Here is a 57,671-nt window from a genome sequence, read left to right on the forward strand (position 1 = left end):
TCGATTTCCGTTGCAGCAATATGCTCTGGATTCTCTTCGAGAAAAACAGTGTAATCCTTGAGTCTGGATGAAAACTCATCTCCTGATTTTCCTATTTTCGCTAGAACGCCTGCAGGACCAACTGTTTCTAGAATTCCAGTGGCACTGATACGCATTCCCAGATTGCCCTCGACTGTCCTGTAGGCAGCTTGTTTCTCATTGGTAATCACAAGCCCTCTTTCTTCAATCGAGAGTTTTTCAAGACCGGGAATGATGGAATGGATATCCGTTGTGGCGCCGCCAATATCAATAACAATTATATCTCCGACTCCATCCTCAGCAAAGGTCCCACAGGCAAGGAGTTCAGCCGCCATAAGGATTGCGCCGGGAGTTGGAATAATGACATTGTCGGAAACAATATCGACGAGCTTGTTGAGGCCTTTTGCAAGGGAAATCTGCTTGATGAATTCTTCATGGATGGCCTCTCTGGCTCTGTCTACCTTCAGTTCATGAATTGTGGGCATTACATTGGCTACACGCTTTGAGAGCACTCCGGCTTTGCTGAGAATTTCCTGGACTTCCATTTGAGCCGATATATTGCCGGCAATAATGACCACCGCCTTTACCTTGGAGGCGACGATGTGACGGGCATTTTCAATAATATTGGAGTAATCCCCGCCGTCCGTGCCCCCCGCAAGAAGGATGATGTCCGGCTGAATTTCCCGCAGAATTTCAATTCGGTACTCTGGTGGATCCTCATGAGTAACAATCTCAAGAACTCTGGCTCCGGCGTTCATGGAAACTTCTTTAGCAGCTTTTGCCGTGACTCTGGGCATGTAGCCCATTGCCACCATGCGAAGTCCTCCTGCTGCACTGCTGGTTGAGAAAAATCTACTCTCCTCCGTCAAACGAATTCCTCGTTTTGCTATAGCCTCATTGGCATTAGCTATGCCGGATTGAATATCTGTCACTGTGGTGGGAACCTGATCCCGGGCCAGCAGTGACAGATGGGACTCAATCATAGAAAATGCGGTGACCTTGGTGTACGTACTGCCGACGTCATATACCACAAGATTCGCTTCCATAGGAACTATCCTTTCTCTTTTCTTTAGCGTATCCAGACGTAGCCTTCCATTATTCTGCGGGCGGTTCTGGCAAAGGCGGCTCGCTCTATACAGCCATCCTTCACCCTTGCCTCAAGTACAATGACACCGGCCGGATGGCCTATGCGAACCGTCTCAACGGATTCAGGTTCAGTAATCATTTCATGGACTATGGTGCCGGGGATCTTGGCGGCGGCCCCAGTGCAAACGGTTCCCGTGCCGGCATAAGTCTTATGCAGAACCTGCATAAACATGAGGCGTGAAACCAGGGAAATATCGGAGCTCGCAATCATCTTGCCGCTGGTAAAATCTGCATAATCTGCAGGCTTGGATACCATTGCAATCATAGGAAAGGCCGGACTTTTCTCGGTTGCCTCCTGTGGAGTTTCCGCCATACCTATAAGTACCGCAACTGTGGATCGTACTTCTTCCAGTCGTTTGAGGAGCTCAGAATTGCTGTTTATCTCATCCGGAGACTCAATCCCTTTAATCCCCATATCTTCGGCTCTCACAAATACCATTGGATTTGCACAATCAACGATAGAAACCTCAATGGAACCGGAGGAGGTGCTGATGGTGTCTACAACATTTCCAGTGGGAAGAAGTTTTCCTGTTACCGAACCTGCAGTACCTGCGAAATTCAACATGATCTTTGAGCCGGTGCCGGGTACGCCGGCTATTCTGCACTCGCCCGTCACCTTAGCCCGTCCACCTTCTACTTCCACCTCAGCTTCCAGAATCTTACCCGTGTTGGTGTTATGAATTCTTACCTTGGTAAACGGTTCAATCGCTTTGACAAAACCTTCATCGATAGCATAAGGTCCGACCCCTGAGGAAATATTGCCGCAGTTCCCTGAATAATCCACCACCGGCTGACTTATGCCTACCTGGGCGAAAGTATAATCGACATCCGCCTGTGGATGACTGGATGGAGCGATTATGGCAAGCTTACTCGTCAGAGGATCTGCACCGCCTAAGCCATCTATCTGCCGGATATCAGGACTTCCGAATATCGACAGTATCATTTCATCCCGAAGTTTTTTATCCTGGGGCAGATGATTCGATTTGATAAAAATGCCTTTACTCGTGCCACCTCTCATAATTACACAAGGGATTCGTTTCATTTCAGCCATCATGTATTCCGCTCCTCGTTTTTCAGGGTTAGTACCTCACAATCTGTTTTCTTGTTTTTTTTTGCAAGAAACGGACTTTCTAAAGGTTCTTCTCCAGCTTTGTTGAGTTAGATTCTTTTTCTGCTATCTTGTTGTCCAACCACTCGATGAAATCGTCAGGCTTTGTGCCAGGTCCAAAAAAACCATCTACACCCAGAAATTCCGGTCCCTCAATACGAATCTTCTCCTCGAACTGAAAGTGCTCCTCTTCTTTTTCTGCTATTCTTCCACCGGCAACGACAAGGACTTTATCTCTTAGCTCAAGCTCGATAAGCCGGCGACTGACCCGGGGAAAAAGATCAATGCCCAGACCAAGAAGGTTACTCATTCCTAGAATATCCGCGTCCGTTTCCGCCACAACCTCGGCAACAGTTTCCGGCAGGTTCATACCCCGCAGAAAGACAACTTCAAATCCGGCATCTTCCAATGAATCTTTGATAAGATTAACACCTGATACATGGGCGTCTGCACCTATGGTTGCCAACACGACCTTCTGTTTACGGCTGATTTGTGGAACCTTGACTGCCTTGACAGGCTCCCTGGTAAAGGCAAAATGCTTCTGATCAACCCCCAGCGGAGAAAAACCCGGCAGGTATCTTCGAATGCCGTCGCCATCCCGGTGCGTCTTTACATGACGTTTCAAGTCCCATCCTCCAGCCTTTGGTGCATCAAGAATCCCTGACTTACCGGCATTGACAATGAGATCAATCAAGACGTCCTTGTCAAATTGCTGCCAGAATGCAGCGGTAACATCAGCGGGATCAAGTTCACCCTCAAGCTTGAGAGCCTTAGCGAGAACACCCATGGCCTCTGAGAGGATCTCCTGTTTACGCTCTTCGATATACGGATCGGTGATTTCAACTTTATACGTGTTTTCAAAAACATTTTGGGCAGCCCACATAGCTTTGGCCATAGAAGCACCGGTGGGAATACCTACGGATTCAGCTGCCTTAGGTCTGAAAAAGTGAGCACCGCCTAATTTTGCGCTCACGGCCATTCTAGCGAAATGGGCAGCTTCGGCAATAAGATCTCCGGGAGGGTTCTGAAAGGTCTCCGGCACCACCACCAGCGAGGCACTCCACATGGTTTCCTTAAATGCTCGCATGGCGGCCAGATCGGCAAGAAGATTTATACCGGCTACGTTCATCTGCAGGGCACTGAGCTCCCGGGGCAAGCCGGCTTTCACAGCAAGACCTTCGGCAAGAAGGCACATGGCCAGGGCCATGCCATCGGTACCATCCAGATTGTTCAGGTGTTTGTGTGAGTCGGTCTGCACGAAGATGTTGTTGTCGGCACAGACCTCAAGAGCTTTGTAGCCATTTATCACCTTGGTTTTGTAATCATGTATCCCCCTGCCGCCAAAATGAACGTGGATGACCGGACCTATATCGGTTCCGTCAAATCCGGCGATAAAGGAATTGATGATGGTCAGGTGCGGGGTATCACCTGTAGCATTGACCCGCATGGGATGCTTTTCGCCTCCGCCGAGCTGGACCATTTCCCGCTCACCACTTGGCGTGATTCCACCCTTTCCTCTGGACTGCTCAATAAGCTCGCGCCCATCCAGAGGGTCAATATGACGGGTTGCCTCCGCATGGACAAAATGGAAGATACTGATTCCAAGCTGATCGGCCATCTTGTATATCTCAAGCGATTCCTTGTAGGTTTCCGCTCCACTGTTTCTGCCAAGGATGGGGTTAAGTATCGGAATTCCGGTTTGCTCTGCCTTTTGCGCCAACCTGTAAATTCTATAGCCATCCCGAACAACGCCATTGATTTCCCGTGGAAATGGTTCAGGAAGGCCGACGACGGTACCATCAGCCGCCACCTTCGGCATTGTTACTCCGAAGGTCTCTTCGTAGGCCTTGACCTGTTTTTCATCCTCAACAAGAATTCTTATCGTTTTCTCCTGCATTTCCTTCTCCTATTACCAGTTCGACTCACTGCACAATTTCTATCTGAAGAGATTCCGCCAGTATTCTGCAAAGCTCAATATCGGGCTCGGCATTGACCAAAGCCAATCGACCGCCGCCGCGGTTTCTGGCATCGACGACGCTTTTTCCCTCGGTTGTTTCAATGGTAATTCTCTGGAGCTGATACTCATCCACCTCGTTGATTACCACTTCGATACCATCAGCCTTGACTCTTTCCATTACTTCCTTGTACATCTTGCCGTCAGCGCTGGATGCTCCATAAACGGCACCCATGAGAATGCCAGGAATATTGATACCCCTTCTGGCAAAAAGTTCCGGATAAAGATCAATAATCACTTTACATATCTTGCCTTTTGCCAGAAAGTGGGCGAGCCGACCAGTATTGGTAGGAGATCCTACCGCCTGACTTGATCCACCGACAACCGCAGTTCCAAATGGTTTGATAATCTGGTTGGCATGTCGAGCCATATCACGAACCTCTTGCAAAGCCTTGTCATAAATCTTAGCTTTTCGAGTTTTATCTGCCATCTTTGTATCTGCATCCACATAGGCCTCAACAGCTTCGTTGGTCCTGAAATACGGCTCCATATAGCGGATTACTTCAGGAACGATACTTTTGGCGGAAACGGGATGTACTGCTGCAGCCAGAGCAATCATCACATCCACGGGGACGTTTATGGGAATTGTTGTATGCATGGCAAGGTGACTTGCGAGCTTTCCATTCATGATGGCGCCGCCGATGTGGGTCGCACACAAACCAGGAACCATCACCCGTGGAGTACAGGGAGTGCCAATCGTGGGAGATATGGCGAGAACAACTGCCCTTCCCAGCGCTTCCGGAGTTCCCCCTGCAATCTCGACAAATGCTGCCGCCGTCGCAGCAGATCCGGCCCCAAACCCTTCCATATTACAGCCGGTAGAGGTTTTTCCTACTCTGAAGATTGTGCCGATCTTAAGAAGAACTGCTGCAGCTCTGGCCACCTCCATTATCGGGTAATCCTCACTTACGGCTCTCACAAATCCGGCGTAGGGGCAGGAATCTCCGGTACCCGCGCAAGGCTGTAAGCCTACACTATGATTGCCGACCTGAGCAGCAAGAGTATACATAATCATTTTGTTAAGCAGTTGGTCTTCGATCACTCGAGGTGCGCCCTCATCTGCCATTTCATTGGCTACAGAACCAAACAGAAAGCTTGATTCACGGGTCAATCCGGCCGAAAGTGCTTTGAGATTATGAGAAAAGCTTTCCATCACCGTGTCAAGGACTTCCTCGAACGATAAACCTGTCTGCTGCATTGCCTCGAATATAACAACATCGCTGACCCGCTTTTCCGCCTCTGCGGCAATCTGGATACAGTCCCCTAAAGTCAGAGCACCTATCTCGAAACCATTCTTCTTTATACGGTCCTTAATATGCTTCACTTCTCCGCCTCAACTTTCTCTTCTCTTACCTCGATATCCATCAGCTCCTCCCATATTTTTATGACCGAGGACATATCCTCATCACCGTACCCCCGTGCCCGTGCCATTTCAAAAAGCTGTACCGCCTGGCTGGTCATGGGCAATGGCATTTTTGAATCACTGGCCGCATCCAATGCAAGCCCAAGATCCTTATATTGCAGATTCACCGCAAATCCTGGTTGGAAATTGCCCTTCATGATAAAGTTTCGCATCTTGGCATCGAGCACATAGCTTTTGCCTGAACCCTGACCGATAATCTCTTCCATCTTTTCAGCCTCAAGTCCCATTATTCTGCCTAGCACCAGAGCTTCCGCCAGTGCTGCCATATTCGCTCCAAGAAGCAAGTTGTTGACAATTTTTACGGCATCACCAGCTCCGACATCCCCCACGTGGACAATCTTTTTTCCCAAAAGCCTCAAGATGGGCAGAACCTTCTCAACAGATGTCGCCGGGGCACCCAACATAATAGTCAGACTACCGGCTTCAGCCCCTGAAACTCCACCACTAACAGGCGCATCCATATAATCAATGCCCTTTTTCTTCGCCTCTGCGGCAAGCATTCTCGTGGAATTTGGGTCTACACTGCTTAAATCTATAATGGTGTGGCCCTCAGTCGCGCCGACCAATACTCCCTCAATACCTGAAACCACCCGAATCACAATGGCCGAATTTGGCAAACTCAAAAATGTCAGCTGGGTTGCTTTTGCCACTTCACAAGGCGATGAACACATCACGGCTCCATCTTCTACCAGTTCTTCGACAGCTTTTTTCACCACATCATAGACAAAGAGATCGTGGCCGAGACCTATCAGCCGTTTAGCCATGGGTTTGCCCATTGCCCCCAGCCCAACAAATCCTAATTTCATTGGAAACCTTAAATTTTGATGTTTTTTGTTATTTTCAATTTTGTCATAGACATTTGAGCCTGGAATCTTCAAAGAATGAGACCATCCATGTCAAACTTTATGCTTTAATCGTTCGCATAATCGAAAATTATTGTATACAATAGACAACCCTTATGTCAAGAATAAAGAAGCAGACAAAACGGTTATGAAAAGGTCTGAACTTGAAACATAACGGAACAAAGAGTTGACTGTTGTGAGCATGAGTGAAACCTATTAACAGGTACAAGCTGATGCATTGATAAATTTTAAAGCGTAGCAAAGCAAAAAAAAAACAATTCCCGGGTAAAACCCTAAATTCAGAGCCTTTCATTCTGTTTTCCTGTTTTGTAAAAACAGAACTTATAAAGGTCGTCATCCAGCTCAGCTGGGACAGATTATTAATCGGGTATAACAGTCATGCACAACACAGAACTCTTAGCAGCTACCTCTTCGATGGATTTCCATCATCCTCTCATAGGCAAATTTATCGAGCGACACACTTTTCCAGGCGCCAGTGAAAGAGAGACTGCTGTCGCATTATATTACGCCGTTCGTGACGACATTCGTTACGATCCATACAGGATTGATTTGTCAATTCAAGGTTTACGCGCAAGCACATCTTTACAGTTAGGGTACGGATGGTGCGTATCAAAGGCGGTTTTGCTCGCGGCCTGCTGCAGAGCGAAAGGGCTTCAAGCAAGACTGGGATTTGCTGATGTGAAGAATCATCTGTCAACACCGCGCCTACGGGATTATATGCGGACGGATGTTTTTCTATGGCATGGATATACGGAAATCCTTCTTGGAGATCAATGGGTAAAAGCTACTCCGGCATTTAATAAAGAACTGTGCAAAAAAGCGAATGTCTCACCATTGGAATTCAATGGCGTACAAGATTCAACACTCCAACCTTTTGATTTAGAAGGTAATAAGTACATGGAGTACTTAAATGAGAGAGGACATTATAATGATCTCCCTCTGGGCTATATACAGGATACATTTAAGAAACATCACAGACAATTCAGAGAGATGGTCAATTGGGATTTCGATGCAGACATATCAATGAATGCACATAAAAAACTAAGGGGCGTTACAACCGAAACCTGATTCAGTCGAGGTCGGACTACTTCAAGACAACCCACTATTGAGAACCCCAATCCGGTCAAAAATCTTATCTTCAACCGGATCAATATCCGCGAAATATGCTGTCCTAAGAAATGATTTTTCCGGCACGAACACCCTTAATAAAATTCATGCAGAAATTATCATTACCTGCAATCATATCTGCAGTTTTGGTCAGGGCCATGATCTTATCGTCAAGTGGATCCATAATCGCGGAATCAAAACCGTTGGCCATCATCATGGCAAGAAAGCATCGGTTGATTAATCTGCGTTCCGGGAGTCCATAGGAAATGTTGGATAGGCCTCCTGTTGTATGAACACCATTGAGTTCTTTCACAATTCCTTTAATTGCCTCCATTGCTGTTATACCATTCTGAACATTTACGCTTAGAGGTTGAATGAGTGGATCAATGAAAATATCATCGCGTTTAAAACCGATATTTTCAAGTTCTGCAACTAAAGTGCATGCTCTTGAGATAATATCTTCTATTGTCTTAGGCATTCCTGAATCATCCATACACAGTGCAACAATCCTGCATTGTTTATCCTTGAGATAATGAATCATGGGTTCAAAACGATTTTTCTCAAGACTTATAGAATTGATCAGCGGCTTGTTTTTGACAAGACCATACGCCATTTCCAATATATCAGGATCAGGGCTGTCCAGACAAAGTGGCAGATCGGTCACCTCCTGGACTATTTCCAGGAGCCATTTCATGTCTTTTTCTTCATGCCCGATTCGAGCACCTGCATTAATGTCAATATAGGTGGCCCCAGCCTCGGTCTGCTGCCGCACATCATTTTGAATATATTCGGCATCACCTTCTGCTACGGCAGCCTGAACCCTTTTCAGGGTAGTGTTGATTCGCTCCCCAATGACAGTAAACATTGCTCTCCTCTTTTAAGGTATTAATTTTTTACAATTCATCACGAATGCATGGCTTTTGCCATCTTGCAGGCTACACCGGCATCAGGGGCGTATCCATCTACTTTAATTTCATCAGCAAATGCCTGATTAACCGGGGCACCGCCTATTAAAATTTTCATTGTATCTCTTAACCCTGCTTCCTCTATACAGGATACCGTTTTCTTCATCATCGGCAGAGTGGTGGTCAGCAGGGCGGAAAGTCCTACAATATTGGGTTTGTTTTCTTTAATGGCCTCAACGAATTTTTCCGGATCAACATCAACACCCAGATCAATAATCTCAAATCCTGCACTTTCGAGCATCATCACCACCAGATTTTTTCCGATATCATGAAGGTCTCCCTTTACAGTTCCAATAACTACTTTACCGGCAGATGATGCTTCTCCTTCCGAAAGCAGCGGCTTAAGGATTTCGACTGAAGCTCCCATAGCCTGTGCAGACATGAGAACCTCCGGTATGAACATCTCTCCCGTTTCCATTTTCTCGCCAACAATGTCCATACCGGCGATCAGTCCTTTTTGAAGAATATCATTAACTGGGATTCCAGCATCGATGGCTTTTTTAACGAGTTCCAGTAACTTCTCACCATCACCAGAAATGAGGGTCTCCGTTATAATTTGCAAATCCGACATAATATGAACTCCTTATAAATTTTGTTAACTAAAAAACAATGTATCGTCGTCCGACCAGTTTTTATTCCTTCAATAAGAAACAGTGTTTTGTCAGCATTTTGGTATCAGACAGATTTGGTTCTTGTTCGGGGACACATTTTGGCATGGATATCTTTCTCAGTTAATCACCAGTGCATAATCGTTCATCCGCCAGTGCCGTTATCCCTTCCATCTCCCTTTTAACACCTTCCGCTAATTCAATAGGCCCAGCATCCGCCATAATCTCGCGCAGGTATTTTTGAACCCGCTCATTAAGTCCCCGGCTCCCTTCGATGGCCCAAGAGTCTCGTGGACTGCGAGTAAAGTTAATGGGGACTGCAACCTCTCTGCAGTGCTTGAAGGTGTGAGTGCTGGTCAGGAATTGTCCACCAGGTTTGATTTCCATCAGCTCTTTGAAGGCCATTTGGTCGTCGTCAAACTCCATTTTTGCGAGAACCGCCTTGGTCATGCCAAAAATTTCATTATCGACGGCGAGAGCAATCGGACTTACCGAGCATGCGGTTTCCAATTGACCTGCACCGCCAAGCACCTGGGCACCATATCCGGCCATCAAAACTGCCCGCATTGCCCTTTCCACCATCCCCTGCCCATCTATGTCCGGAGAGTCTGAACCGCTGCCATATGTGTGACCGGGAAGACCAAATCCATCGAACATGAGTTGAACAAACAATGCAGACTGCCGAAGGGATTCAACACTTGATTGGAGGCTTCTTCCGGTTCTCATGTCGGCAGAAAACTGCAGAGAAGTGGCAACCACGGGAATCCCGGGATTAACCACTTGGGCCGCGGAAAGCATGACAAGATTTTCCGCAGCTGAGAGCATGACGGTACCGGGCGCAGTGAACGGGCCGGTAGCCCCAGAACCAGGGAGAGAGCATGTCTGCAGGGGACATCCATGGGTTGCAGCCTGATAGATAATCTCCATATCCATCCACTTAAAGTCAAAGGGGCTTAAAGAACAGGCAACAAAACTGGCTAAGGGGTTTTCTTTTAACGCCTCCTTGCTGCCAGCCGCCGCAACAAGAAGTTGGATGAGATATTCTACACTTTCACCGACGTAGGGTTGGATCCAAATATGTTTTTCCACATTCTCCAGCATAATCCTGAGCGAATGAATATCAGCTGTCGCAGAGGGGACATCATTGACCACAAGATATGGAATGTAATCGATGTGCTCTAATTTTTGGGCGAGGCGCGCCCAATACGCTAAATTGTCTTGCGTGACCCTGTGAAAGTCATTGGTTTCGGGATCAAGCCAATTCTGTCCACCAGTACAGGTTCTTGTATAAAACAGTCCTTCCGGGTGCGGGAACTTCATCGGATGCTTGCCTTTTTTGCCGACCAGAGTAAATTCCTTTGGTGCGCGGGCGACCTGTTCCTCAAGAAATGCTCTGGGAAATTTGACGATTTTCGAATCAAAATCGACTATAGCTCCCTCTTGATGGAAAAGATCGAGAATCAGTTTGTGATCGATGCGAGCCCCCCGTTTTCCCAGAAGCTCATAAATTCGATCTTTCGTGAGTTGAAGTTCATCATCTTTGTAGTAACGCATTCTCGTGTTGAAACTCATTGTATCTACTCCTTTGCTCACAGGCTGGCTGAAAGCAGCTCAACCTGGACAAATTATGATTTTTTTTTCGGTCGGTACAATGTTCTTAGTCAAAAGACCTTCTGCTCCGACACAATGACCATAAATCCGAAATTACCCGGCCTCAGCCTCCCTTGAGAAAATTAGGAAGCCACAAGGCGAGTTGGGGAAACATAAACAGCAACAATATATTGATATAAATTGGAATTAGAAACGGTAACGATCCCCGGACAATAGTTCCCATGGAATGATGAGGCACTACTCCTTTCAAGACGAAGAGGGTTAGTCCAAAAGGTGGAGTAATGGTGCTCTGCTCACCCGCCATTACGTAGACTATTCCCCACCATATGGGATTGATATCAAGACCTACAATAATAGGCATGACGAATGGAAAGGTGAGGAAAAGCATCGACCAAGAGTCGAAAAACATACCAAGAATTAGGTACATCACGAAAAAAAGCAGCAAGATACCATACTTTCCAACCGGGAGTGCGATGACAAAATCCTTTATCATGGGGATAATTCCCGCCGAATTGAAAACATGAGAAATCAGAGAACTCATGGCCATGATAAAAAGTGAAAACGCAGTAATCTTGACGGTATCCAGAAGACTTTTTTGCACGATGGCAAATGTCAATTTTCTATAAGCCAGCGTAAGAAGAATGCTCAGAAATGCACCCAGCGCAGCTGCCTCAGTAGGGGTCATGATGCCGCCGAATATGGCTCCCAATACCCCGAAAATAACTCCGGCAAAAGGAAACACCTCCAGCAAGGCCCGAAATTTGGCGCTCCAGGAATATTGAGCGGTGGCAGGGGCAAGAGATGGATTCAGCTTCACCTGAATGATAATGGCGATGATAAAAAGAAAAGTTAGAGTCAATCCCGGAATCAAACCGGCAGCAAGCAGGTCTACAATAGAAAGTCCCTGCCAGGCTCCGTAAAGGATCAGAAGAATGCTCGGCGGGATCAATGGCGCCAGCACCGTTCCAGAGGCGATTGATCCCAAGGCCAGTTTTGGAGAATATTTTTTCTTTTCCATGACAGGAAAAGCCACCTTTCCAAAGGTAGCCGTCGCGGCAATGGTTGATCCGCACATAGCGCCAAACACGGCATTTCCACAAATGACCGAGCATGCAAGGCCGCCCGGTAACCCCCCCACCCACTTTTCAATGGCACCGAAAAGGCGCTCGTTAATACCGGTATTCCCGAGTATTCCACCCATAAATATAAACAAAGGCAGAGCAGTCAAGGTAAAGGAGTTAAGTGCTCCGAAGGAGGTCTCTGCCAATTGGCCGAGGGGTTGATCTACATACCAAACTAGCCCGACAACCGCCGTAATTCCAACCGACCAGCCAATTTCGAGCCCTGAGATCAAAAGACAAAAAAGTAAACCCACCAATGCAAAGGCTATCAGAATTTGGTAATCCATTAGCTGTTCTCTCCTGCGGAATGTTTCATTGGGAGTATTGCCTTGATGACCTCTGCAATCAACTGCAACAACAGAAGTCCTGAACCAATCAAGAGAAATGACTGAGGGATGACCAGCGGTATCTTCAGCCAGGTGCCGCTTCGTGCTCCGAAGAAAATTGAATCCTGAAGCAATTCATAACTGCCGGCAATCAGCGGCCAACAAAAAATAACAGCAAGCGTCAAAGTGAAAAATCGCACCCATTTCCTCATCTTTTCCGGCAGGATATTGGTGAATAACTCAACACTCACATGACTGCGTTCTTTCCAGGTATAGCCGAGCCCTAGAAAAGTAATGGCCACTAGCATGTATCCACCCAGCTCTTCGGCAATTGAAATAGGTGCATTAAAAACATACCGGGTTATTACTTCTATAAGGACCATCACCATGAGGAGGAACACCAGCAAAGCAGGTATATATCCACTCAATATATCAGTAATTTTTTCTATTATTCCAATGAATTTTCGCATGAATTATCCAACCCGGTTCAGAATGGCTCCCGACAAAAATGCTATCGGCAGCCACTCAAAAGACAGAGAAATCATTTACCAGTAAAATTTCTATACTCGGTGACGGCGCTTTTAACCGCTTTCAGAAGTTTCGGGCGTTCCTCTTTCCAGGGGCCATCTGCCTCGAGCCATTCTTTTTCAACAACTGCGGCGCCCTCTACTGCCTTTGCCAGATCCGCCTTATTCAACCTGGTCCTTTTGACGCCGGACATATCCACAGTATCGAGGCTCATCACATATTCCGCAGTGGTTGATAAAGAAACCATCTGCTGCAGCTCGCGCCCTACTTCCATAACCACTTCCTGAAGATCAGCCGGCAATGCATTGAAGGACTTTTCGTTCAAGAGGGTAACCGCTGTCCAGGTGGGAGAAAGCGGTGTAATCGTGAAGTTTTTAGCTACCGTGGCGAGACCGATGGAGTATCCATATCCAAGACTTGTCAGAACTCCATCAATGGTTCCGGCCATCATTGCAGGAGCCAGTTCTGACCCCGCGATAGTAATAGGGCTAGCTCCTAGAGCTTTAACGCCCTGGGTCGGCAAATACCCGCCTACACGAATTTTCATGCCCTGGAGCTGGTCGAGAGTCGTAATATCTTTATTGCTCCAAATCCCGTTCGCTGGATCCCACTGGGTTACGAACCAGAATTTGAGATTATATTTTTTGAGAGTTTCGTCATATATTTTCATAACCTCGGGATCCTGATATACAGCCAATTCCTCAGCTAGCCCCTCAACTGGATCCTCGCTAACGATACCGGGAATCTCGCCCCAGTTCCAAATGGGATATGTTCCTGAAAGATAAGGCATGGCGATATCGCCCGCGTCAGCCTTACCTCTGGCTACAGCGGCAAACATGTCACCGGTTGAAAACATGCGCGGAATGATTTCCAGCTGGATGCGGCCGCCACTCCTTTCGTGAAGCATCCTTTGCATTTCTCCGCCTGGTCTATATATTTGGGATGCACGAAACTTGGGCCCCCAAATATCATTCCAGGCAAACTTTAGCGTATAGACTTTTTTATCCTCACTTAAGCCATCCGATGGTAACGCTGCGGTAAGCATTAATGCACAAACGATCCCTACCAGCCAATTCATCTTCTTGTTTAACATGGAAATCTCCTTCTTGTTTTTGAATGAGCCCCTTCTTTTTGCCCGTTAACCCGCTACGGCGCATTCCTATAAAAAACACCTTGCCCTGAATTCAATCAAATCAAGTAAACTCATTTCCACTTTGTATACAATAGACAACAAGTAAGTCAAGAATTTTTTTAAGCTGTCAAGCAGGGTGAGAATGCATAAAAATACAGCATAGCCGCAGCTTACTGAAGTTGTAGGATTTGAGTAATAGATGAAAATGCTATGCAATTTGCCATTGTTTGGATTTGGCGTGCAACGCATCCGAGATGCTCATACTTTTTCGAGCGGGTGAAAATGTGGGGCTGAAAGGTTATTCAACTTTACTCAGCTATAATAAGCATCACTTAAAAACGTATGGAAGGAGGCTTCTGTAGCAAAATTTTGTACTCATCGATTGCCGACGGAGAACAACCCGATCATGATCTGTTGCTGTGTTCGTGTAGATATTAAAAAAAATTATCATCGCTGTCGGAAGCAAATACCTGCTGTTTTTGCTTTCCTCTATATTCTGACATCAGCTCTTCCCCTTTTTCCGCAGATTGGTTACCTGCTCGCCGCCTATCCCCCAGTTATCCGTTTCTATCTCGTCAATTACCACTACGGTGGTGGCAGGATTTTTATGCAGCACTTTCTGAAGCAATTCGGTAACGCCTGAGATAAGCTCCGCTTTTTGCTGGGCAGTTACGCCCTCATTGGTCACTCTGATATTGACATACGGCATGCTACGACTCCTTCATGTAATTGTTTACGCTTGTAAAACAGGCCGAGCCGCCGCTCTGCCGCACGTGTTTTTCGCGTCGACCGTGGAGCATTGAATAACATAGTCGGCAATCGCTCCGCAGGTCACGTTCGCAACGGCGCCTGTCGCTGCACGGGCTCAATCGGAAGCACAAAGGCAGCACCTCGCCGAGGGTTTTCTCGAGGATAACCTTCCTGTTAATAGACGTAGGTGGTCTGGTATCAGTCGTTATTCGATGTGCTCTTTAGCCGTCCGCAGAGCAAGATCCCTATCCCTGGTAAACAGCTTCCACTTCATCTCCGAGGAGTGGATACCTGCCTCTTTGTCCTGGCCTCTACAGTAATACCAGTGTCCGAAACGTTCGACCGTGGAAAAGGGGTGATTCCTGGTACAGAACAATCCGCAGGGTTTCACCTCTTTGTAAAAGATAGTTTCGTCCGGATCTTCGATGTAGGCCATATTCCCTGGTAATTCAATCTGCGAGACATCAATGTTCTCTGCCTCCTTACTATCCAACCATTCCGATATTTTCATTCACTCTTTCTCCATCAGAAATGCACAAGACCTTTCTGCCGTGAAACGCCTTGCCGCCATGTGTTTCTCGGGAACATATCCGTCCTGTATTCGCAGTCCGGACAGGTGCTGCCTTCCCCTGATTGAAATATGAGGCAGCATTCCGGTCAGGCTGATTTGTGCTTTAACAGGTCACGGATCTCGGTCAGCAATTCCTCCTCCCTGGTTGGCGCCGGCGGAACAGCGGCCTCCTTTTTCTCTTCCTTCCTCATCATGCCGACAATCTTCACAGTGAAGATGAACAGCGCCAGCGCCACAATCAGGAAGTTAATGATTTCTCCAAGCAGCAAACCATAGGGAATCTCCTGGCCGTTGATCACCCATTTCCAGCTGAGGTAGCCTTGTTCTCCGGGAAAAATTACACCGATGAGCGGCATGATCAAGTGATTGACGAGGGAATCGATGATCTTGCCGAAGGCAATGCCGATGACCACGCCAACGGCGAGGTCGATCACATTCCCCTTGAAAGCAAAGTTCTTAAACTCCCCCCAGAATGAGGTGGCTCTCTTCCCGGCACCGAACCGAGGTGATTGTTCGACAGGATCCATGGTAGTGTATTCCTTGATGAGAAATGAATTATAGCGGGAAAGCAAGCTTCGCCCTTCTCTTTGCGAACAGCCGTGCCAAACCTCGATTGCAGCAACCCACGACGTGACAAACCATCACGAAAACCCCAAAAGCCGGAGACTGCCTCCCGGGGAAAACGTACTCTGCCTACATCTTGCGCCTGAACTTTCCTAGACAGGACCTGAAGCAAAAAAAGCATAACACATTATACCCCTGTTTGTACGAATTATCCACTAAGCTGTCGATGCAGCAAGCCTTGCCATTATTCGGCAAGAAAGACTGAGCGACAAAAGGATTCCACTCACTGACATCCGGCAAAGTCCGACGACAAGAATAATACCGCTTCACGGTATTGACTTCCCCTTAAATTACGATGCGGTCACTACCAATATCACCTATAAGCCGGCAGTAGACCACAGTACAGACGGCACTGCCGGCTTGGCACAAAAAACGATATGGTGTTGGCAATGCCATATCGTTTGTCTTGCATGTTATTCGCCTGATTGTCGATTAAGCGGTAAAGCTGACGTTAATATCGAGATAGGGAACCATCAAGCCCAGGCAGTTAGGGCCTATATAACACGTATCCTCGCGGAAGAGGCTGCTGCTGCGATCTTTTCCTCAAGGGATGTGCCCGACTCTCCGGTCTCTTTTCCGCCTGCGGAAATCGCAATCAGTTCTCACCATAGCGCACTACGCTGCGCTACTTCTCCGCTGAAGGATGCTGCCGGGGATAATTATCGCAGGTATATAAGTGGTCCGTAATATAGCCGAAGGAAAAACTACTTTGAGAGTGTGAGGTTTCGAGCTGTCTGTGGATGCACCCGCGGAGGAGGGTGAGCTTCATCTTCGGCCTTACCCCCCATAGTCTATGTATCTGCAGCTTCTTCTGACCATTTACAAATGCGCTGCTCCCGAACTAAAGTCATGACCTCCAAGACTTGCGGATAATGTGAAATAAACGGTTGTGCCTTTTCCAGGTTGTGAGTCCACCCAGATCCTGCCGTGGTGGCGTAGCACGATTTTTTTGCACAAGGTCAGTCCCATGCCCATACCCTCGTATTCCTGATCTGAATGCAGCCGCTGAAAAGGTTTGAAAATCCGTTCCTGAAATTTTTGCTCAATACCTATGCCGTTGTCCTTTACAAAAAACTCATAACCATCAGCGGAAGGGCGGCATCCGATTTTGACCGTAGGCGCATGACTGGTATTATATTTGATGGCATTCGCTATAAGGTTCTGAAAAAGGCGCTGGATCAGACTCGCATCGACCGTCAGGACAGGCAGATCGTGGCAGATTACCGCCACATTTCTCGCCTTGAGAGTTGAATGGAGATTTTCAAGAACAGTGCCTACTGCGTGGTTGAGTTCCGTCGGCGCAACTTTGAAGCCATTGGTGGAAACCCGGGAGAGGGACAGCAAGTTGCCGATAAGGCTCTTCATACGATGACTGGCTGCTATCGCCCTGTCGAGATACATAAGAGCCTTATCGTCAATCTTATCAGTTTGCTTTTTTGCAATATAAAGTTGGAGAAAGCCAATGATCGAGCGGATGGGCTCCTGAAGGTCATGAGAGATGGCATAGGCAAATTCTTCGAGTTCCTTGTTGGAGCGTTCCAGATCCTTCTCCGACTGTTTACGCTTGGTAATATCACGCAATATTACATGTATGGCCCTTGATTCACCAAAAAGAAAACCGGCGGAGGTGGCTTCCACGTCAACCGGCCTGCCGTCAAGGCGGATGATTTTTGCTTCATAGGGAGGGAGTGATTCATGATGCTCCCATATTCTCATAATCCGCTCACCTATCAACAAATGATAGTCGGGATGGTAAAGGTCGCAGGGGGATTTGCCGAGTAGATCCTTGGCCGTCCGTGCCCCAAACATTCTGATACAGGCATCGTTTACCAGAGATATTTCACCTTCCAGGTTCACGAAAATGGCGTCGGGAGAACTCATGAAAAGATTGCGGTAGCGGATTTCCTGATCTATGAGGGCTTTCTGGGCACGCCGCTGGGATAGGCACTCGCTGATAACGCGGGCAAGGGTTTTAAGAGCGGCCAGGTCTTCATCCGTGTAACCTCCATCACGGTTGGCCACCGAAATCATTCCGGTTGTATTTCCACCGAGCTTCAATGGTGCGGCCATGAAGCACTTCAACTCCGGATGTCCGGGCGGCACTCCCCTGCTGTCGGGATGGGCAGCCGGATCATTGGTTAGAAGACCAATTCCTTCTTTAAAGACAGTCGCATAAAGTCCTTCCAGATGAGGTAGCCACGGCTTATTTCTAGGATCCTGCTGGTTAATCAGGGAGCATTTTTCCCAGGTGGGATTGAAAGTAGCGATATCCCTGAGATATCCATCAGAGCCGGTTTCGCCGAGCAGGGAGAGAGGGCTTTTCGTAACCCTTTCCACCACCGAGAGACAGGTTGATCCAAATTCCTTATCGTCGGCACTCTTGACCACTGCGGCGAAAATGCTGTTGATTCCGCTCATCAGCATATTTTGCCGTTGATTTGCCTTTTCCGATATTTTTTGTTCGGTGATATCCCTGGTTATTCCATAGATCCTGCTAATCTCCCCGGAAGGGCCTATGTCCAACTGTCCATCCACGTGGACATAGTGGACCTTGCCGTTATCCTGGCGGATGATACGGTGCTCGATGAAGTAATTTTCGAAATTTTTTCGTGCATTCGCCAACTCATCCATTATGGCTGTGCGATCATCCGGATGAGTCAATGCCATAATTTCATCCCGTGTGTGCGGAGCCTTCCTGCAGCCGTGGATAGAAAGCCACCCAGGAGAGAAAGTGTATTGATTCGTTCCAATTATCCATTCCCATGCACCCGAAAGGGAGAGCTGGTCCGCCTGATCGAGAAGCAGACGGTTTTTTGCAAGTTCCTGTTCCGCCTGCTTGGCGGCGGTGATATCAATGAGGAGAAAATGCAAAACGCCCGGATCAGGTGAGGAAGCCTGCACCTTGAACCATTTCTCAAAATGGGAACTGTACTTCTCGAATTGGGCTGGTTTCCGATGTATTACAACATCGCCAAATATTTGCAGCCAGCTCTTTTCTGCATTCGGCAGTAATTGCAGGATGGTTGTGCCAGGGACCTCCTTTGGGAGAACATTGAGAAGACGGCCAAGGGTTTCGTTTATTTCAAGGATGCGGAAATCGAGGGTCTCACCATCCGGACCGGGGATGATTTCGGCAATGCCGACACCCGCCGTCATATCGTCAAGGAGATGGTGAAGATTATCCAGCCAACGGGATTTTTCCCGATACAGACGATCTTTTTCTGCTAGCTTTTGTGAAAACTCTTCACTCGATCTGATCTCATTCTCTTTCATCCACTGTACCTGAAAAAATTTCTGATAACCAATGAAACCCAGCCAGTTTCATATTGCCGACCTTGGATATTTCACAAAAGCCCATTTTTACCGTCATTCTGGTCCAGAATCCATCATCCCGAATTCCGATCCGGGACCGGAATGACGCAACAAATATATTTCTGAATATTCTTGATGACTTGTCTGGAAGACAAGTATCTTTGGCTGAATTTTTCTAAAATAATCAGCCAATAGTATCATTGCTGACTGGCATTATCAATGCACGTTTTCCTTAAGATTGCTGGCGGTCTTATATCATGATGAATCAAAACCGGGAAAGATCACTATAAATAACTGCTTTTGCTTACTCGGACCTTCCCATGAAACCGAAGCCTTCATTAAAACATGTCTTCAGGCTAAAGATGATAAATAACCTTGCCAGAGATGAAATGCTTTGCTAAGTCAATCAGGGTAACGTTTTTTTTACTATCCACTGGAGAAAACTTGAGGAGAAATTATGAACAAAGGCGAGCTAATAGAAAAAGTAGCAAAAAATTCCGGTTTAAGTAAAACAGATGCCGAGAAAGCACTGAAAAGTATCCTGGATGCTATCGCAGAGGCAGTCGGGAAGGGAGATAAGGTAACCCTTATCGGATTTGGCACATTTTCGGTAAGCGAACGGGCAGCTCGGGATGGTCGTAATCCTCAAACTGGAGAGACCATCCAGATCCCCGCCAAGAAGATTGTGAAATTCAAGGCTGGCAGCAAGTTGATTGAGGCGGTGGAATAAATCGCCTGAAGAGCCGCTCCCGTACGGGTTAATATGCAGCATGTGGAACCTGGCCTTGAAGAATGACCGAGATTCCACATGCAGTAACAAAATACTATTTACTGAAGTCCCTGGCTTGTTGTCAGGGTAATCTCACTTCCGGGGATTCTTCACAGATTTAAGGAATTTCTCCTGTTCTCCTTCGATCATTTTATAGCAGTATTTGTTTTCATCGGGGAAGGAACAGTCCTTTACTTCCGCCACATATTCTTTCATTGCCTTAGTTATAACTTCAGCTATGTTGCAATATTTTTTGACGAATTTTGGTGTGAAGGCCTGGAACTGGCCGATCAGGTCGCTGACGATCAGCAGTTGGCCGTCACAATGGGGACCGGCACCGATGGACATGACTGGAATCTCCAGGGTCTCCCATATGTATTTCTGAACCTCCGGGGGAACGGCCTCCACCAGGATCATCTTTGCACCCGCAGCCTGAACAGCCAAGGCGTCATCCACCACCAATTTTGCAGTTTCAGCAGTTCGCCCCTGGGCCTTGTGACCGCCGAGTTGCCCGGAGCTTTGCGGAGTCAGGCCAATATGGCCGATGACATTGATGCCGGCATCGGTGATAGCCCTGATGCGGCTGGCAATACGAACACCGCCCTCCAGCTTGACAGCATCGACATCCGCTCCTTTGAGGAAACGTACGGCATTGTCGACGGCCTGTTCATCGGATGACTGATAAGAGCCGAAAGGCATATCGCCGACCACAAAACAGTCCGGGGCTCCCCGCCGTACCGCATCACAATGGGCGATACACTGATCCATGGTCACCGGCACCGTTCCGTTGTATCCATAGACACACATTCCCAGGCTGTCGCCGACCAGGATCATTTCCATACCGGCCTCCTGAGCGAACTGCGCCGTGGGAAAATCGTAACTGGTCAACCAGGCGATTTTTTCTCCCGCCTTTTTCATCTGGTACAGATCAAAAATAGTTTTTCTAGGCATGATGAGCCTCCTTGTAATTATCTGCCGATTTAATAGTTAGAGTAATGCGCCGCGATTATGCCGGCCACTTTGCGATGATATTGCCTTCCCCGGAGAGCTGCAGCGGTTGCGTATCGCTTAGTATTTCCAACGCCTTAACCGTTCTTGCCTCAGCAAGCAGGGCTTCTGAAATCCACATATAGGACAAATCGAGGGTGTTGCGTATATGGACTACCCTGGCCTCCTCCGGCTCAATCAAACCAATGGTCTTCAGGGCCTGGTCAAGAATCTCCCTGTCGCTATCGTAGTAAGGCGGGATTGCAGCCATTTCCGGCTCACAGGCCGAGAGACAGTTGATATACGTGGCGTTTCGATCTATTTTGGAGACAAGCCTGGTGGTGGTGAAATCGGCGTTGCCGATTCCCGTGGCCATACCCTGGCTTTTCTCGGTTAGATCTCTGACGAATATTCTCCTGATCTTCGGCTCCCGGGGTGCCGTGCCCACTCGTATCACCGTGCGGGCAATGACGTTCTGGTCCATGCAGGTTCCGCTGATATCCTTGCCCATCTCGTCTACTATCAAAAGGTCTATTTCCTTGAAGGGAATCCTGGGGAGCAGGGTCTTGGATATTTGCTGGAGGGCGACTTCCGTCTCTTCAATATCTTCCGCCCATACAGCTTTGATGATTTGTGTCTGATCAAGCTGGTTTTCTACCAGGCCGATACCCATGGTAACAGGTGCCTTTTTCATGATGATCCTGGCATGGGCCATCAGGATCTTGTAGTAACCATGTTCCAGGACAGCATTATGATACTGCTCAGCACCCTTCTGCTTGCCGAGACCAATGGTCATCATCTTGATAATGCCGCTTTCCACCGGTGCTTCAAAATCGGTATGCGGTTTGACTCTGTTCATGACGATGATATGCTCGGCCGAATATGCCATTTTATCGAGATAGACCGGCAGACCAAGCTCAGATCTGCCCAACTCGATCACAGCCATATCCGATATAACCGGTGCGCCTATATTTTCTTCGGTGATGCCGTAACCCGCCAGCAGTTTCACCTGCCCATCGGCCGTTGCTCCACCATGGGATCCCATGGATGGCACAAGAAAAGGCTTAGCGCCTATCCCTTTCAGTTCTTCGACCAGAGTTGACAGAACGATTTTAATATTGGCGATCCCCCGGCTGCCGACAGTTATGGCAACGGTGTGTCCGGGAAATATTCTGTCGGAGAGCCGAAGATTGTGCAGCTCGGTTCGGACGGCCGCGGCCACATCGTCAATTGGGGTAGTGGTGAAGTGTTGTTTAACCAACGAAAATGCGGGATATTTCATGGGCAGCTCCTTCTCATTTCTCAGCGGATCTTTTAAAATTATAGGCCTTGGCCAGAAGCTCAACCGGGTGAACAACGGTGCCTTTGAGGTTATGTCTGCGCAGGCCGAATTCGAGCTGCATGGCACAGGCCGGGCAGGAAGTCACCAGATAATCAGCCTCGCTTGCGACAAATCCGTGCATCTTTTTTTCGAGAATTGTTCTTGATGTATCCGGATGCAATGCGCCATACGATCCTGCACCGCCGCAGCACATGTCGGCATCATCCATCGCGACGAAAGTCAGCTCGGGTATCTGCCGGAGAAGTTGGCGGGGAGGCTTGGCGAGATGCGGTTCTCTCAAGTGGCAGGGATTGTGGATGGTCGCAGTTCCCCGCACGCCGTGCTCTGCCGGTCGAAGATCGATGCTGCCCAGGAACTCATTGATGTCCTTGATCTTTTCCGCAAATATTTTTGATTTTTCGAGATAGGCAGGGTCGTCTTCAAAGAGTTTGTCGTATTCTTTCATGATGCCGCTGCAGGTTGCACAGTCCGTGACAATCGCATCCGGCTCCAGGGCCAGGATGGTGTCAATATTGATCCGGGCAAGGCGTCTTGCTTCGGCAAAATCACCGCCGCTCAGATGGGGGCCGCCGCAGCAGACCACAGAAGGAACATCTACATGACACCTGTTGTGGCGCAACACCTCGATGGTGGCCATGCCAAAGCGACCATAGAAGGCATTGATGGCACATCCGCTGAAATAGACGATACGGTGTTTGGAATCAAGCCCATTGGGGAGCAATTCCGGCAGTCTCGCCTTCAGTGACCTGGCCGGAATGGGCGGCAGCAACTCTTCGGCCTTACCATAGTTTTTCAAGAGATTGAGAAAGCCGCTTTTCCTGACCAGACTGCTGGCAAAGCTGCGCTGGTACATGCGCAGGAGCTTGGCAAGAATACTCAAGCGGTCGCTGTGGGAGAAGACACCGCGATAGGCAAGGCGATTGAAAAGCGGCATGCCGGAGGCCTTGTTGATCTCGTTGCGGGCATGCATCATGATCTCATCCGTCGGTACATTGGAGGGACAGTTGCTCACGCAGGCCTTGCAGAGCAGGCAGCTCCTGATACTGGCGGAAAGTTCGGCTTCTTCTCCCCAGGCATATTTCCCTTCCGCAACCAAACGGATCAGACGTAATCGGCTCCTGGCGACATCGTTCTCGTTTCCGGTAATCATGTATGTGGGGCAGACATCCTGACAGGTTCCGCAGCGATTGCACTGCAGTATTTTTTCCAGCAGTTCTGTCTTACCGTATTCTCTAGCCAAGATTGTATCTCCTTGAAAAAATATTGTTCCTGAACATTATCCGCTGTGGGTCAATGGTGGGCAATATTCTGCCGAGGAGCGGGTTGAGTTCATCTGGCAGGAGTGCGTCCCGGACCAGGCTCTGCAGATCCCTGGTGCTGTTGCGCCACTCTTCGACAAATTCCTCAGCAGGGTTTCGCGGATATCCCGGTGCTGAAAACTCGAGTACTCCGGCGCTGATGTCAAAGTCGAACAGACAGTGTCGTTTTTCAAGAAACCGAATGGCACTTATGGCGCGCTGGAGCTCCCGTTTATCTATGATTGCGGTATGAAAGAAGCCATCCTTCATTATCCTCCGCGAGATCAGGTGCGATTCCCGGGCAGCTGCAAGGGTGGCGGCATCATTGGCTACGTCCCACTCCGGTGTCAACTGCAGCACCTTGAGCTGGGACTCCAGAAATTCCCTGCTGCCTTCCAGGGACAGTGACAAGGTGGTGCGTGATTCTGCATCCTTATCCTTTTTCTGCACAAAGAGATTACAGGAGGAGAGGGCCGGCCTGACTGACATGATCTTAACACTTTCTGCGAGTGCGTCTTCTGCCCGGTCAAAATGGCGGACCAGCACGATTTCCTGTTCGGGAAGCGGCATCAGCTTCAGAGTAACGGAGGAGATGATGCCCATGGTCCCCCATGAACTTCCCAGAAGTTTTGTGAAATCGTAGCCGCTGACATTTTTGACAGTCTTGCCACCGGTGCGGACCACCTCTCCGGTTGGAGAAATAAAGGTGAGACCGAGGACATAATCGCCGACAGCACCGAAGCGGTAGCGTTTCCATGAAGAAAAATTGGTGGCCACACCACCACCGATTGTCGCTCTGTCAAAATCGGGCAAAACCGGCAGCTGCAGGTTCCTGGATGAAACAAGACTGTTGATGGCTTCATGTAAGGTTCCGGCTTCACATATTATCGAAAGATTATCAGGTTCAAATTCCTCAATGCGGTTGAGCCTGCTTAGGCAGATGCCGATGCCCTGTTGCGATGGCGTCAGTACCTGGCCGAGCAGGGTTCCTCCACCAACCGGGATCACTGCCGTGCCGGAGTCAACAGCAAAGCGGATGATTTCCTGAATTTCTTCAGGTGAACCCGGATAGACGATTACCTCGGGTTTGGCTGATTGGCAGAAACCCATGGCAAAAAAGATCTCTTCCTCAGTGGAAACGTGCGAAAGCCCGCATATCCTGCTGAGGTTGTCGACGATTTCACTTGTGCCGATGTTTGTCTTAGCTGCCATATTGACACCTCGGTATGTCCAGAACCTTGCCACTGTTGAGAATGAGATTGGGATCAAGCGCCTTCTTGATATCCTTCATGAAGTTCATATCTTCAGGGGAAAAGGCCATGGACATGTACTGTTTCTTTTCTATCCCAATGCCGTGTTCACCGGTGAGCGTCCCGCCGCAATCCAGTGCGGCCTTGAAAATATCCAGGGCGGCTTTTTCGACGCGGGCGTGCTCTTCTTTATTGAAAGGATCGTAAAGCAGATGAGGATGAAGATTGCCGTCGCCGGCGTGGGCCAGCTGGGCGATGGTTATATCGTATTTTCTGGCGATATCTGCTACGAAGGTGAGCATCCAGGGAACCTTGTGTCTCGGGACCGTTACATCCTGAACCATATAGGCCGGCTTTATCCTGCCCAAGGCGCCGTTGCCGGAGCGTCGTGCCTTCCAGAGATCCTGGCGCTGCTCTTCCGATGTCGCCAGAATAACCTGCGTCGCCCCACTCTCTTGGGAGATGGTGACAATCTCGTTGGCCTGACGGTCAAGCTCTTCCTCACAGCCATCGATCTCGATCAGCAAAAGGGCCTCGGCGTCGCGCGGCAGTCCCAGCTGCAGAAAATCGTCCACCGCACGTACCATGGTGCGGTCCATGATCTCCAGGGTTACCGGGACAATGCCCCGGCTGATGATATTGGATACCGTCTTGCCGGCGTTCTGCAGATTGTCGAAAACCGCTGTCATCGTCCGAACATAGCGGGAGAGACCGACCAGCTTCACCCGAATTTTAGTGATAATGCCGAAGGTGCCTTCCGAGCCGCAGAAGATCCCGGTACTGTTAACTCCCGGTGAATATTTTCCACCGCTTCCCAGCTGGACTATTTCTCCATCTGCGAGAACAACTTCAAGGCCCAGTAAATGGTCCCGGGCGACTCCGTATTTTACTCCGCGCATGCCGCCGGCGCCTTCAGCGACATTACCGCCGATGGTGGCAACCCTAAGGCTGGCCGGATCGGGGGCATACATCAAGCCATGGGGGGCCGCAGCTTTCTGAAGGGCCATATTGGCTACGCCTGGCTCGACCAGTGCCGTCTCATTGACGGGGTCGATTTCAAGGATTTTGTTAAACCTGCTTAACGCGAGAACTATACCTCCGTCAGTCGGAACACACCCTCCGCTGAGATTGGTGCCGGCCCCGCGGGCGATGACATTCAGCTTTTCCCTGTCGGCCAGATTCATCAATCTTGAAACATCCGCAACAGTTTCGGCAAAGACAACCGCATCCGGTGTCCCATAGAAGGGGGAAGAATCATAACCATATGCCTCCATGCTTATTTTCGAGGTCAGGACATTGTCCGGTCCGAAAATCTCACAGAGCTGTTGTTGAATTTCACGCGTTACCATAATTCACCTGATCCAATATCCAATGGGTGTGCTAAACAGCTTTCCCGATGGAGAGGAAGAACCGTCTTTTTTCCCCCTCCAGCGGCAATTCGGATTTCCGGAAAGCACAAACCGTGCAGATAGAGTGTTAGTGCTTATTCATCCGGGAAATTGACTCTTCGGCCAGAAACGTTCGCTATGATGTACAAGTAAAAGACTTTGCTATGGGATCACATCAATACTCCCGGAAGCCACATGGAAATTTCCGGAAAATACGTAATAAGCCCCATTACCACCAGCGAAGCGAAGAGGTAATACCAATTGGCCTTGACGACCTGCTCTATTTTCAGTTTAGTCAAACCGCAGGCAACAAAGAGGTTGACCCCGAGCGGTGGAGTAATCATACCGATCGCAAGGTTTGCTACCATGAGTACACCGAAATGAACCGGATTAATGCCCATCTCCATAATGACAGGGAAGAAAATCGGCGCCATGATGATAATGGCGGCATTGGTCTCCATGAAGGTACCGATAATCAGCAACATGATGTTTATAAAAAGCAGCAGCATGATGGGATTGCTGGTAATGCTGAGAAAAATCTCCGCTATCTGAGCGGGAATGGCCTCGCGTGTCAAAATCAGACCAAATGCCGAGGCCGTGGCAATGATCAGCATTACCAGGGCAGAGCTGACTGCGGATTTTTTTAATATCTCCGGAATATCAGCCCAGCTTAATTCCTTGTAGATGAAGATACCGACAAAAAGCCCGTAGACGACGGCCACATTAGCAGCTTCGGTGGGAGTGAAAATACCGCCGTAAATGCCGCCCAAAATGATTATGGGCATAAGCAGTGCAAGGATTGATTCCTTGAATGCGTAGCATATTTGTTTTGTTGATGCCTGTTGATCCCCCATATAATTGTTTCGGCGGGCAGTGATATAGGCAACGAGCATCAATGCCCCTCCGAAAAGCGCCCCGGGAATGAAACCCGCCATGAAGAGCTGGCCGATTGATGTTCCGGTGACTACGCCGAATGTGACCATGGGAATACTCGGTGGAATAATGACGCCAATATAGCCGGCCGAGGCCTGGGTTGCCGTGGCGAATTCTTTGGAATAGCCCTGGCGCACCATAGCTGGGATCATGATCGAACCGATTGCCGCCACTGTGGCTGGAGACGATCCTGAAATTGCGGCAAAAAACATTGATGCCAGTACTGTGACCAGTGCCAGCCCACCTGAAAGCGCCCCGACGATACTGCTTGCAAAGGCAATCAATCTCTTGGAAATTCCCCCTTTTTCCATGAGATTGCCGGCTATCATAAAGAAGGGAATGGCCATCAGGGGGAAGGAGTCTATTGAGGCGAAGAGCTTCTGTCCAACCACGATGAGCGGCACGGAATCACTGACCACAATAGAGACGATGGCGGCCAGACAAAGACTTGCTGCGATAGGAACATTGCAGATAACCAGGAGGATGAAAACCCCGAAAAGTACATACATCATAGATCCACCTCACCTTCTTTTTTCCATTTGGCGTATGTGGCTTGCATGAAGCGGATACTCATCATGACGGCGCCGACAGGTACTGCAAGATAGGGTATGTACATCGGGATCTCCATGGCGGGAGAGACCTGCCCCATTTCATAGATGCTAAATACGACCTGGAGCGACAGGACCAACACCATGACGCAGAAGATTTGCGTAAGCAGGCCCGAGACGATGGTCATCACACGCCGCACATTTGGTGGGAATAAATTGACGAAGACCTCCACTCCTATATGGGCTCCGCTTTTTGCCCCCATACTGGCACCGAAAAAGACGGCCCAGACCATGATATAGCGGGAAAGTTCCTCAGACCAGGGCAGGGACCCCTTGATCACGAAGCGAAAGAAAACCTGGAGAAAAACGACGACAATCATTGTGCCCAACAACGCAGTTACCGCACCTTTCTCAAACCTGTCCAGCCATAACGACAGCCTGGCGATCTTCAAATCCATAACGCAAACTCCTTCCGAGTCTGACCTTGAATAGTACCGGGGGGAGAATATTAGTTCATACCCACCCTGAGATGAAAAGGTCCGGCTTGATGGCCTCGCAAATAACTACAGGCGGGACTGATTACTGCTGCAGTGGACCTTCTATATAAGCCGCAGAGACGCATCGCCTCTGCGGCCTGTCTGCTTCTGCTATTTTATTTTTCCCGTACTTCTTCGATTGTCTCTTTACCGATTTTCTTTTCATACTCCTTATAGACAGGGCTCATAGCCTCTGCCCACTCGTTCTTGTCGACTTCAGAGACCGTTACTCCCTTGGAGACAAGATCAGCAACCAGTTCTTTATCCATTTTAGCGATCAAATCACGTTCAAAGTCACGCGCCTGCTCGGCTGCTTCCCTGATAGCCTGCTGATGTTCAGCCGGGAGTTTTTTCCAGACTGCCTTGCTGACAAGAAATGGCGACGCTGCATAGAAATGGCCGGTAAGGGAAAGGTATTCCTGAACTTCAAAAAAATTGGAGGTGTAGAAAACCGGCACTGGATTTTCCTGTGCATCAACTGTTTTCTGCTGCAGGGCGGTGAAAAGCTCACCGAACGCCATGGGTGTAGGATCGGCATCAATTACCTTGAAAGAGGCCATGTGTATCTTGTTTTCCATGGTGCGAATTTTCAGCCCTTGAGCGTCACTGGGTTGCTTGAGTTCCTGCCGGCTGTTTGAGACATGACGAAAACCGTTCTCCCAGTAGGCGAGACCGATAATTCCTTTTTTCTCCAGCGTCTTCAGTATCTCCTCACCAACAGGACCATCTACAGTGGAATGGGCTCCCTTAGGTGTTTTAAAAATATAGGGCAGATCGAAAACGAGAAACTGACTAGAAAAACCGGACAGAGGAGCGGTTGAGACAACTGTCATGTCAAGTGTGCCAAGCTGGAGACCTTCGATCATTTCCCGCTCGTTGCCGAGCTGTGAACTGTGGAAGACATCAACTTTAACGGCACCTCCGGTTTTCTCATCCACCAGTTGACTGAATTTTTCAAGCCCCAGCTGATATGGATGCGTGGGGGCCAGCACATGTCCGACTTTGAGTGTTGTTGTCTTCGCCAGCGTATTGCCGACGGCGACGGAAAGAACGGTAACACCTACAACTGTAAAAATCATTGCAGCTCTTTTCAACATTGGTTCTCCTCCTAATGGATAGATTTAACGAACGGCTACTTACTGATACAGTATCGCACTATACGAGAGGGCTTTTTACCCTTGACGAATAGATGTGATATGTAGCATACTACACGTCACGCAGCAGATCAATAAATTTTTCTTTCTGACTTGACATCAATAGCATCAGGATTGTTTACGAGGGAATTTTTTTATGTAATATCCTTTATGTAATGGCAGAGAAACCTCTCAAGGCATAAACATTCAGCTAACTGTTCTGGAGAGAAGCTATCTTTATAGATATCGATGCCTATCGAATAAAAGTCTGTAAAAAACGGCCTTTTTCGATTACAACAAACCAATTTGGGAAAGACCCTCTATATATTACTGCTGCTCTTGATACTGATCGAGACGTTTTAGTTCAGGCAAAGGACTGGATTGCAGTTGATCATCTTAATTTTTGAGCCTACAGATAAAACGTTTTCCCGAGGGAGTAATTGTGTGCGGGGGTTTCAGATTCAAATACAGCAAGTGTGTGAGTGACGTATTATGGCAGCAAAAATAGTCAAAGTGCCTTCATTGAAGGAGCAGGTCTATCTATACCTGAAAAATGCCATCATAAACAGTGAGATGACCTTAGATACGACATACTCCGAGAAATGGGTTGCAGATCGACTTGAAGTTTCCCGAACCCCGGTGCGGGAGGCCATTTTGCAACTGCAGCAGGAGTATTTTGTCGAGGTACTGCCCTATAAGGGTTTTCGTGTAAAAAAATTATCTCTCGAAGATGTGCGTGATACTTTTCAGATCAGGCTGGCCCTTGAAGGTTTTTGTGTTATCAACCTGGCCCAGAATAGGGAACTGGCCGAGGTCAAAAAGGTTCTCCTGGAACTTGAGGACAGCCTGGAGCAGATGGAGAAATGTTCGAAAAGTAAAGACCCCAATGCCTTTGTAGAACAGGATGCCCGCTTTCATCGGGCAATCATTAACTATGCCGGCAATGAAAGGCTGATCCTGATGTACAATGATATACGTTTTCGTTTTGAACGGATTACCCTCAGGGTTTTAACGGCTCATGGCCGGATGAACTCAACCATCCTCGAGCACAGAAAGATATTCGACATGATGAAGGCCGGCAGTGGATGGGAGGCCTTCCAGGCCATCCAGGTGCATCTTCAAGAAACGCAGAAGATCATGAAGCTGAAATCGGAGCAGGAACAGTAACAGGTTGTTACGTATATCAAGCACTTCTCAATCAGGCAGTGTTTTTATAAATAGGTATTTGGTTTGTCGTGAATGATCATTTCGATAGAAGAAAGGATGGGCACGATATACACGTTCAAACGACAACCTTTCTTGCTCGTGCAGCATATACAGTTCCAGTTTGGCAAGTTCCTTCCGGCTTTTTTGAAATGGCAGGCCGCTCATAGAGCATGAATCCTATCTTTTGCCGCAAAGTCCTCACACTCCTCTGCTCGACCCGACACATTTCTGGGTAGAACTCCCGCTGGAGTGGCTTATTAAGTGGAAGTAATTCCCTAAAACGCGAAAAAAGGCGACAAATCTGCGAGTCCTGAAATACTCCGAAAAACTGGATCATCCTCCGCCAACTCATATGCCAAAAAAAGTAGCTCTCAGAGACGGCATCCATAACAGCTTTACTTTATCAGGATGGAGGTTGGATAATAAACGGTCTGTTGCGGCACAGCAGCCACAATATACAACAAGCCATACCTACACCAATCTGAATATGACCGAGATTCATTACAAGGGTACCAGGCCAAAGCGTGACCAGTTGCATTCCCATGCTTCCCATGAACATTGCAAAAAAATTAATAAGCGCTGATGCGGATCCTGAATCTTCCTCCTGTTGTTCCAGCATCAAATGAGTACCTGGAACTCGCACCGTGATTACCGCCATTGTAACCGGTCCGACCGACAAGGCAAGCAACCAGGGAGACATATGACCAAAGACGGAAACAACTATTCCGCAAACAGCTATCAGAACAAAGCACCCGGTAATAATCAGTTTTGGTTCGACATGTCGCCTCATCCGCATATAGATAGCGGGGCCAACCATGGCACATGTGGCATTAAATGCAAAAAAAAGACTAAACTGTCCTTCTGTCAGACCAAACCCGTCAATATAGATATAGGAAGCAGAGGCCAGAAATGCCATGAGAGCAACCGGAGCTAGAGAGAAAATCAGCAAAAGGGATGAAAATCCTAGATTTTTTAAGACCACAAAAAGTCTGCACCAGGAGCCGAATACCGAGCCTGTAAATCTCCCGGAGAGGGTTTCCCGAAAAGTCATCGATCTCAACAGCGCTGTAGCCCCAATTGCAGCCAACAGAAGAAAGATTGTCCGCCAGGAAGTGAACTTCAACAAGAGTGCACCAAGAACCGGTGCAACCATAGGGGCAATAATCACCATGGACATGATGGTGGCCATAACCTTCTCCCGTTCGCGACCATTATAAAGATCCTTCACTATGGCGGTAGCCACTACTGTTCCTGCACTCCCTCCTAATGCCTGGACGATACGGCCAGCGATAAGCTGTTCCACATTCTGGCTGAATGCACAAAACACGCTAGCTAATACATATATCGTCAACCCCGATAGTAGAATGGGCTTTCTGCCAAATTTTTCACTAAGTGGTCCCCAGAACAATAACCCCACTGAGTAAAACAAAAAAAATATGCTTAGCGTCATGTTTACCCTAGTCTGGGTGGTATCAAGCGCCTTTACCATCTGTGGTAGTGCAGGAAGGTAGAGTACCGTAGAGAGAGGAGGGAATGCACTGATCAAAGCAAGAAAGGTTAGCGCTCCTTTTCTCTTCGATATGTTCTGATTACTAGTCAATTATTTATCCTTTTTTATTGGGAACGGCAAAAAGACAGGCAATCACTCTATTCCATCTTTTAAACAAGTCAATTCCTCAACGCTTCTTATGGTTCCAGGAGCAGTCGGGTTAATCACCCAACCTGGTTTCCATAAAATCTAATCATTCAAAAGAAGTAGGTGAGGAAACCGTACAGGGTCGAAAGGTGGTATCAAAACAGAAGTGTTCTCAATTTCGAACAGAATCCGGACCTGATTGAAGTGTGGCTGCCTGGGATCCACATATCGTACTTTTGGATTGCCAAATCTAAGCTTCAATAAAGCTTTCATCTTTACATAACTACTGCTCAGGTGAGGCGTTACTCAGGAAGTCTGAATCCAGAGGTGTGTTTTTAAACCGGCAAACCTTTACGCTGAAACAGGGATTAAAAGATGAAGTGACTTTTATCAAGTAGAGTAAAGCTTATACCATGTACAACTCGTCGAGCTTTTTGAAAAGTTTTTTGCGCACCGTCTCAAATTCTTCGACCTTAATATGGGCTGCTGCCGGGTTGTTGGCGTTATAAAGATCGACTGCCTCACCTACTTTTTTATGTACTGCTTCATGGAGTTGACCTATCTCTTTAAAGAGCTGAAGAGACGATAGAGCATCTGGTGCCTTGTCGTACCATTTGCCGAATTCGCATTGGTGATGGTTAGGAATAGCCTCGGAATCTATGGTAGTGTAACCGCTGAGTGCACTGGTCAGTTTCATTTTCCAGTTGAAATGGGCATCCTTGATGCGACCAATATCAAACGGCGCTTCACTGAAGCTGAACCGCTGCAGAATCTGGTCCAGATGGCCGGCGTTATATTTCATTTCAACTGCAAGCTCACTTACATCTGAGCTGCCGGCAGCAACTTTTTCCGCTTCTACCTTAAGGACTGCAATATCACGGGTAACCTCAGTATTCGCCGCCGATGCTTGTGTGATATTTTCCGTGACTTCCTGCATTCCCATGGAGGCCTGATTGACGTTACTGGCTATTTCCTTGCTGGTTACGGCCTGCTCCTCGACCGCTGCCGCCATGGCAGAGACGATTTCGCTGGTGCGGGTGATAATCTCAGATATTGTGCTGATGACCATGATGGTCTGTTCACTGGAATTCTGTACGCCTTCTATTCGCTCCTGAATTTCTTTTGTTGCTGCGGTAGTCTGTTTGGCGAGATCCTTTATTTCGTTAGCGACAACCGCAAATCCTTTGCCAGCTTCTCCGGCGCGAGCGGCTTCGATGGTGGCGTTCAAGGCCAGGAGATTGGTCTGGTCGGCGATTTCGTTGATGGTCTCAGTCACTTTATTGATTTCTTCAGCAGCTTCGCCCAGTTTCCTGACGCTGATTGAGGCTTTGTTGGCTTCGGCCACAGCCTGTTCGGTAATGATCCGGGCATTTTCGGAGCCGGAGGCGATCTCGGTAATGGTTGCCGTCATTTCTTCCGTTGCGACCGCCACCATACTGACATTGGTGCTGGTCTGTGCTGCAGCGGCGGCAATGGCTGACATATTGCTGTTCATTTGTTCGGAAGCGGCCGAAACGTTGAAACAGTTCCCAGACATATGTTCAGCCAGTTTAAAGAGCGCAGCTGACAAATTGGTCAGTGAATCTGATGAGCTATTTATGGTTGACGAGCTGGCGTGGACTCGGATGCACATATTGTTGAGACTTGTGGCAAGACTGTTGGCAGAGCTGGCAAGCTGGCCCAATTCATCTTTCTGGTCGAGGGTTGAGCGGGTTTTCATGTTACCTTTTGCAAGGTCATCAGTGACACTCACCAACTGGCGGGTAGTTCGACTGATGCTGCGGGAAATGAACAGACTAGAGAATATTCCAAGCACAAGGGATATGGCTGCCAGGATAATTACCGTATACTTGCCAGTATCGGCTGAGCTGTGCAAAACTTCATTTGCGTTTTTGGAATAGGCGTCAAGGGTGATGCCGACATCCCTGAGAATTTTTTGGGTCTCGGTCATTGCCGGTTTTGTAGTGTGCTCGAAAACTTTCTGTGCTTCGGAGATTATTGTTGCCTTAGCTTTGCCTTGAGCAAGAAAGTTGATTTTCTCTATTGACTGGTGCAGATCAGCATGGGGTTTTTCCATATCACGGAACAGGGGGATGAGCTGCGGCAGATGTTGCTCAGCCTTTTTTCGGCCTTCCCCATAGAGCATTTTTCCAAGATTGCAGAGTCTCGGGTCGGTCTGCACCTCCATACTCTTGAGGGTCGGATCGATAAAAAACGAACTCGCTTTGGTCATGAAGGCATGGTGATCTATTTCCCTGGCCAGAATTTCCTGGTTGAGTGTTGTGGCAAATCGCGAGTTGTCAATCTCACTTACCGTTGATCCAAATCGAGACCAGCTTACTGCCGCAAGAGCTACAAGAAGAGTGAGAACAATACCAAAAGCCAGAAGAAGTTTTGCATTAATTGAAATATCTTTTAATCGCATGCGCTTACCAATTGCTGGGAAAAACAGTAATGTTTTAAATCGATCGAGAGAATTCGACCAAGCTAAGCCTTAACCAATGAAAACATAAAAGAAATTCTGTATACCACAGGGTCGGCGTTATCACAATCAGGAAAATATTGTCCAATTTTCAAGATGAAAATTGGACAGGGTATGCATTCTGCTGGTCTAATGGCACTAGGAGCCTGTCGGAGAAAGCACTTCTCGGAGTCTTCGCTTACCGGCCCATCTTGCCGTTGTTTATAGAAAATCAATGCTCGCAGGTAAGTGCAGACTCCGATATTAAGTATATGGCTGTGCTTGATTTCCTAAAAACGCCCTAATCTGAGGAAAAATTGCAATTCTCCGACACACTCTTAGCGTCATTATGTATGCCCATTTTCTATAGGTTACAATGGTTTTTTCGACATTAACTTTTAATATCATTACATAATTTCGACATAGAAAGACCTTTTCGCACTGTCTCGCCCAACATCGACTATCCCCTTTGAAATGAGTTTTGTGGACATCCAGGCCGATGCTCTTTATTGTTTCAACCATGATCCGTAAATTCAATTTAACCCGTGTTTGCAGGATTGCAGACCGAGTTCGATGTGTTTTCCAGTATTTCTAACACTGTTTTGTGCTGCTCGAGGATGTTTGAGCGGAGTGATAGTTTTTCAGGAATCAGGACTAATGACACAGATGGATATTCAGTCGAAGCGTGTGTATGACCCCGTCGAAAAGGAAGATGGAGTTCGCGTCCTGGTAGACCGGGTCTGGCCCAGAGGCCTGTCCAAAGAAAAACTGAAAGCCGATCTGTGGCTGAAGGATGTAGCCCCGAGCACAACTCTGCGAAAATGGTTCAACCATGATCGTTCCAGATGGGAGAACTTCAAGAGCCGATATTTCACCGAACTGGATGCGAAACCGGAGCGAGTGAATCAACTTCATGAACTCGCGACGAAAGAAAGGGTCACCCTTCTCTTTTCGGCGCGTGATAACCAATGCAACCAAGCCGTTGCCCTTCGGGAATATTTACAGTCATCTGCGGAATAGGATAACGCTGGTGCATGTCGCACTACGGCAAGATAGGGGGAAATTTCCACAATCGAAGCAGGTAAACCAATGGAGGCCTCACCATGAAAACGACAGATGATCTGAAAAAAGAACACGAAGGAATACAACTCATGCTCCGGGTTTTACAGAATGTGGCAGACAAATTTAAAAGTGGCAAGCGGGTCGATACCGAACACCTCGATGCTATTTTGGAGTTTTTAGCGGTTTTCGTCGACAGATGCCATCACGGCAAGGAGGAGGAATTTCTGTTTCCGGCATTGGAAGTTGCTGGCGTGCCACGGGAGGGAGGTCCGATTGGGGTCATGCTGAACGAGCACCAACAGGGCCGGGAACTTGTCGCCGGACTCAAAGACGCTCTAACCGACTACAAAAGCGGTAACAACGAAAAGGCGTCGAGCATCCATCTGGTTATCAACGAATATGTAGCACTGCTGACCCAACATATTGCCAAGGAGAACACGGTTCTTTTTCCCATGGCCGATGCCAAATTGGATCCAGAGAAAGACAATGAGCTTTTTGAGGCCTTTGAGCAACTTGAACGGGAACGTATTGGTGTTGGAAAACACGAAGAATTTCATGCTCTTCTGGATAAATTACAGACCACCTACCTGGCGGCGGATAAAGGCTGATGATGAAAAATCGTCTGATAACCACCAATACAATTCTTTATTGCAAAGAATGGGAAGAAACAGTTGAGTTCTACAGGGATAAACTGAAATTGCCCATCATATTTGCCACGGACTGGTTTGTGGAGTTTAGCTTGAATGCCATGTCGAGACTGAGCATTGCTGATGAAAAACGATCCTCAATCAAGAGCTGCGGGGGCAAAGGCATCACCTTAACCCTGGAAATAGACGATATTGAGGCCTCGTGGGAACAGGCCCAAAAAAATGGTTTGAAACCGACCCGGCTCAAGGAGCATCAATGGGACGCCCGGGTGTTCTATATCTTTGACCCGGAAGAGCACCGTATAGAAATATGGCAGTCTTCAAATCAGCAGGATGGGGGATAGGCACAAAATCAGTTATGAAACCGATACCATTTCTTTGTCCGCACCACCGCGAAAGTTGAGAGGATCACTTCATAAGGTGTTCTAACTTTCTGCAAGTTCCCGTCCAATAGTTCTACAACAATACCCCCCTTGGGCTGTTAAACCTGTCGGATTTTTTTCTTAATTTGACGCAAGTCAAGGCGCTTATTCTCGAAATAGGCAAAAATACAATACTCGATCATAAACCAGGCGGTATGGATCAAGTCAGCACACTTCTTTCCGCCGGTTCGCAAATCGGAAAAATATCGCAAGAGGTTTCCACCATGGATGCATATATGAATAAAGGTATTAAGGATATAATCGTTGAATTTCCAAGAGTCGGTGAGATTCTCAACGATTACGGAATCAGCTGTGTCTCGTGCACAGTTGGTATTTGTGCATTAAAGGATATTCTGGACATTCACACAATGGCACCTGAAAAGGAAGCGGAGTTGATGGCTCTAATCGAGGCAGTCATTTATCCTGAGCGGGAAGCCAGAGCAAAAGAGACCATACCTTCATACCAGCAAACTCTCACCCACAAATTTTCGCCACCATTGCAGATCCTGGTCAATGAGCACAAAATGATCAAGCGCTGGCTCGCCCTGGTTCCCCGGCTTCTTGACAACCTCGATCCGGCAACGCAAGAGGGTGAACGGATTTTCCGGGGAGGCGTCGATTTCATCAGGTCCTATGCCGACAAACTGCACCACGGTAAGGAAGAGGATATTCTTTTTGCATACTTTGACGATAAAGAGACCATCTTTCAGGTAATCTATGAAGACCACCGCACCGCCCGTGACTATGTCAAACAGATGATAGCTGCAATAGATACAAAGGATGCTGAATCGTTGCGAGACAATCTTACCGCCTATGCCGCCCTGTTGACGGAACATATCAAGAAGGAGGATGAGATCCTCTTTCCCTGGCTTGATCGTAGCCTGACCGCCAGCCAAGTCACTGAATTGAATGAAAAATTCGAGCTGGCGGAGCGGGAGCTTGACGTCGATACGGAAAAACATACAACCTTTGTTGAGGATATCGAGACCCGCTTCAAGGATCAGGCTGAAATAGTTTAAGACAACGTATAGGAGACCAGATATCATGTGTGAAAGCTATATATTGAAATGCTGCTGCGGCGCTCAGAGAGCGGAACTTTTTTTTGGAAAAATGCTGCTCGATCAGACCTCAGTCAAACAACTGTTCTGCCCGGAATGCAGCAAAGGTATTGAAAAGCTCCACTCCGGCATGGTCTGGGATAACGGCTGGGTGCTCGAGTTGAATATGGATATCATCAACACATATTCCTCCACCTTCAGTGTAGATAGCTCCGAGTTGACTGCCGGTTGGATATTTGATAGCGGATATGTCACCTGGGTCGGCATAACACCAAATGACGGCGAACGCAGGAACCGGGAACGTCAAGAAATCCTGCAGCTGGCTCAAACCGATGTCCTTGCATATTTCCAAGCCATGAAAGAATGGGGGCAAAAACGGGAAAAACAATTTAGCAAAGAAGGCTGGCGGAAAATGCATAGCTGAGAGCAAAGCCCTGAAGTTGCAGCACAGAACAGGAAGTTCAGTTGCGGCCGACCGTGGCGGTCCAGCCGGACCGCCAGGGGCTTACATGCTTATTTCCCGCCAATCCATAGAAATTCATCGCTTCCCCTGCCGTATCGGCGCTTCATTGATTTGGTCCTGAACACTGTTGTTGATAAGAGATTAAAAAGAATAACCGCTCCCAAGATGATCGTCAAACGGGTGTAAGATTCTCCCGCTGCCCTGTACCCGCTTACAAGATCCACCAGCGTTCGGAACCATTCGACAGAGCACAGCAGCAGAAAAAAGATCAGCACAGCAGGGACCCACTTCTGCTTCATTGCCAACAATAAAGGCATAAGCAAACATATACCGGCCAATACCGGCATGCCATTTCGATAAAAATGGGCAGCTATCAACAATGAACTCATCGCAACCGGCAGAGCAGCTATCAATACCATTTTAACACCCTTATGGAGATAATTTCCCGTCTATATACGAGGTGATTTTCAGTTCTTCCTTGGATAACTATAGAAGCCGAAAAGGAATCCCGCCTTGACGTAAGTCAAATTCAGCCAATCAAGTTGATAGCGAATTGCCAATATAGCAAGCTCTTACACTTACCTTTCCATTAATGGCAGTTTATGATCTAAGCTGGCCAACGGCCAGAATTTCATATTTCACTAACCGGCTACTCAATAAAAAACATCTACTTTCAGCAAGAATTGATTTATATCAATTGTATTTATACAGGACATGATAAAATATGATTGATTCAAGGCGAAATCGCACATCCTCCAAAAGAAAGGCGAGAAGTACAACAGCACCGATAATCAGAAGTGATTTCGCCTGCAGCAATGATGCGGAATACGGGGGCAATCTCAGAAGATTCTCAGAGCTTCGGCACTTCGAGGCAAGGTGCATCATTAACCAAGGAAATGGAAATCACCTTATAATAGTACCAGAAAATGGCAAGGTACCGGAAGGCAGCCGGCGCCGGCTTAGTGAGGCCGTTGTTCGACAGTTGATGCAGAAAACCCAAGGGATATTTCCCACTACAGGAGGTGTGGTATGAAAAAGAAACTCGTGATTCTCGGTGCTGGATGTGCAGGAAGCATGGTCGCCAACAAGCTGCGTAAACTGCTTAAACGCGAAGAATGGTCCATAACGATTATCGACCAGGATGACAAACATATCTACCAGCCTGGTCTTTTATTTATCCCCTTCGGGATCTATACAGCCGAAGATGTTATCCGCAGCCGCAGTGAATTTATTCCCAAAGGAGTAAACTTCATCATCGATGAGATCATCGCGGTTGACCCGGACAGGCAGCAAGTGGAAACAACTGCGGGGAGCTACGGATATGACAAACTTATTGTCTGTACCGGAGTATCCCTTGCTCCGGAGGAAATTCCAGGCCTTATGGAGGGGTGGCAGAAAACGGCCTATGATTTCTATACGCTGGAAGGCGCTGTCAACCTGAGCAAGGCCATGCGTGAGTTCAGGTCCGGCAGGCTGGTTCTCAATATCGCCGAATTTCCCTTTAAATGTCCCGTGGCGCCATTGGAGTTTGTTTATCTTGCAGATGCCTACTTTACCGAACGCGGCGTGCGCGACCAAATAGAAATAGAATTAGTCACCCCACTCCCCGGCGCCTTTACCAAGCCCAAGGCGAGCGCCTTTTTCTCCCAGCTTATCGAGCAAAAGAATATCAAAATCACGGCGAATTTTGACCTTGTAGAGGTAGATTGCACAAACAAAAAGATAATCTCTGCAGGAAATGAAGAGATAGAGTTCGATCTACTGGTTTCAATTCCTCCCAATGTCGGCGCCCACTATCTTGTTAAGTCGGGAGTGGCCATGGATGAAATCGGTTATGTAAAAACGAACAACCACAGCCTTAAAGCCGAAAATTTCGGCAACATGTATGTTTTGGGTGACGCGACAACTCTTCCGACGTCGAAAGCAGGTTCGGTAGCGCATTTTTCCGCCGAGATCCTGGTGGAAAACTTCATGCGTGAAATCAACGGGGAGCCGGTGCGGGAAGAATTTGATGGTCATGCCAACTGTTTTATTGAAACAGGGTTTGATAAAGCCGCACTTATCGATTTCAACTATAAATATGAACCATTGCCGGGGAAATTTCCCCTTCCCGGATTGGGACCCTTCTCGCTGCTCGGCGAATCCAAGGCTAACCACTGGGGCAAGATGATGTTTAAGTGGGTGTATTGGAATAAACTCATCAGCGGTGAGGACATGCCCCTGGAAGCCCAGATGTCACTGGCCGGTAAAATCCAGGACTAGCCGGCGCGGTGCCCGGAGCATCGGCCATAACACCATTGCAAGATACGTTCTTTACCCTGGCCGAATCAAAGAACCTGCTCTTTTGCAGAAGGGAGGAAACCATGACGAATGAAGAAAAAATCCTGGAGAGACTGGATCAACTCACAGAAGAGGTGCGCGAGGCCAAACAGGCTATCCGGCCATATGTGGAACTTAAACAGGAACTCGAACCACTTTTCAACGAGATGATAATCAGCGCCACAGGTGAACTAGACGGCCTGGGACGCAAGTTTGATCTGGGAGATGTCGGCGACATGACAGGGCAACTGCTTATCTCCAGCAAAAATATTACCGAAGCTCTAAAATCCTTGAATAAATTTATAGAATTTAAAAATGATTTTGCGCCCTACTCAAAAGATTTATTCAAGGAACTCACCGAGCAATTGCAAAAATCCTTGCATGGCTTTGAGCCGGAAGAACTCAAGGAACTCATTCGACAATTTATTGTCAATATGGGCAATATGGCGGAAGGCTTGAAAATGCTCGGCTCACTTATGGACATGAAGAAAGATGCAGACACCTTGTCCAAGCTGGCCTTCAACGATTCGATAGAACGATTGGAAATCCTCAAGAAACGCGGTACATTTGAGGCTTTCGAGCAGCTACTGCTCATGACGGAGCGTATTGGCGGTAGGATGCAACAGGTCGATTTCGAAAACATTGAACCGATTCGAGGTCTTTGGGGAATGATGTCGGCCATGAAGCGTCCCGAGGTGCAGGAAGGGCTGGGCATCCTGGTCGAGCTCTCCACCGTGATGACCGCCTTAAAACAGGAACCGGTTTCTCAGTAATGGCATATATGCTCAACGTAGTTAAAGATATAGAGTGGTGTAGGTTGAAAAAAGTGGAATTTTTTTTCAAGTTGGCTTTTGAAGTAATCAAACCATTCAATCTATGGATTTTCACATGAATGTGCATTACATCCAACATGTGCCTTTTGAAGGATTAGGAAGTATCGAAAACTGGGTGCAGAATAATGCGCATACCCTGACAAGAACTCGACCATACCTGGCTGAGAATTTTCCTTCTGGCGATGACATCGATCTTTTGATTATCATGGGTGGTCCGATGAACATTTATGAGGAAAGGAAATACCCTTGGTTAACCGCAGAGAAGCGGTTCATTGATAGAGCTATCCACAAAGGCCGACCAGTCGTAGGCATCTGCCTTGGTGCACAGCTTCTTGCAGACATACTTGGCGCTCGAGTCTATGCCAATGAAAACACAGAAATCGGGTGGCATCCTGTCATGACAACAGACCTTGCAATGACCACGCAAGCATTTAAAACCTTCCCCAGAAATATCGAAGCCTTCCATTGGCACGGTGATACATTTGATCTTCCCCAAGGAGCCAAACATGTCGCGCGAAGCAACGGTTGTGAACATCAGGCTTTTGTTTATGATGAAAGAATCATCGGGTTACAATTTCATCTCGAGACTACTCTCGCAAGTGCGCAACAGCTAATAGCCAACTGTACCGACGAAATCGTCCCCGGACATTACATTCAGGATACTGAAACAATGATCGACAATCAACAGCGCTTTAAAGGGATAAATAATGTAATGAATGAACTACTCGACAGGATCTTGTAGCATCTATCCATTTTTGTACATACTTGGCGTTTTGGGAACTGCCATTTACGCTGTACTGTTCGACCAAACGGCATGGATGATACGCCGGAGTTCAGGCTGGATTTGGACGACGTGCTGGCCGGAGCCCTTGGTGTCCCCCTCGCCGAGGTGAACAACCTCATCTCCACCGCCTGGGGAAGCCGGTACATCAATGATTTCATCGAGAACGGCCGCGTGAAGAAAGTCTATCTCCAGTCAGAGGCAAATTCCAGAATGACCCCCGAGGATATCGGTACCTGGTATGTCCGTAACACTTCCGGTGAAATGGTGTGGCTTTCCTCCTTTGCCACCGCCCACTGGAGTTTTGGCCTGCAAATGGAGGTTCTCCGAGAATGAGCCGGGAGAAGCCCTGATGCTCCATGCCCGGCATGCAAGCCTCGCGCTCGTTGGACCACCCGCCCGTCCGGAAGGAGCGGTAACGACACTGAGTTTGTCCGAAGACATCTTGTTTGCTTCAGGACGGCCGACCCTGATGCTGCCGATAAATTGGTCCCCTGCGAGAGTTCCCCGGCGTATTGTTATCGGCTGGAACGGAAGACGCGAGGCAGCACGAGCGATCACCGCCGCGCTGCCATTCCTCATCGACGCCGACGTGGTACATCTAATCGTGGTTCCGAAAAAAAGGTGCAAAATCTACTTGGAGAAGACCCGGGCATCGATATGTCCCGACACCTCGCGAGACATGGGGTACAAGTTATTCTTGACCAATGCGCTGGAGAAAGTGCAGGCCGAGTGCTGTTGGAACGTTCTAAAAAACTGGATGCGGATATGCTCGTCATGGGTGCCTACAGCACGCCTAAAATCAGCGAATACATTTTTGGCAGCGTAACGCAAAGGGTGCTCGGTGCAGCTGAGTTTGCCATCTTGTTGTCACGATAAAAAGAGCAGGGATATAGCCTTAATATGCAGGATTTGAGATTCAAGCCATTTATATAGAGTGCGGTGCTGTGAGGCCGAGTCCTCTGGCAGAGTGATCGCCTGAATCGTCCCCTAAAGGGAGTAGCAAGGGGTGTTGTTTTTTGCCCTGCAGTCATTAACCTATACTATATCAGGCAGGTCATGGCGGTAACACCGCATCGTTCGGATGCGAGGTTATCGCCCACCGCAACAGATGAAGGACGCTGCCATCCGGGGACAGGTGATTTTAATTTAGAGAAAAGCTAGAGATAAGATCTATGCCAAATGTCGGCAATGAAGATAAAGGAGGTATATATTATGTGGAAGTCACTCACATCAACTATTATCCTCTTGGTGCTGCTCACCTTGATGACATCACTGCAAGCATGTACAAAATATCATGACAATGGGAATCTGGATAAATCAGGGGTATACAGCCGGGATATCGGCCCTTACGGTGGTCCTTATAGCGGCAAAGGACCACGCGGCGGGGGGGTTAAATAGCGGTTTCTGATTACCCATAATCCACAGCTCAAGGCCGTAACTGCTCTTTTCACGCGCCTCTGCAGCCCAAACGGCTGCAGCAAAGCCCCCATGGACCGGTTTATGGCGTCCCGATTAAAAGAGCACCCTTGCCCGGCCCAGAAAATACTAAGCTTCAGGGGTAATCAGATAGCGGTTTAAAAACAGGTCCGGTTCAATAGAGTTTCCTGCAAGGGAACAACTTTATAATATCCGCAGCTAAAAAATGTTCTCCGCACCGCAAGTTCAATAACCATCTGACTTCAATGGGTTACCTAAAATTCCGAACCCGACGGCATCGCTAATTAATTTTCCGGTGATTTTGCTTTTCCCCTTTGTGCCTTACGCATGCTTTTTTTGAGCCCGCATTCGGATAAGGCGTGACCAGCAGGTTTGCAATCCTTCACCTGTCTCCCCACCAAAAGCCACACCACAATGCAGTGGAAACTGTAAACCCTTCCCTTATTTCTGCAAAACCGATTACTGGATCCAAAGGACCCTGAATCAGCCATTTCCATCTTCTTAGTTTTCCGCAAACCCTCGGAGAGAGCTTGCTTACTCAAGATGTGGAAAATTCAGCTTTCGCATTTCAATCGAAACTCTACTACCGGTTATCTGCTTTTCAGGTTATTATGGCCCGAACTTCACTGATCATGCACGTCTATTTGCTGGAATTACACCGCAGGCAATCCGCTCCTGATCAGGGTTGATGGAGTCTGCCCATAAATGGCACATATATCGATAAAATGCCGAATAGATACAGCCATTACTTGAGATCCTCATGAAAATTACCTGGAATATTCTGCAGGGAAAAACGATGACACTCCTGGGTATTTCCTGCATTCTTTTTTGCTTATCTGTTGGTTCACCAAGTTTAGCCGAAAGCGGCACCACCTTACTCCATGACCCTGAATCCCCTCAAGGTACTGCAGAAAACCGGAGTATACGGCTTCGGGGGGATTCTAATTATCCTCCCTATGAATTTACAAACGACCGTGGCCTGCCGGATGGCTTTAACGTCGATATCGTTCACGCAGTAGCCAAGGCTATGGGGCTTGAACTGGAAATCGACCTCGGTCCCTGGGATGAGGTTGTAACCCAGCTGGAAGAAAAGAAAATCGATGGACTCATCGGCATGTTTCAAACAAAGGAACGGGATAAAAAATTTGATTTTACTGTCCCCCACTTTTTTGCTTCCTATGCTGTCTTTGTGAGAGATGGCTCGGCAATACGCTCCATCAGTGATGCTCGAAATTCAACAATACTTGTCCAACTGAGCGACCTCGGCCACGATTATCTTCAAGAAAACGACATCACCCAGGATATCATCGTAAAAAAAGACTGGTCCGATGTATTGAAATCCTTAGCAAAGGGCGAAGGTGATTGTGCAATAGTTTCAAGGCTTCAAGGAGTGCGGCTCATTAGTCAACTTTCTCTTGAAAACATCAAGGCGGTGGGTTCGCCCATCATTCAAAGAAAATACTGCCTTGCCGTTACAGAAGGCGACAGCGCGCTGCTGGCCAAGCTTAACGAAGGGCTGAGCATTATCAAAGACACCGGAAAATATGATGAGATCTATCACGAATGGTTCGGAGTTTATGAAAAGCAGCCGCTTCCTCTAGCAAAAATTCTGACCTATTCCCTCTGGATCGTCCTGCCTCTGCTTGTGCTGGCGATGACCGGTTTCTTATGGTCCTGGACCCTGAAAAAACAGGTCAATCTCCGCATAATCGATCTCCGCAATGAACTGCTGGAGCGGCGACGTGTCGAAAAGACCCTGCAGGCAACCAACGATCTGCTGTCATTATTTATCAAGCACTCCCCCATTTACGCCTTCATCAAAGAGGTCAGTCCTACAGAAAGCCGTACCCTGCATGCCAGTGACAATTACCGGGAAATGGTCGGCATCCCGGGCTCTCAGATGAGAGGAAAAACCATGCATGAACTTTTCCCGGAGGAATTTGCGGATACAATCACTGCCGACGACTGGACGGTCGCCTCCAAAGGGGAGATTCTGCATCTGGAGGAAGTCCTCAAGGATCGCTACTATACTACTATCAAGTTCCCGATTTCCTTCGGAGAGAAGACTCTTTTGGCCGGTTATACCATCGATATCACCGAGCAAAAGCGCGCAGAAGAAGAGTTGCGCAAGAGTGAGAATCAGATGCAGAAAATATTCGAGATCCTGCCCATCGGCTTATGGTTTGCCGACAAGGACGGCACCTTACTGCGCTGCAACTCGATGGGCACTCAGATCTGGGGCGCCCAACCCAGTATGCCGACGTCCGAATACGGTATATTCAAAGCCTGGCGTCTGCCTTCACGCCAGCCGGTCAAGCCCGACGATTGGGCGCTGGTGAAAACAATTCGCGACGGTGTAACTATTGTCGACGAGCTTCTCGAAATCGAATCCTTTGACGGCAGGAAAAAAACCATACTGAACTATTCGACACCGGTTCTCGACGATGAAGGCCGCGTAGAAGGCGCTATAGTTGTCCATCTTGACATCAGTGACCGCAAGACGCTTGAAGACAAACTCCTCCAGGCCCAAAAAATGGAATCGGTAGGACGACTTGCCGGCGGCGTTGCCCACGATTTCAACAACATGCTGGGCGTGATTCTTGGCTATTCGGAAATCGCTCTTGAGCTGGTGGAAAAAAATCGTCCGATCTCCACCGCGCTGCAGGAAATCCAGAAGGCGGCACGGCGCTCTGCCGATCTGACCAGGCAGCTGCTGGCCTTTGCCCGTAAACAGACAGTGACTCCCAAAGTACTCGACCTCAACACCACCGTGGAGAACATGTTCAATATGCTGCGGCGACTTATCGGCGAGGATCTCGACCTGGTCTGGCTGCCCGGCAAGAACCTGGGACCGGTTGAAATAGACCCATCCCAGATCGACCAGCTCCTGGCAAACCTCTGCGTCAACGCCCGGGATGCTATTGACGGTACCGGCAAGATCACCATAGAGACGGATAATGTAGTTGTCGATGACACCTACCGTGCCCATCACGCTTATTTTGTTCCCGGCAGGTATGTGATGCTGGCGGTGAGCGATAATGGCTGCGGCATGGACCGCGAAACACTTTCGCACCTGTTTGAGCCGTTTTTCACAACCAAGAAAACCGGTGACGGTACCGGCCTTGGACTGGCTACGGTCTACGGCATCATCAAGCAGAACAAGGGCTTCATCAATGTCTACAGCGAACCGGGACAAGGTTCTACCTTTAAAATTTACCTGCCTCTTTTCACCACCAACGATAAACATTCTTCCGAAACTTCAGAGGCCTTATCGACTGTAGCCGGCCATGAAACCATTCTGGTTGCGGAAGACGAACCCATGATTCTCGAACTGGCGGCCACAATGCTTAAGCACCTGGGATATACGGTACTCACCGCCACCTCACCCGGCGAGGCCATACGGGTCGCCCGGGAGCATAGCGGCGAAATTCATCTACTGATTACCGACGTGGTAATGCCGGAAATGAACGGTCGCGATCTGGCCCGCAATCTGTTATCTCTGTATCCGGATCTCAAACGGTTGTTCATGTCGGGATACACCGCAAACGTCATTGCCCATCATGGCCTTCTTGATGAAGGAATAAATTTCATCCAGAAACCTTTTACCAGGAAGGATCTTTCCGTTAAAGTCAGGGAAGTGCTGGATAAAACACCATACTGAGGTGCATTACAGTACTCGCCGGTAAATTTCTTATTGGTCTTGGAATGACTCTGAAAAGAGTAATATGTAACTGGGAGGGAAATGTTCTCGAGGTTTTTTCACAAAAAAATTGAGGCAACCCTGCTACCATATCACAACTTTTACACTGTGATTTAGGCCAGTGGCTTTGCGTCCCTTCCTTTCGGTGAGGTTTGCTTTTCTCTAGTTGATACAATGAGCATCAATAAAGACAAGATCAAGGGTCACCCGAAAAAAATATTTAACCGGTCAGCCTCTTAAACTGCTAATCGTCGTTTTAGATTAAACAACGATATAGATCGAGCTTTTACGAATTCTGCTGACAACGCATTTCCCATTTTTTCCTGAAAAGAAGTATTCCCCTTATATTCACCACTTTGTTTAATCAGATAAAGGGGAGTTTCTCCAAAAAACTGTATTGACACCTCTCCAACAGAGATGTATATTCCAAAAAAAGAATATGGAGTACTCTATGCAAGATTTTGTAAATGTAATGAAGGCACTGTCTGATCCCAACAGGGTCAAGATTGTTAAAATGCTGCAACGCAAAGTTCTCTGTGTCTGCGAAATTCACGAAGCACTCGGGATCGCACAGTCCAGTGCGAGCAAACATTTGAGGATTCTGGAAGAAGCCGGCCTGGTTAGGCGCAGAAAAGAAGGACTCTGGGTCAATTATAAACTTGCGGACGGAGCGCAAAGTCCCTATGCAGCCAACCTGCTGGGCAATCTTCGGCACTGGCTGGAACAGGATACCGAGATAGAACGCCTGGTAGCGAAACTGCCGGAGATCAATCGAGAAAACATCTACGGGCGCTGACAGAAATCAACCATATCGTCAGATAGCGAATTACTCGGAAAGGCGATATGATATGAAGCAGATAGGCACCGCCGTTAAGGAGAATCAATGATGAAGGAACGCACCAAACTGCTCTTATTGGTAATCGGCTTCCTTGCCGCATATTACATACCATGGGGCCATCCGCTTATCCGCCAGTCCGGCATGGAAGCCTTTATGATGCTTCAGGAATATGCGCGTCTGCACGTGCTGACCTGTTTGATTCCCGCCTTCTTCATTGCCGGCGCCATCGCCGTTTTCGTCTCACAGGCCTCCGTACTCAAATATTTCGGAGCACAGGCGAATAAGTTCTTATCCTACTCCGTAGCCTCTGTGTCCGGTACTATTCTGGCCGTCTGCTCCTGCACGGTATTGCCGCTGTTCGCCGGCATCTATACCCGGGGCGCAGGCATTGGACCAGCCACGGCCTTTCTTTATTCCGGACCGGCCATCAACGTCCTGGCCATTACCATGACCGCCAAGATCCTCGGCTGGCAGCTTGGTCTGGCCCGGGCGATTGGCGCAGTGATTTTTGCAATAGTCACCGGCCTGCTGATGGCCCTTATTTTCCGCAAGGATGACGCGGCGCGCACCACCGGCCAGATTTACGTGCCTGAGACCGACGGCAAGGAGCGCACCCTGCTGCAAGACAGTTTATATATACTGACCATGGTATTGATCCTGGTCTTTGCCGCCTTTGCCAGTCCGGATGCGGATGCAACCGGATTGTGGCCGGCAATTTTCGCTGCCAAATGGTACATCACGGCGGTACTGCTGATCATGCTGGGCGTCATGCTCAAAGCCTGGTTCACCAAAGATGAATGCAAAAGCTGGGTGGAGTCCACCTGGGGTTTTGTCAAACAGATTTCACCTCTTCTTGCCGGAGGCGTGCTGGTGGCCGGGTTCATGCTGGGACGTCCGGGTCATCCGGCACTTATCCCGGAACAATACATTCAATCCCTGGTCGGGGGCAATTCATTTTCAGCGAATTTGATCGCCTCAGTGGCCGGTGCCCTGATGTACTTTGCCACACTCACAGAGGTGCCTATACTGCAGGGGCTCATCGGTTCCGGCATGGGCCAGGGTCCGGCCCTGGCTCTGCTGCTGGCCGGCCCTGCCCTGTCTCTGCCCAACATGCTGGTGATCGGCAGTGTCATGGGGGTAAAAAAGACCGCGGTTTTTTGTAGCATCATCGTAGTTATGTCCACCATTGCCGGCATGATTTACGGTACATGGTTCGTGTAAAACCATTAAACATATCTTTATAAAAAGGAGCTTGCCATGGAAGTTAAAGTACTGGGCCCGGGTTGCCCGAAGTGTAAACAGACCGAAGATGTGGTCAGGGAAGCAGTGGCTGAGTCTGGAGTGGATGCCGAAGTCGAAAAAGTGACGGATACCATGAAAATAGCTATGTATGGTGTATTCGGAACTCCGGCCGTTGTGGTTGACGGCGAGGTCAAGTCGGTGGGCAAGGTTCCCTCAAAAACAGATGTAATCGGTTGGTTAAAAAAATAGGAGGAAGAGATAATGGCTGATAATTGTTGCGCCAGCGGTGGTGAAGTAATGATTCTGGCCTGTTCCGGCGGCTCCAATGTTGGACAGCTCTCCAACCAGGCGGCGGTGGAACTTACCCAGGAAGGATTCGGCAAAATGTTCTGCCTGGCGGGAATAGGCGGACAACTTTCCGGTTTTGTCCAATCGGCACGGGATGTAACGGAGATGGTGGTGATCGACGGCTGCGAGGTGGGCTGCGCCAGGGCAATTTTCGAAAAAGCGGGTGTCCCTTTGAAAAACTATGTGGTCATCACCGACGAGGACATTGAAAAGAACAAGGATTTCAATCTGCAGCGCACCGATATCGACACGGTTAAGAAGGCTGTCCGAAAAAGCATAGAGAGATCTCGTCGGCCCCCGCAATTTCCCGGCATGATGCCGTTTGCCGGCGGCTGCGGATGCTCTTCGAGGTGATACAATCACACCTGGACAAGTGAGTTTGCCAGGAAGATCAAAGTACGGGAAAATACCATGAAAGGCAGAAACCCGACAATGCAGCAGGCTCTGTGGCAGGTGCTCTTCCTCATGATCATGGCCGGCCTGCTTGCCCTGGCAGTTAATCACTGGCGCGAGACACCGCTTCCCCTTGCAGGTGATTGGTCGGTGGCAACGCGCCTTTTCAATCAAGAAGGAAACAGTCTGGAAATCCCTTTCAACGAGGCCAGGCAATTGTTTGAGCAGCAAGCGGCAATTTTCCTCGATGCTCGTTCGCTGTCACAATACAAGGGCGGGCATATCAGCGGCGCCTTGAGCCTGCCCTGGCAGGATGTCGAAAACGCCTTGATGAACATCGTTGCTCTCTTGGAAGACGGCAGCAGCATCATCACCTACTGTGACGGCGAAAGCTGTGAACTCAGTCACGACCTGGCCATGTTTCTCCAAGACATTGGATTTGCCAATGTCAGAGTTCTCATCAACGGCTGGACTCTCTGGAGAAATGCAGGGCTACCGACTCAAAAGTCAGGTGAGTCCGATGAATAGGAGGAGACATATATACCAATCCGGCAAACGCGGCGCCTTGAGCAACCGTCATCTCTGGGTGTATCATCTTTGCCGTGTGCTGCTTGGCCTGGTCTTTGTCTATGCGAGCTATGATAAGATCCTCCATCCACAGGCTTTTGCCGAAAGCGTGTTCAATTACCAGATCCTGCCGGATGCCTTTGTCAACCTGATTGCCCTGATCCTGCCATGGCTGGAGTTGCTGCTTGGTCTGTGCCTCATCGCAGGAGTATGGTTACCGGGTGCGACAGTTGCAGGCACAGGATTGCTGTTTTTTTTCCTCGGCCTTCTGGTGTACAATCAAATTCGTGGCCTGGACATTCACTGCGGTTGTTTTTCCACCGAGACCTCTGAGGGTCCTGCCGGACTGGGAACCATACTGCGCGACATCGGCTTTCTGGCGGTATCGCTGTACCTCCTGCTCTTTGTCTTTCTTTTTAAACGACGAGTTGAATAATTATGATAATGATCACCGGAACCATGCAGCCAAAAACCTTCGGGAAACAAGGAGTCAAATCATGCTGAGAACGGTATTTTTCCTATCACTTATATTTCTGTTCCCCTACTTCGGCCACAGTGCCGCTGCTGCCTCCTCAGTCGGACCGAAAACATATCTTCCTGAAAGCGAATTTTTCTTCAAAGCGGTGCTGGAAGGCGCAGAGGTGGTTCACGGCTTTGTTGTCTATAACCAGGGAGATGAGCCGCTGGAGATACTTGATGTCAAAACGGGCTGAGGCTGCACCGCTGCGACTACTTCGCGGCAGATCCTTCCCGGGGAGGAAGGACATATCACGGTCAGCTTCAACACCAGCAGCTATGGTGGAGACGTAATGAGGGAAGTCGTAGTAGTACAAACCAATGATCCCGTACGCCCCTTGTTTGAGCTGGTCGTTGCCGGAAAGGTGGAAAAATTCGTCGAAATTCATCCGCAAAAAGCCCTACTGAGAGGAAAGGCAGGAGAACCATTGGCAATTGAGATCAAAATTAAACGAAACAGAAAATATCCTTTCAAAATTCTTGAGGTACGTACCGAAAGAGATGACAGGATCCGCGCCAGGCTTGTTGAAGGAGGTAATTCCGACAACAACTGTATTATCCGGGTGGAGAATTTAAAAAAGACCAAAGGTCGCTATGCCGCCATATTGACCGTCCATACCGACCATCCCGAAAAACCCAGCTTCCCGATCTTCGTTGTCGGAATAATTCAATAGGGCTGAGGACTTTTTTTAATTGACTATCATACATTTTCCTGATCCAGACAGCATGACTGAACACCCGCAAAAAATCTATGCAGAACTTACCACACGCTGCAATCTCCGCTGTAAAATGTGTGTGAAATATGCTGAAGGGAGCTGTATCGCTGAAATGGATCTGCCATTTTCAGTTTTCAGGAAACTGGCTCCCTCGCTTGCCAAGACGAACACGCTGATCCTGAACGGCATCGGCGAACCGCTTCTTCATCCTGAACTGGCGGAAATCATAGGTTTTGCCAGAGCTGTGATGCCTGCCGGGGCAGACATCGGCTTTCAGAGCAACGGTATTATGCTTGATCAGGAAAAATGCCGGGAGTTAATCGCAGCCGGACTTTCAACAGTGTGTCTTTCACTGGATAATATTACAGATATTACTGCGGATCAGGCAGGCGAGCATTCGGCCACCATCGTCTCTAAAGCCATGGTCCGACTCCTTGAAGCGAAGCACAACACCGCTGCAGATACCTTCAGGATCGGCCTGGAGATTGTTCTGACCAGAGAAAACATAGACAACCTGCCGGGATATATCACCTGGGCGGCTGACAGGGGTGCAGATTATATCATTGCCACCAACCTGCTGCTCTACAATACCTCAGCAGAGAAGCTGAGTCTTTTCAATCCCAACTCTTCTGAGGCTGTCGAGCTGTTCGAGGTCTACAACAAACGGGCGGAGGCTCTGGGAGTAAATCTGGGCAACTGTCTTTCCACCTACTTGAAGTTCAACAAAACACAGAAAGACAAAATAGTGGCTCAGCTTTTTGAAGAACTGCAGCAGGAAGCCAGCAAAAGAGATATCCGCCTTCATCTTGAGAGCTTGCTCGGCTACACCACCGCCGATGCCGACAGAGTCGGGAAAGCCTTTGCCGATGGGCGTAGCATTGCCGCCAAAAGAGGTATCGAGCTTTTTCTTCCAACCCACCAGGCCTTACCACAGCGCACCTGCCAATTTATTGAAGAACAGACTGTGTTAATCGCCGCCAGCGGTGCGGTCATGCCATGTCATTTCCTGTGGCATACCTACTCCTGTCGGGTACTTGGCGAGGAAGTCCAGGTGCGGGAATGTGCCTTCGGCTCTATCCGCCAACAACCACTGGACATAATCTGGCAACACCCTGAGTACATAAGATTTCGACGGGAAGCCGCAGAATATGACTATTCTTCCTGCTGGAGCTGCACTCAGGGCCCATGTGCCAACCTCATCAATGATAATCTCTTGTGCGCCAATGATTGCTATGGGAGCAGGGTGCCATGCGGACACTGCCAATGGAATCTGGGAGGGGTTCGCTGTCTGTAGGAACTGGAATACTTGTTTAAATAAAACACAAAATTGCCAAAGGAAGCCGATATGCTGCTTAATGGATATACCTTGGAGATTTTCAGGTCCAAATGTAATGCCGGAGCCAGCACTCTGCACTGTTTCGCCCACCTGGATGATGATGTCGGAGCGGCCCTGCCCTATCTGAACACAGTGCTCGGCGGCTTCAGCTACATCAAGGAACCACCGGCCTTGACCTTGAAAAGTTCGGGTAAACTCATTACCATTCATGCCCGGAAAATCGCGGTCAATGCGCTCCAGGACGAGGAACAGGCGAAAAAAATCGTCGCCTGGCTGCAACGCGAAATCAACAGTGCCTGGGATAATCGCGGAAATATCGAACCCAGCATGGTGGGGACCAAGCCCCCTGCCCTGATGGATGTTCTCAAGCTGCTGCCGAAAACCAACTGCAAAGAGTGCGGCGAACCAACCTGCATGGTTTTCGCCGTACGGGTAGTCGAAGGGGCGAAAGATCACACCAACTGCCCAGCCCTGCAAGGAGAAAAAAAAGAGGCCCTGGCCCATTATCTCTCCCGCTTTCATTTCGATTAACCCTCCCAGGCAACAACAGCCTGTACAAATATCATTTATCGCCAGTTTCGGCTGGCTTGATGATTACACAAACCTGCTGGGGTTAAATCCTGCTGGACCTGGCAATAACCAGGAGAGGGAACAAAACTCCTTCCCTGATAGACGCTGAAAAATAAGCCACCACTCCTTCATTCACCCTTCCTTCGATCCACGCTCGCCCCGATGTCGTTTATAAATATTGCCACACCGGCGAGCTCTCTCCCCAGATTCCAATTTCCTCAGAAAAACATGGTGAGCCTAACATAAAATATGAGTTCCTCGAGGGGCAGCGCCATCAAGCATGAATGCGCAATAAATGCAAATTTCATGTACAGCTGTGAGCAAAATCTTCCCTGATTTTCTCCAGGAATTTTTCCTCCCCCACCAAACGAAATCATTATCCGCATCTGTAATCCAATAATAAGCATTTGATTATTAATACCTATCTCAAGCGAGAGAGGAAGCTGGACCGGCGATACGCTGATCATGGCATGAATGCTGCTCTAGGGCCGGAGAACCTTTAATTGCTTTTATAAAATGATTTGGCCTTTATGCCTGCACTCAACTTTAGAAATCAAAATGACTAAAAGAAGAACAATTAAATTGAAGCTGCTCAACTGGCTCTTTATTTTCGTACTCTTTGCTTTTGGCTTATATGCCGGTTTTGCTAACGCCTATGACAACGGAACCACAGATTTTGTATGGCAGGCAAATCCTCCTGAAGAAAATGTGACCGGCTATCGTTTGTATTATGGTTCCGAATCCAGGTTTGACGCCAACAATAATCCTAAGAGCGACTTTTCCTATGACTATTACATCGATCTCTCCAGTTCCATTCGTTGCAACAATTTGAGCTACGACAACGATTGCGAATATTTGGCACAGAATGAAATATCATGCAATGGCCTGGAGACCGGCTCTCCCAGTTGCACGCTTTCTTATCTTGAGGGGGTTTTGCATTTGGCTATGACGGCCTATACCTCCAGCGATGAAAGTTCCTATACTCATGAAATCAGAATAGTTCCAACCGAACAGCCACCAGAGCCGGAGCCCGAACCGGAGCCTACGCCGGAACCCGCACCCGAGCCTACCCCAGACCCCGTACCGGAGCCTACCCCAGATCCCATACCCGAGCCTACACCGGAGCCTGATCCGGCGCCCACGCCGGACCCTGAACCGGCGCCAGCGCCAGAGCCCCAACCGGGACCAACACCAGAGCACGTACCTGTGCCGGCGCCGGGGCCAACGCCACCCCCGGAGCAACCACCAGGTAAGCCTCAGGGTTCTCATCTGCCCTCTGTTATACGGCTACTGCTTCTCAGGGGATAGGCATCATCCTGACAGCCAAAGCTAAAATTGGTGCTTTGGCTCAACCAGGAAAAAAGGGGATTGTTTGTTTTCTCTTACCGCAATCCCCTAGTCTAGTCTTCACAGATCTCGAGCCGGGGGGACATTGAGGTGGCCTGTTGTCCGGCAATACGTCCGAAAACGATGCATTCGGTTAGCGCGCAGTTGCCGAGACGACTTGCACCATGAATGCCGCCACATACCTCGCCGGCACCGAACAGACGCGAGATAGGCTGATTGCGGAGGTCAATTACCTGCGCCTTGTCATTAATTCCCAAACCTCCTGAAGTATAATGCACCTTCGGCCATAACCGGATTGCATAGAAGGGAGGTTTCGCTATAGGTTTTGCACCGGCAAGTGGTTTGCCAAACCGATCATCTCCACCTTCATGAACTCCGGCATTATAGCTGCTTACCGTCTGCTCCAACCGTCCAAGCGGCACCTCGAATGCCGAGGAAAGTTCTGCCAAGGTATCAAATGCTTTGACATAGCCACCCCTCAAACAGTGCGAGAGACTGTCGCCAGCGGTTTCTGCGCCCTCGGCGTCTACAATCCCCAGACATATGTGACCTGCCTTGAAGATGGCTTCACACCGTTGTCGGCGATCTGCCCATTCATTGACGATACGTTTTCCGCTGGCTGGATCGATCAGGATCCCGGATTGGTAGACGCTATACGAAGCAAAACTGGCGCCCCGCCCAAAACCCTTTTCGTCGGCGCAGCCCCATGGCCCCAACTGTATCCAGGAGAGATGAACCGGGGCAGCTCCTATTTCCAGGGCAGCGATAAGTCCTTCGGCCGTAGCCCCCCGATGATTGGTGGAATCCACTGAATCATCCAGACCGGGGTTCTGCATCATGCGGAATTGAAGATCACTTCCAAATCCTGCGGTTGCCAGAATAACTGCCCGGTTGGCGCGGATATTTCTTATATTGCCGCTGTTCTTTTCGGGAAACGCGTAGTCTGTCTGAATTTGTACGCCTTCCACGGCGCCCTGGTTATCGACGAGCAGACGCGTCAACAGGCAGCCGGTTTGTACTTTAATGCCTTTTTGTTTCAACAGAGCTATCTGGGCCTTGATGAAATCGACTCCTGAGTGGCTTTTTGTGGTGAGGCATCGGGCCGTGGAATGACCACCGAAACGATCCAATCGATCCTGATATTCCACACCCAGAATGTTTCTCGTCCAATCTATTGACTCATTAGCTCTCTCAGCCACAACCCTGACGAGATCCGGATGGTTGTAGTTTGATCCGGCTCTGAGCATATCTTCATAAAAAAGATCAGGCGATTCCTTTACTCCCAGCCTTTTTTGCAGATAGTTGTTCGGCGCAGCCACTCCCCCATCGCTGATGCGGGTGTTTCCTCCTGTCACCTTCATTTTTTCAAATATGGCAAGTGAAGCTCCTGACCGGCATGCTTCTATTGCTGCGGAGAGACCCGCCAGACCACTGCCGATAATGACAACATCATAGTGTTCAGTCCATTTTATCATATTCGCAACCCCAAAATGATCATCGACCCTCTGGTTACGGCGCAGGTGGTTTGACATTTTCTGATGTATGTGAAAATCTTGCCGTCGCCGGTTTCCTGATGTACTGTTTATTATGGTTATTTATCCATCCGCAAGCGAGAAATGATGAATCTTAAAATATCACGAAATATGGATGTGCCTCTCTCTCTGATATTTGGGAACAGGCGGGATTGTTACCGTGGAATGGATACTAAAGCAAGTGCAGTGTGTATGCGGGACAATTGCCGTCAACGTGGTTATTGTCTTCGGTAAATCCCTCGCTGCCAGAATCACACGGCAATACTGCCAATCGGTCAGCCGTTACGCGTTACGATGGACAACATCGGCAAAATCATATTAATCATAGGCATACTGCTCGTAGTCGTGGGTGGCCTTATCTGGCTGTTTGACAATATGTTTGGCAATATTTTTGGCTGGTTTGGCAATCTGCCCGGTGACATCCACATCAAACGCGACAACTTCCAATTATTTTTTCCCATTACCAGCATGATTCTGCTGAGTATCTTTGTCTCTTTGATGTTGTGGCTGGTGCGCCGATTCTTCTAGTGCAGAGTAGATATGTTTAATAATTCCTACGGAGGATTCCCCGGCATCCCGCTACCAGCTATTACGGGCATTGATGGCAACCTGATGCTTAGAGAAGGGTGGTAGTTGAATTTTTCCCTGAATCATTCAGAAAGCCGCCGGATCCGGAAAAATAAAGCTGGTTCATTTTTCTCATCAGCTCAATTATTCTGGAGTCGGTTATTTTATTATATATATAGTTAGAATCTTTTCGAATATCGATAATTCCCTGATTACGAAGAATATTAAGGTGCTGGGTAATATTGGAACTGGTTGTATCA

The 57,671-nt window shown here is 48.4% G+C and carries 54 protein-coding genes, 1 pseudogene and 1 riboswitch (2 of these 56 only partly in view); of the genes and pseudogenes, 26 read left to right on the forward strand and 29 right to left on the reverse strand.

Features of this window, described 5'->3' with window-relative positions; genetic code table 11:
* The 5 genes from JWG88_RS09530 to JWG88_RS09550 all read right to left on the reverse strand — a co-directional run.
* A protein-coding gene (locus JWG88_RS09530) for a glutamate mutase L (protein WP_205233498.1) crosses the window boundary here: on the reverse strand, nt 1–1,064 show its 5' portion. Its footprint begins 361 nt before the window's first position; 1,064 of the gene's 1,425 nt are visible here — the first part of the coding sequence; the start codon lies at nt 1,062–1,064; its stop codon lies beyond the left edge, outside the window.
* A 23-nt stretch (nt 1,065–1,087) separates the two neighbouring features.
* Nucleotides 1,088–2,215, reverse strand: coding sequence for a 2-methylaconitate cis-trans isomerase PrpF family protein (locus JWG88_RS09535; protein ID WP_353740672.1), 1,128 nt, complete (start codon nt 2,213–2,215; stop codon nt 1,088–1,090).
* Between the two features lie 79 nt (nt 2,216–2,294).
* Entirely contained in the window at nt 2,295–4,169 is a 1,875-nt protein-coding gene (locus JWG88_RS09540) for a cobalamin-dependent protein (RefSeq protein ID WP_205233500.1), read from the reverse strand.
* Nucleotides 4,170–4,194: 25 nt separating this feature from the next.
* Nucleotides 4,195–5,610, reverse strand: a complete 1,416-nt coding sequence (locus JWG88_RS09545) for a hypothetical protein (protein ID WP_205233501.1) — start codon at nt 5,608–5,610, stop codon at nt 4,195–4,197.
* Nucleotides 5,607–6,515 (reverse strand): NAD(P)-dependent oxidoreductase, encoded by a 909-nt coding sequence (locus tag JWG88_RS09550; RefSeq protein WP_205233502.1) that lies wholly within the window; start codon nt 6,513–6,515, stop codon nt 5,607–5,609. The genes JWG88_RS09545 and JWG88_RS09550 overlap by 4 nt, the downstream gene beginning before the upstream one ends.
* A gap of 435 nt (nt 6,516–6,950) precedes the next feature.
* Between JWG88_RS09550 and JWG88_RS09555 the strand changes: the two genes are divergently transcribed.
* Complete coding sequence (locus tag JWG88_RS09555; RefSeq protein WP_205233503.1) at nt 6,951–7,640, forward strand: transglutaminase-like domain-containing protein; 690 nt, start codon at nt 6,951–6,953, stop codon at nt 7,638–7,640.
* Between the two features lie 103 nt (nt 7,641–7,743).
* Here the strand turns inward: JWG88_RS09555 and JWG88_RS09560 are convergent, their stop codons facing one another.
* From JWG88_RS09560 to JWG88_RS09605, 10 genes are all read right to left on the reverse strand, one after another.
* Nucleotides 7,744–8,544, reverse strand: a complete 801-nt coding sequence (locus JWG88_RS09560) for a dihydropteroate synthase (RefSeq protein ID WP_205233504.1) — start codon at nt 8,542–8,544, stop codon at nt 7,744–7,746.
* 38 nt (nt 8,545–8,582) lie between these two features.
* Nucleotides 8,583–9,215 carry a cobalamin B12-binding domain-containing protein gene (locus JWG88_RS09565; protein WP_205233505.1) on the reverse strand — a complete coding sequence of 211 codons (633 nt, stop codon included), beginning with the start codon at nt 9,213–9,215 and terminating at the stop codon, nt 8,583–8,585.
* A gap of 160 nt (nt 9,216–9,375) precedes the next feature.
* Nucleotides 9,376–10,824, reverse strand: coding sequence for a trimethylamine methyltransferase family protein (locus JWG88_RS09570; protein ID WP_205233506.1), 1,449 nt, complete (start codon nt 10,822–10,824; stop codon nt 9,376–9,378).
* A gap of 142 nt (nt 10,825–10,966) precedes the next feature.
* On the reverse strand, nt 10,967–12,271 hold the full coding sequence (locus tag JWG88_RS09575; RefSeq protein ID WP_205233507.1) for a TRAP transporter large permease: 1,305 nt from the start codon (nt 12,269–12,271) through the stop codon (nt 10,967–10,969).
* Nucleotides 12,271–12,780: a TRAP transporter small permease gene (locus JWG88_RS09580; protein WP_205233508.1), complete on the reverse strand. Its 510-nt coding sequence runs from the start codon at nt 12,778–12,780 to the stop codon at nt 12,271–12,273. Before JWG88_RS09580 ends, JWG88_RS09575 begins: the two co-directional genes overlap by 1 nt.
* Before the next feature lie 71 nt (nt 12,781–12,851).
* Nucleotides 12,852–13,745: a TRAP transporter substrate-binding protein gene (locus tag JWG88_RS09585; RefSeq protein WP_205233509.1), complete on the reverse strand. Its 894-nt coding sequence runs from the start codon at nt 13,743–13,745 to the stop codon at nt 12,852–12,854.
* A 727-nt stretch (nt 13,746–14,472) separates the two neighbouring features.
* Nucleotides 14,473–14,679, reverse strand: a complete 207-nt coding sequence (locus JWG88_RS09590) for a tautomerase family protein (protein ID WP_205233510.1) — start codon at nt 14,677–14,679, stop codon at nt 14,473–14,475.
* 246 nt (nt 14,680–14,925) lie between these two features.
* A complete protein-coding gene (locus JWG88_RS09595) occupies nt 14,926–15,231 on the reverse strand; it encodes a hypothetical protein (RefSeq protein ID WP_205233511.1) in 306 nt (101 codons plus the stop codon).
* A gap of 146 nt (nt 15,232–15,377) precedes the next feature.
* Nucleotides 15,378–15,818: a large conductance mechanosensitive channel protein MscL gene (gene mscL, locus JWG88_RS09600; RefSeq protein ID WP_205233512.1), complete on the reverse strand. Its 441-nt coding sequence runs from the start codon at nt 15,816–15,818 to the stop codon at nt 15,378–15,380.
* Between the two features lie 916 nt (nt 15,819–16,734).
* A complete protein-coding gene (locus JWG88_RS09605) occupies nt 16,735–19,188 on the reverse strand; it encodes an ATP-binding protein (protein WP_205233513.1) in 2,454 nt (817 codons plus the stop codon).
* Between the two features lie 496 nt (nt 19,189–19,684).
* On the opposite strand from JWG88_RS09605, the gene JWG88_RS09610 reads away from it, so the two are divergent.
* On the forward strand, nt 19,685–19,957 hold the full coding sequence (locus JWG88_RS09610; RefSeq protein WP_205233514.1) for an HU family DNA-binding protein: 273 nt from the start codon (nt 19,685–19,687) through the stop codon (nt 19,955–19,957).
* A 132-nt stretch (nt 19,958–20,089) separates the two neighbouring features.
* Here JWG88_RS09610 and panB read toward each other — a convergent pair whose 3' ends face one another.
* The 8 genes from panB to JWG88_RS09650 form a co-directional block, all read right to left on the reverse strand.
* Nucleotides 20,090–20,947: a 3-methyl-2-oxobutanoate hydroxymethyltransferase gene (gene panB, locus JWG88_RS09615; RefSeq protein WP_205233515.1), complete on the reverse strand. Its 858-nt coding sequence runs from the start codon at nt 20,945–20,947 to the stop codon at nt 20,090–20,092.
* Between the two features lie 55 nt (nt 20,948–21,002).
* Nucleotides 21,003–22,265, reverse strand: coding sequence for a nickel pincer cofactor-dependent isomerase, group 22 (locus JWG88_RS09620; RefSeq protein WP_205233516.1), 1,263 nt, complete (start codon nt 22,263–22,265; stop codon nt 21,003–21,005).
* 13 nt (nt 22,266–22,278) lie between these two features.
* On the reverse strand, nt 22,279–23,565 hold the full coding sequence (locus JWG88_RS09625; protein ID WP_205233517.1) for a (Fe-S)-binding protein: 1,287 nt from the start codon (nt 23,563–23,565) through the stop codon (nt 22,279–22,281).
* The gene (locus JWG88_RS09630) at nt 23,558–24,835 is read right to left on the reverse strand and encodes an FAD-binding oxidoreductase (protein ID WP_205233518.1); all 1,278 of its coding nucleotides are present in this window, start codon (nt 24,833–24,835) and stop codon (nt 23,558–23,560) included. The genes JWG88_RS09625 and JWG88_RS09630 overlap by 8 nt, the downstream gene beginning before the upstream one ends.
* Entirely contained in the window at nt 24,825–26,222 is a 1,398-nt protein-coding gene (locus tag JWG88_RS09635) for an FAD-binding oxidoreductase (protein ID WP_205233519.1), read from the reverse strand. Before JWG88_RS09635 ends, JWG88_RS09630 begins: the two co-directional genes overlap by 11 nt.
* Before the next feature lie 209 nt (nt 26,223–26,431).
* Entirely contained in the window at nt 26,432–27,706 is a 1,275-nt protein-coding gene (locus JWG88_RS09640) for a TRAP transporter large permease (protein WP_205233520.1), read from the reverse strand.
* On the reverse strand, nt 27,703–28,200 hold the full coding sequence (locus JWG88_RS09645) for a TRAP transporter small permease (protein WP_205233521.1): 498 nt from the start codon (nt 28,198–28,200) through the stop codon (nt 27,703–27,705). The genes JWG88_RS09640 and JWG88_RS09645 overlap by 4 nt, the downstream gene beginning before the upstream one ends.
* 194 nt (nt 28,201–28,394) lie before the next feature.
* Complete coding sequence (locus JWG88_RS09650) at nt 28,395–29,375, reverse strand: TRAP transporter substrate-binding protein (RefSeq protein ID WP_205233522.1); 981 nt, start codon at nt 29,373–29,375, stop codon at nt 28,395–28,397.
* 528 nt (nt 29,376–29,903) lie between these two features.
* Between JWG88_RS09650 and JWG88_RS09655 the strand changes: the two genes are divergently transcribed.
* The gene (locus JWG88_RS09655; protein ID WP_205233523.1) at nt 29,904–30,578 is read left to right on the forward strand and encodes a GntR family transcriptional regulator; all 675 of its coding nucleotides are present in this window, start codon (nt 29,904–29,906) and stop codon (nt 30,576–30,578) included.
* 115 nt (nt 30,579–30,693) lie between these two features.
* On the opposite strand, the gene JWG88_RS22325 is transcribed toward JWG88_RS09655, so the two are convergent.
* The 3 genes from JWG88_RS22325 to JWG88_RS09670 form a co-directional block, all read right to left on the reverse strand.
* Nucleotides 30,694–31,005 carry a DUF1016 N-terminal domain-containing protein gene (locus tag JWG88_RS22325; RefSeq protein ID WP_205233524.1) on the reverse strand — a complete coding sequence of 104 codons (312 nt, stop codon included), beginning with the start codon at nt 31,003–31,005 and terminating at the stop codon, nt 30,694–30,696.
* A gap of 15 nt (nt 31,006–31,020) precedes the next feature.
* Nucleotides 31,021–32,217 carry a multidrug effflux MFS transporter gene (locus tag JWG88_RS09665; protein WP_205233525.1) on the reverse strand — a complete coding sequence of 399 codons (1,197 nt, stop codon included), beginning with the start codon at nt 32,215–32,217 and terminating at the stop codon, nt 31,021–31,023.
* Nucleotides 32,218–32,659: 442 nt separating this feature from the next.
* Complete coding sequence (locus tag JWG88_RS09670; RefSeq protein WP_205233526.1) at nt 32,660–34,678, reverse strand: methyl-accepting chemotaxis protein; 2,019 nt, start codon at nt 34,676–34,678, stop codon at nt 32,660–32,662.
* A 702-nt stretch (nt 34,679–35,380) separates the two neighbouring features.
* Here JWG88_RS09670 and JWG88_RS09675 point away from each other — a divergent pair.
* The 5 genes from JWG88_RS09675 to JWG88_RS09695 all read left to right on the forward strand — a co-directional run bounded on the left by JWG88_RS09675 (nt 35,381) and on the right by JWG88_RS09695 (nt 38,327).
* Nucleotides 35,381–35,734 carry a DUF488 domain-containing protein gene (locus tag JWG88_RS09675; RefSeq protein ID WP_205233782.1) on the forward strand — a complete coding sequence of 118 codons (354 nt, stop codon included), beginning with the start codon at nt 35,381–35,383 and terminating at the stop codon, nt 35,732–35,734.
* An 83-nt stretch (nt 35,735–35,817) separates the two neighbouring features.
* Nucleotides 35,818–36,384 carry a hemerythrin domain-containing protein gene (locus tag JWG88_RS09680; RefSeq protein WP_205233527.1) on the forward strand — a complete coding sequence of 189 codons (567 nt, stop codon included), beginning with the start codon at nt 35,818–35,820 and terminating at the stop codon, nt 36,382–36,384.
* Complete coding sequence (locus JWG88_RS09685) at nt 36,384–36,767, forward strand: VOC family protein (RefSeq protein ID WP_240194368.1); 384 nt, start codon at nt 36,384–36,386, stop codon at nt 36,765–36,767. The genes JWG88_RS09680 and JWG88_RS09685 overlap by 1 nt, the downstream gene beginning before the upstream one ends.
* A gap of 164 nt (nt 36,768–36,931) precedes the next feature.
* Nucleotides 36,932–37,864 carry a hemerythrin domain-containing protein gene (locus JWG88_RS09690; protein WP_205233528.1) on the forward strand — a complete coding sequence of 311 codons (933 nt, stop codon included), beginning with the start codon at nt 36,932–36,934 and terminating at the stop codon, nt 37,862–37,864.
* A gap of 25 nt (nt 37,865–37,889) precedes the next feature.
* Nucleotides 37,890–38,327, forward strand: coding sequence for a hypothetical protein (locus tag JWG88_RS09695; protein WP_205233529.1), 438 nt, complete (start codon nt 37,890–37,892; stop codon nt 38,325–38,327).
* A gap of 89 nt (nt 38,328–38,416) precedes the next feature.
* Here the strand turns inward: JWG88_RS09695 and JWG88_RS09700 are convergent, their stop codons facing one another.
* Nucleotides 38,417–38,785, reverse strand: a complete 369-nt coding sequence (locus JWG88_RS09700; protein ID WP_205233530.1) for a hypothetical protein — start codon at nt 38,783–38,785, stop codon at nt 38,417–38,419.
* Nucleotides 38,786–39,395: 610 nt separating this feature from the next.
* On the opposite strand from JWG88_RS09700, the gene sqr reads away from it, so the two are divergent.
* From sqr to JWG88_RS09790, 17 genes and pseudogenes are all read left to right on the forward strand, one after another.
* Nucleotides 39,396–40,628: a type III sulfide quinone reductase, selenoprotein subtype gene (gene sqr, locus JWG88_RS09705; RefSeq protein ID WP_205233531.1), complete on the forward strand. Its 1,233-nt coding sequence runs from the start codon at nt 39,396–39,398 to the stop codon at nt 40,626–40,628.
* Nucleotides 40,629–40,729: 101 nt separating this feature from the next.
* Entirely contained in the window at nt 40,730–41,458 is a 729-nt protein-coding gene (locus tag JWG88_RS09710) for a helical membrane plugin domain-containing protein (protein WP_205233532.1), read from the forward strand.
* Nucleotides 41,459–41,573: 115 nt separating this feature from the next.
* Nucleotides 41,574–42,260, forward strand: coding sequence for a type 1 glutamine amidotransferase (locus JWG88_RS09715; protein ID WP_205233533.1), 687 nt, complete (start codon nt 41,574–41,576; stop codon nt 42,258–42,260).
* A gap of 57 nt (nt 42,261–42,317) precedes the next feature.
* Nucleotides 42,318–42,608 (forward strand): annotated as a pseudogene (locus JWG88_RS09720) (efflux RND transporter permease subunit); the annotation flags it as partial.
* Nucleotides 42,609–42,959: 351 nt separating this feature from the next.
* Nucleotides 42,960–43,178 (forward strand): universal stress protein, encoded by a 219-nt coding sequence (locus JWG88_RS22140; protein WP_353740673.1) that lies wholly within the window; start codon nt 42,960–42,962, stop codon nt 43,176–43,178.
* Between the two features lie 336 nt (nt 43,179–43,514).
* A complete protein-coding gene (locus JWG88_RS09730; RefSeq protein ID WP_205233536.1) occupies nt 43,515–43,700 on the forward strand; it encodes a hypothetical protein in 186 nt (61 codons plus the stop codon).
* 799 nt (nt 43,701–44,499) lie between these two features.
* The gene (locus JWG88_RS09735) at nt 44,500–47,400 is read left to right on the forward strand and encodes a transporter substrate-binding domain-containing protein (protein ID WP_205233537.1); all 2,901 of its coding nucleotides are present in this window, start codon (nt 44,500–44,502) and stop codon (nt 47,398–47,400) included.
* Between the two features lie 110 nt (nt 47,401–47,510).
* A riboswitch (cyclic di-GMP riboswitch) is annotated at nt 47,511–47,606 on the reverse strand.
* A gap of 284 nt (nt 47,607–47,890) precedes the next feature.
* Complete coding sequence (locus tag JWG88_RS09740) at nt 47,891–48,235, forward strand: ArsR/SmtB family transcription factor (RefSeq protein ID WP_205233538.1); 345 nt, start codon at nt 47,891–47,893, stop codon at nt 48,233–48,235.
* Between the two features lie 90 nt (nt 48,236–48,325).
* Nucleotides 48,326–49,498, forward strand: a complete 1,173-nt coding sequence (locus JWG88_RS09745) for a permease (RefSeq protein ID WP_205233784.1) — start codon at nt 48,326–48,328, stop codon at nt 49,496–49,498.
* A gap of 36 nt (nt 49,499–49,534) precedes the next feature.
* Nucleotides 49,535–49,768 (forward strand): thioredoxin family protein, encoded by a 234-nt coding sequence (locus tag JWG88_RS09750; RefSeq protein ID WP_205233539.1) that lies wholly within the window; start codon nt 49,535–49,537, stop codon nt 49,766–49,768.
* Nucleotides 49,769–49,780: 12 nt separating this feature from the next.
* Nucleotides 49,781–50,221: a putative zinc-binding protein gene (locus tag JWG88_RS09755; protein WP_205233540.1), complete on the forward strand. Its 441-nt coding sequence runs from the start codon at nt 49,781–49,783 to the stop codon at nt 50,219–50,221.
* Between the two features lie 57 nt (nt 50,222–50,278).
* Nucleotides 50,279–50,788 (forward strand): rhodanese-like domain-containing protein, encoded by a 510-nt coding sequence (locus JWG88_RS09760; protein ID WP_205233541.1) that lies wholly within the window; start codon nt 50,279–50,281, stop codon nt 50,786–50,788.
* Nucleotides 50,781–51,263: a MauE/DoxX family redox-associated membrane protein gene (locus JWG88_RS09765; protein WP_205233542.1), complete on the forward strand. Its 483-nt coding sequence runs from the start codon at nt 50,781–50,783 to the stop codon at nt 51,261–51,263. The genes JWG88_RS09760 and JWG88_RS09765 overlap by 8 nt, the downstream gene beginning before the upstream one ends.
* Nucleotides 51,264–51,324: 61 nt before the next feature.
* On the forward strand, nt 51,325–52,017 hold the full coding sequence (locus tag JWG88_RS21915; protein WP_268815377.1) for a DUF1573 domain-containing protein: 693 nt from the start codon (nt 51,325–51,327) through the stop codon (nt 52,015–52,017).
* Between the two features lie 52 nt (nt 52,018–52,069).
* Nucleotides 52,070–53,353, forward strand: coding sequence for a radical SAM/SPASM family putative metalloenzyme maturase (locus tag JWG88_RS09780; protein WP_205233544.1), 1,284 nt, complete (start codon nt 52,070–52,072; stop codon nt 53,351–53,353).
* Between the two features lie 51 nt (nt 53,354–53,404).
* A complete protein-coding gene (locus JWG88_RS09785) occupies nt 53,405–53,926 on the forward strand; it encodes a (Fe-S)-binding protein (protein WP_205233545.1) in 522 nt (173 codons plus the stop codon).
* A 597-nt stretch (nt 53,927–54,523) separates the two neighbouring features.
* Nucleotides 54,524–55,273, forward strand: a complete 750-nt coding sequence (locus tag JWG88_RS09790; protein WP_205233546.1) for a hypothetical protein — start codon at nt 54,524–54,526, stop codon at nt 55,271–55,273.
* A 92-nt stretch (nt 55,274–55,365) separates the two neighbouring features.
* Here JWG88_RS09790 and JWG88_RS09795 read toward each other — a convergent pair whose 3' ends face one another.
* Nucleotides 55,366–56,787 carry a flavocytochrome c gene (locus tag JWG88_RS09795; RefSeq protein ID WP_205233547.1) on the reverse strand — a complete coding sequence of 474 codons (1,422 nt, stop codon included), beginning with the start codon at nt 56,785–56,787 and terminating at the stop codon, nt 55,366–55,368.
* 351 nt (nt 56,788–57,138) lie between these two features.
* Between JWG88_RS09795 and JWG88_RS22145 the strand changes: the two genes are divergently transcribed.
* On the forward strand, nt 57,139–57,372 hold the full coding sequence (locus tag JWG88_RS22145) for a DUF2905 domain-containing protein (protein WP_205233548.1): 234 nt from the start codon (nt 57,139–57,141) through the stop codon (nt 57,370–57,372).
* 88 nt (nt 57,373–57,460) lie between these two features.
* On the opposite strand, the gene JWG88_RS09805 is transcribed toward JWG88_RS22145, so the two are convergent.
* Nucleotides 57,461–57,671, reverse strand: partial view of an ArsR/SmtB family transcription factor gene (locus JWG88_RS09805; protein ID WP_205233549.1) — the 3' portion only. Its footprint extends 125 nt past the window's final position; only the last 211 of its 336 coding nucleotides appear in the window; the start codon falls outside the window, past its right edge — the gene reads right to left on this strand; the stop codon is at nt 57,461–57,463.

The organism is Desulfopila inferna, assembly GCF_016919005.1.
Classification (GTDB): domain Bacteria; phylum Desulfobacterota; class Desulfobulbia; order Desulfobulbales; family Desulfocapsaceae; genus Desulfopila_A; species Desulfopila_A inferna.

Excerpts from the sequence above, each read along its gene's own strand:
- JWG88_RS09650 (WP_205233522.1), bottom strand. The coding sequence starts at position 29,375 with ATGTTGAAAAGAGCTGCAATGATTTTTACAGTTGTAGGTGTTACCGTT.
- JWG88_RS09640 (WP_205233520.1), bottom strand. The coding sequence starts at position 27,706 with ATGATGTATGTACTTTTCGGGGTTTTCATCCTCCTGGTTATCTGCAAT.
- JWG88_RS09575 (WP_205233507.1), bottom strand. The coding sequence starts at position 12,271 with ATGGATTACCAAATTCTGATAGCCTTTGCATTGGTGGGTTTACTTTTT.
- JWG88_RS22325 (WP_205233524.1), bottom strand. The coding sequence starts at position 31,005 with ATGGATGCCGTCTCTGAGAGCTACTTTTTTTGGCATATGAGTTGGCGG.
- JWG88_RS09535 (WP_353740672.1), bottom strand. The coding sequence starts at position 2,215 with ATGGCTGAAATGAAACGAATCCCTTGTGTAATTATGAGAGGTGGCACG.
- JWG88_RS09715 (WP_205233533.1), top strand. The coding sequence starts at position 41,574 with ATGAATGTGCATTACATCCAACATGTGCCTTTTGAAGGATTAGGAAGT.
- JWG88_RS09595 (WP_205233511.1), bottom strand. The coding sequence starts at position 15,231 with ATGAAAATATCGGAATGGTTGGATAGTAAGGAGGCAGAGAACATTGAT.
- JWG88_RS09680 (WP_205233527.1), top strand. The coding sequence starts at position 35,818 with ATGAAAACGACAGATGATCTGAAAAAAGAACACGAAGGAATACAACTC.
- JWG88_RS09785 (WP_205233545.1), top strand. The coding sequence starts at position 53,405 with ATGCTGCTTAATGGATATACCTTGGAGATTTTCAGGTCCAAATGTAAT.
- JWG88_RS09790 (WP_205233546.1), top strand. The coding sequence starts at position 54,524 with ATGACTAAAAGAAGAACAATTAAATTGAAGCTGCTCAACTGGCTCTTT.
- JWG88_RS09610 (WP_205233514.1), top strand. The coding sequence starts at position 19,685 with ATGAACAAAGGCGAGCTAATAGAAAAAGTAGCAAAAAATTCCGGTTTA.
- mscL (WP_205233512.1), bottom strand. The coding sequence starts at position 15,818 with ATGGATCCTGTCGAACAATCACCTCGGTTCGGTGCCGGGAAGAGAGCC.
- JWG88_RS09620 (WP_205233516.1), bottom strand. The coding sequence starts at position 22,265 with ATGAAATATCCCGCATTTTCGTTGGTTAAACAACACTTCACCACTACC.
- JWG88_RS09555 (WP_205233503.1), top strand. The coding sequence starts at position 6,951 with ATGCACAACACAGAACTCTTAGCAGCTACCTCTTCGATGGATTTCCAT.
- JWG88_RS09765 (WP_205233542.1), top strand. The coding sequence starts at position 50,781 with ATGAATAGGAGGAGACATATATACCAATCCGGCAAACGCGGCGCCTTG.
- JWG88_RS09590 (WP_205233510.1), bottom strand. The coding sequence starts at position 14,679 with ATGCCGTATGTCAATATCAGAGTGACCAATGAGGGCGTAACTGCCCAG.
- JWG88_RS09735 (WP_205233537.1), top strand. The coding sequence starts at position 44,500 with ATGAAAATTACCTGGAATATTCTGCAGGGAAAAACGATGACACTCCTG.
- JWG88_RS09565 (WP_205233505.1), bottom strand. The coding sequence starts at position 9,215 with ATGTCGGATTTGCAAATTATAACGGAGACCCTCATTTCTGGTGATGGT.
- JWG88_RS09685 (WP_240194368.1), top strand. The coding sequence starts at position 36,384 with ATGATGAAAAATCGTCTGATAACCACCAATACAATTCTTTATTGCAAA.
- JWG88_RS09580 (WP_205233508.1), bottom strand. The coding sequence starts at position 12,780 with ATGCGAAAATTCATTGGAATAATAGAAAAAATTACTGATATATTGAGT.
- JWG88_RS09760 (WP_205233541.1), top strand. The coding sequence starts at position 50,279 with ATGAAAGGCAGAAACCCGACAATGCAGCAGGCTCTGTGGCAGGTGCTC.
- JWG88_RS09700 (WP_205233530.1), bottom strand. The coding sequence starts at position 38,785 with ATGGTATTGATAGCTGCTCTGCCGGTTGCGATGAGTTCATTGTTGATA.
- JWG88_RS09605 (WP_205233513.1), bottom strand. The coding sequence starts at position 19,188 with ATGAAAGAGAATGAGATCAGATCGAGTGAAGAGTTTTCACAAAAGCTA.
- JWG88_RS09745 (WP_205233784.1), top strand. The coding sequence starts at position 48,326 with ATGAAGGAACGCACCAAACTGCTCTTATTGGTAATCGGCTTCCTTGCC.
- JWG88_RS09645 (WP_205233521.1), bottom strand. The coding sequence starts at position 28,200 with ATGGATTTGAAGATCGCCAGGCTGTCGTTATGGCTGGACAGGTTTGAG.
- JWG88_RS09740 (WP_205233538.1), top strand. The coding sequence starts at position 47,891 with ATGCAAGATTTTGTAAATGTAATGAAGGCACTGTCTGATCCCAACAGG.
- panB (WP_205233515.1), bottom strand. The coding sequence starts at position 20,947 with ATGCCTAGAAAAACTATTTTTGATCTGTACCAGATGAAAAAGGCGGGA.
- JWG88_RS22140 (WP_353740673.1), top strand. The coding sequence starts at position 42,960 with ATGTCCCGACACCTCGCGAGACATGGGGTACAAGTTATTCTTGACCAA.
- JWG88_RS09670 (WP_205233526.1), bottom strand. The coding sequence starts at position 34,678 with ATGCGATTAAAAGATATTTCAATTAATGCAAAACTTCTTCTGGCTTTT.
- sqr (WP_205233531.1), top strand. The coding sequence starts at position 39,396 with ATGAAAAAGAAACTCGTGATTCTCGGTGCTGGATGTGCAGGAAGCATG.
- JWG88_RS09550 (WP_205233502.1), bottom strand. The coding sequence starts at position 6,515 with ATGAAATTAGGATTTGTTGGGCTGGGGGCAATGGGCAAACCCATGGCT.
- JWG88_RS09540 (WP_205233500.1), bottom strand. The coding sequence starts at position 4,169 with ATGCAGGAGAAAACGATAAGAATTCTTGTTGAGGATGAAAAACAGGTC.
- JWG88_RS22145 (WP_205233548.1), top strand. The coding sequence starts at position 57,139 with ATGGACAACATCGGCAAAATCATATTAATCATAGGCATACTGCTCGTA.
- JWG88_RS09730 (WP_205233536.1), top strand. The coding sequence starts at position 43,515 with ATGTGGAAGTCACTCACATCAACTATTATCCTCTTGGTGCTGCTCACC.
- JWG88_RS09710 (WP_205233532.1), top strand. The coding sequence starts at position 40,730 with ATGACGAATGAAGAAAAAATCCTGGAGAGACTGGATCAACTCACAGAA.
- JWG88_RS09655 (WP_205233523.1), top strand. The coding sequence starts at position 29,904 with ATGGCAGCAAAAATAGTCAAAGTGCCTTCATTGAAGGAGCAGGTCTAT.
- JWG88_RS09695 (WP_205233529.1), top strand. The coding sequence starts at position 37,890 with ATGTGTGAAAGCTATATATTGAAATGCTGCTGCGGCGCTCAGAGAGCG.
- JWG88_RS09755 (WP_205233540.1), top strand. The coding sequence starts at position 49,781 with ATGGCTGATAATTGTTGCGCCAGCGGTGGTGAAGTAATGATTCTGGCC.
- JWG88_RS09750 (WP_205233539.1), top strand. The coding sequence starts at position 49,535 with ATGGAAGTTAAAGTACTGGGCCCGGGTTGCCCGAAGTGTAAACAGACC.
- JWG88_RS09795 (WP_205233547.1), bottom strand. The coding sequence starts at position 56,787 with ATGATAAAATGGACTGAACACTATGATGTTGTCATTATCGGCAGTGGT.
- JWG88_RS09585 (WP_205233509.1), bottom strand. The coding sequence starts at position 13,745 with ATGCTTCACGAAAGGAGTGGCGGCCGCATCCAGCTGGAAATCATTCCG.
- JWG88_RS09570 (WP_205233506.1), bottom strand. The coding sequence starts at position 10,824 with ATGAGTTTCAACACGAGAATGCGTTACTACAAAGATGATGAACTTCAA.
- JWG88_RS09675 (WP_205233782.1), top strand. The coding sequence starts at position 35,381 with ATGGATATTCAGTCGAAGCGTGTGTATGACCCCGTCGAAAAGGAAGAT.
- JWG88_RS09560 (WP_205233504.1), bottom strand. The coding sequence starts at position 8,544 with ATGTTTACTGTCATTGGGGAGCGAATCAACACTACCCTGAAAAGGGTT.
- JWG88_RS09780 (WP_205233544.1), top strand. The coding sequence starts at position 52,070 with ATGACTGAACACCCGCAAAAAATCTATGCAGAACTTACCACACGCTGC.
- JWG88_RS09635 (WP_205233519.1), bottom strand. The coding sequence starts at position 26,222 with ATGGTAACGCGTGAAATTCAACAACAGCTCTGTGAGATTTTCGGACCG.
- JWG88_RS09630 (WP_205233518.1), bottom strand. The coding sequence starts at position 24,835 with ATGGCAGCTAAGACAAACATCGGCACAAGTGAAATCGTCGACAACCTC.